Origin of the sequence: Delftia sp. CH05 (genome assembly GCF_009827015.1) — a bacterium.
GTDB classification, from domain to species: domain Bacteria; phylum Pseudomonadota; class Gammaproteobacteria; order Burkholderiales; family Burkholderiaceae_C; genus Comamonas; species Comamonas tsuruhatensis.
This window is the reverse complement of the sequence record NZ_WUMG01000004.1, coordinates 228,268-285,366: the sequence shown is the minus strand read 5'-3', so window position 1 is coordinate 285,366 and position 57,099 is coordinate 228,268. Positions and strand designations below refer to the sequence as shown.

The 57,099-nt window shown below is 65.0% G+C and carries 51 protein-coding genes and 1 other RNA gene (2 of these 52 cut by a window edge); 13 read left to right on the top strand and 39 right to left on the bottom strand.

What is annotated here, in order from left to right:
- From GRX31_RS06320 to dnaX, 5 genes are all read right to left on the bottom strand, one after another.
- On the bottom strand, positions 1-767 hold the 5' portion of the coding sequence (locus tag GRX31_RS06320) for an ABC transporter substrate-binding protein (RefSeq protein WP_016447445.1). 319 nt of this gene lie to the left of the window's left edge; the window shows 767 of its 1,086 coding nt (coding positions 1-767); it begins with the start codon at positions 765-767; its stop codon lies off the left edge, out of view.
- An 84-nt stretch (positions 768-851) separates the two neighbouring features.
- Positions 852-1,283 carry an MAPEG family protein gene (locus GRX31_RS06315; protein ID WP_016447446.1) on the bottom strand — a complete coding sequence of 144 codons (432 nt, stop codon included), beginning with the start codon at positions 1,281-1,283 and terminating at the stop codon, positions 852-854.
- A 45-nt stretch (positions 1,284-1,328) separates the two neighbouring features.
- A complete protein-coding gene (gene recR / locus GRX31_RS06310) occupies positions 1,329-1,919 on the bottom strand; it encodes a recombination mediator RecR (protein WP_034365541.1) in 591 nt (196 codons plus the stop codon).
- Between the two features lie 146 nt (positions 1,920-2,065).
- The gene (locus GRX31_RS06305; RefSeq protein ID WP_012206701.1) at positions 2,066-2,398 is read right to left on the bottom strand and encodes a YbaB/EbfC family nucleoid-associated protein; all 333 of its coding nucleotides are present in this window, start codon (positions 2,396-2,398) and stop codon (positions 2,066-2,068) included.
- Between the two features lie 47 nt (positions 2,399-2,445).
- Positions 2,446-4,620 carry a DNA polymerase III subunit gamma/tau gene (gene dnaX, locus GRX31_RS06300; RefSeq protein ID WP_160851913.1) on the bottom strand — a complete coding sequence of 725 codons (2,175 nt, stop codon included), beginning with the start codon at positions 4,618-4,620 and terminating at the stop codon, positions 2,446-2,448.
- Positions 4,621-4,719: 99 nt separating this feature from the next.
- Between dnaX and ffs the strand changes: the two genes are divergently transcribed.
- Positions 4,720-4,816: signal recognition particle sRNA small type (gene ffs / locus GRX31_RS06295), an RNA gene on the top strand.
- A gap of 64 nt (positions 4,817-4,880) precedes the next feature.
- Here the strand turns inward: ffs and GRX31_RS06290 are convergent.
- Entirely contained in the window at positions 4,881-6,257 is a 1,377-nt protein-coding gene (locus GRX31_RS06290) for a TIGR03862 family flavoprotein (RefSeq protein ID WP_160851911.1), read from the bottom strand.
- Positions 6,258-6,528: 271 nt separating this feature from the next.
- Between GRX31_RS06290 and trxA the strand changes: the two genes are divergently transcribed.
- Both trxA and rho read left to right on the top strand, forming a co-directional pair.
- Positions 6,529-6,861: a thioredoxin TrxA gene (gene trxA, locus GRX31_RS06285; RefSeq protein ID WP_016447450.1), complete on the top strand. Its 333-nt coding sequence runs from the start codon at positions 6,529-6,531 to the stop codon at positions 6,859-6,861.
- 266 nt (positions 6,862-7,127) lie between these two features.
- Positions 7,128-8,390 carry a transcription termination factor Rho gene (rho, locus tag GRX31_RS06280; protein WP_016447451.1) on the top strand — a complete coding sequence of 421 codons (1,263 nt, stop codon included), beginning with the start codon at positions 7,128-7,130 and terminating at the stop codon, positions 8,388-8,390.
- A gap of 64 nt (positions 8,391-8,454) precedes the next feature.
- Here the strand turns inward: rho and GRX31_RS06275 are convergent, their stop codons facing one another.
- Entirely contained in the window at positions 8,455-9,864 is a 1,410-nt protein-coding gene (locus GRX31_RS06275) for a CoA transferase (protein WP_160851909.1), read from the bottom strand.
- Between the two features lie 100 nt (positions 9,865-9,964).
- Here GRX31_RS06275 and GRX31_RS06270 point away from each other — a divergent pair, with 100 nt between their 5' ends.
- The 4 genes from GRX31_RS06270 (at position 9,965) to GRX31_RS06255 (ending at position 14,777) form a co-directional block, all read left to right on the top strand.
- Entirely contained in the window at positions 9,965-11,158 is a 1,194-nt protein-coding gene (locus GRX31_RS06270) for a citrate synthase family protein (RefSeq protein WP_160851908.1), read from the top strand.
- A 114-nt stretch (positions 11,159-11,272) separates the two neighbouring features.
- The gene (locus GRX31_RS06265; protein WP_012206708.1) at positions 11,273-11,518 is read left to right on the top strand and encodes a type B 50S ribosomal protein L31; all 246 of its coding nucleotides are present in this window, start codon (positions 11,273-11,275) and stop codon (positions 11,516-11,518) included.
- Between the two features lie 155 nt (positions 11,519-11,673).
- The gene (locus tag GRX31_RS06260; RefSeq protein ID WP_016447454.1) at positions 11,674-13,413 is read left to right on the top strand and encodes a hypothetical protein; all 1,740 of its coding nucleotides are present in this window, start codon (positions 11,674-11,676) and stop codon (positions 13,411-13,413) included.
- Positions 13,410-14,777, top strand: coding sequence for an MATE family efflux transporter (locus GRX31_RS06255; protein ID WP_151019255.1), 1,368 nt, complete (start codon positions 13,410-13,412; stop codon positions 14,775-14,777). The genes GRX31_RS06260 and GRX31_RS06255 overlap by 4 nt, the downstream gene beginning before the upstream one ends.
- Positions 14,778-14,805: 28 nt before the next feature.
- Here the strand turns inward: GRX31_RS06255 and phoR are convergent, their stop codons facing one another.
- The 7 genes from phoR to pstS form a co-directional block, all read right to left on the bottom strand.
- On the bottom strand, positions 14,806-16,200 hold the full coding sequence (phoR, locus tag GRX31_RS06250; RefSeq protein WP_016447456.1) for a phosphate regulon sensor histidine kinase PhoR: 1,395 nt from the start codon (positions 16,198-16,200) through the stop codon (positions 14,806-14,808).
- A 120-nt stretch (positions 16,201-16,320) separates the two neighbouring features.
- Positions 16,321-17,016 (bottom strand): phosphate regulon transcriptional regulator PhoB, encoded by a 696-nt coding sequence (gene phoB / locus GRX31_RS06245; protein ID WP_016447457.1) that lies wholly within the window; start codon positions 17,014-17,016, stop codon positions 16,321-16,323.
- 20 nt (positions 17,017-17,036) lie between these two features.
- The gene (phoU, locus tag GRX31_RS06240; RefSeq protein WP_016447458.1) at positions 17,037-17,738 is read right to left on the bottom strand and encodes a phosphate signaling complex protein PhoU; all 702 of its coding nucleotides are present in this window, start codon (positions 17,736-17,738) and stop codon (positions 17,037-17,039) included.
- 13 nt (positions 17,739-17,751) lie between these two features.
- The gene (pstB, locus tag GRX31_RS06235; RefSeq protein WP_016447459.1) at positions 17,752-18,534 is read right to left on the bottom strand and encodes a phosphate ABC transporter ATP-binding protein PstB; all 783 of its coding nucleotides are present in this window, start codon (positions 18,532-18,534) and stop codon (positions 17,752-17,754) included.
- A 38-nt stretch (positions 18,535-18,572) separates the two neighbouring features.
- Positions 18,573-19,436, bottom strand: a complete 864-nt coding sequence (gene pstA, locus GRX31_RS06230; RefSeq protein WP_046984528.1) for a phosphate ABC transporter permease PstA — start codon at positions 19,434-19,436, stop codon at positions 18,573-18,575.
- 17 nt (positions 19,437-19,453) lie between these two features.
- Positions 19,454-20,392, bottom strand: coding sequence for a phosphate ABC transporter permease subunit PstC (gene pstC / locus GRX31_RS06225; RefSeq protein ID WP_016447461.1), 939 nt, complete (start codon positions 20,390-20,392; stop codon positions 19,454-19,456).
- Positions 20,393-20,564: 172 nt separating this feature from the next.
- Positions 20,565-21,605, bottom strand: a complete 1,041-nt coding sequence (pstS, locus tag GRX31_RS06220) for a phosphate ABC transporter substrate-binding protein PstS (RefSeq protein ID WP_016447462.1) — start codon at positions 21,603-21,605, stop codon at positions 20,565-20,567.
- A gap of 248 nt (positions 21,606-21,853) precedes the next feature.
- Between pstS and GRX31_RS06215 the strand changes: the two genes are divergently transcribed.
- Positions 21,854-23,338 (top strand): Ppx/GppA phosphatase family protein, encoded by a 1,485-nt coding sequence (locus tag GRX31_RS06215; RefSeq protein WP_046238476.1) that lies wholly within the window; start codon positions 21,854-21,856, stop codon positions 23,336-23,338.
- A gap of 117 nt (positions 23,339-23,455) precedes the next feature.
- Here GRX31_RS06215 and ppk1 read toward each other — a convergent pair whose 3' ends face one another.
- A complete protein-coding gene (ppk1, locus tag GRX31_RS06210) occupies positions 23,456-25,900 on the bottom strand; it encodes a polyphosphate kinase 1 (RefSeq protein WP_047473911.1) in 2,445 nt (814 codons plus the stop codon).
- A gap of 209 nt (positions 25,901-26,109) precedes the next feature.
- On the opposite strand from ppk1, the gene GRX31_RS06205 reads away from it, so the two are divergent.
- Both GRX31_RS06205 and GRX31_RS06200 read left to right on the top strand, forming a co-directional pair.
- The gene (locus tag GRX31_RS06205) at positions 26,110-27,081 is read left to right on the top strand and encodes a Ppx/GppA family phosphatase (RefSeq protein WP_016447465.1); all 972 of its coding nucleotides are present in this window, start codon (positions 26,110-26,112) and stop codon (positions 27,079-27,081) included.
- Positions 27,082-27,190: 109 nt separating this feature from the next.
- Positions 27,191-29,044, top strand: a complete 1,854-nt coding sequence (locus GRX31_RS06200) for an EAL domain-containing protein (protein ID WP_016447466.1) — start codon at positions 27,191-27,193, stop codon at positions 29,042-29,044.
- Between the two features lie 86 nt (positions 29,045-29,130).
- On the opposite strand, the gene glmM is transcribed toward GRX31_RS06200, so the two are convergent.
- From glmM to GRX31_RS06180, 4 genes are all read right to left on the bottom strand, one after another.
- The gene (gene glmM, locus GRX31_RS06195) at positions 29,131-30,474 is read right to left on the bottom strand and encodes a phosphoglucosamine mutase (RefSeq protein WP_016447467.1); all 1,344 of its coding nucleotides are present in this window, start codon (positions 30,472-30,474) and stop codon (positions 29,131-29,133) included.
- A gap of 16 nt (positions 30,475-30,490) precedes the next feature.
- Positions 30,491-31,327 (bottom strand): dihydropteroate synthase, encoded by an 837-nt coding sequence (gene folP / locus GRX31_RS06190; RefSeq protein ID WP_160851906.1) that lies wholly within the window; start codon positions 31,325-31,327, stop codon positions 30,491-30,493.
- Positions 31,328-31,466: 139 nt separating this feature from the next.
- A complete protein-coding gene (gene ftsH / locus GRX31_RS06185) occupies positions 31,467-33,389 on the bottom strand; it encodes an ATP-dependent zinc metalloprotease FtsH (RefSeq protein WP_016447469.1) in 1,923 nt (640 codons plus the stop codon).
- A gap of 171 nt (positions 33,390-33,560) precedes the next feature.
- The gene (locus GRX31_RS06180) at positions 33,561-34,214 is read right to left on the bottom strand and encodes an RlmE family RNA methyltransferase (protein WP_026062160.1); all 654 of its coding nucleotides are present in this window, start codon (positions 34,212-34,214) and stop codon (positions 33,561-33,563) included.
- 31 nt (positions 34,215-34,245) lie between these two features.
- On the opposite strand from GRX31_RS06180, the gene GRX31_RS06175 reads away from it, so the two are divergent.
- Complete coding sequence (locus GRX31_RS06175) at positions 34,246-34,719, top strand: YhbY family RNA-binding protein (protein ID WP_012206726.1); 474 nt, start codon at positions 34,246-34,248, stop codon at positions 34,717-34,719.
- A gap of 13 nt (positions 34,720-34,732) precedes the next feature.
- Complete coding sequence (locus tag GRX31_RS06170; protein ID WP_160851905.1) at positions 34,733-35,527, top strand: glycosyltransferase; 795 nt, start codon at positions 34,733-34,735, stop codon at positions 35,525-35,527.
- Positions 35,528-35,604: 77 nt separating this feature from the next.
- On the opposite strand, the gene GRX31_RS06165 is transcribed toward GRX31_RS06170, so the two are convergent.
- The 20 genes from GRX31_RS06165 to rpsB form a co-directional block, all read right to left on the bottom strand.
- Complete coding sequence (locus GRX31_RS06165; protein ID WP_160851903.1) at positions 35,605-36,048, bottom strand: DUF4149 domain-containing protein; 444 nt, start codon at positions 36,046-36,048, stop codon at positions 35,605-35,607.
- Positions 36,049-36,092: 44 nt separating this feature from the next.
- Positions 36,093-36,569 (bottom strand): transcription elongation factor GreA, encoded by a 477-nt coding sequence (greA, locus tag GRX31_RS06160; protein WP_016447473.1) that lies wholly within the window; start codon positions 36,567-36,569, stop codon positions 36,093-36,095.
- Between the two features lie 251 nt (positions 36,570-36,820).
- The gene (gene carB / locus GRX31_RS06155; protein ID WP_016447474.1) at positions 36,821-40,069 is read right to left on the bottom strand and encodes a carbamoyl-phosphate synthase large subunit; all 3,249 of its coding nucleotides are present in this window, start codon (positions 40,067-40,069) and stop codon (positions 36,821-36,823) included.
- The gene (gene carA / locus GRX31_RS06150) at positions 40,062-41,234 is read right to left on the bottom strand and encodes a glutamine-hydrolyzing carbamoyl-phosphate synthase small subunit (protein ID WP_160851901.1); all 1,173 of its coding nucleotides are present in this window, start codon (positions 41,232-41,234) and stop codon (positions 40,062-40,064) included. The genes carB and carA overlap by 8 nt, the downstream gene beginning before the upstream one ends.
- Positions 41,235-41,408: 174 nt before the next feature.
- Positions 41,409-42,200, bottom strand: a complete 792-nt coding sequence (locus tag GRX31_RS06145) for a TrmH family RNA methyltransferase (RefSeq protein ID WP_016447476.1) — start codon at positions 42,198-42,200, stop codon at positions 41,409-41,411.
- Positions 42,201-42,264: 64 nt separating this feature from the next.
- Positions 42,265-42,972 (bottom strand): ribonuclease HII, encoded by a 708-nt coding sequence (rnhB, locus tag GRX31_RS06140; RefSeq protein ID WP_016447477.1) that lies wholly within the window; start codon positions 42,970-42,972, stop codon positions 42,265-42,267.
- Positions 42,935-44,125 carry a lipid-A-disaccharide synthase gene (lpxB, locus tag GRX31_RS06135; protein WP_160851899.1) on the bottom strand — a complete coding sequence of 397 codons (1,191 nt, stop codon included), beginning with the start codon at positions 44,123-44,125 and terminating at the stop codon, positions 42,935-42,937. The genes rnhB and lpxB overlap by 38 nt, the downstream gene beginning before the upstream one ends.
- 21 nt (positions 44,126-44,146) lie before the next feature.
- Positions 44,147-44,944, bottom strand: coding sequence for an acyl-ACP--UDP-N-acetylglucosamine O-acyltransferase (lpxA, locus tag GRX31_RS06130; protein ID WP_017404505.1), 798 nt, complete (start codon positions 44,942-44,944; stop codon positions 44,147-44,149).
- Positions 44,945-44,951: 7 nt separating this feature from the next.
- Positions 44,952-45,392: a 3-hydroxyacyl-ACP dehydratase FabZ gene (fabZ, locus tag GRX31_RS06125; protein ID WP_012206736.1), complete on the bottom strand. Its 441-nt coding sequence runs from the start codon at positions 45,390-45,392 to the stop codon at positions 44,952-44,954.
- Positions 45,389-46,396: a UDP-3-O-(3-hydroxymyristoyl)glucosamine N-acyltransferase gene (lpxD, locus tag GRX31_RS06120; RefSeq protein WP_016451336.1), complete on the bottom strand. Its 1,008-nt coding sequence runs from the start codon at positions 46,394-46,396 to the stop codon at positions 45,389-45,391. Before lpxD ends, fabZ begins: the two co-directional genes overlap by 4 nt.
- Before the next feature lie 24 nt (positions 46,397-46,420).
- Positions 46,421-46,930, bottom strand: a complete 510-nt coding sequence (locus tag GRX31_RS06115; RefSeq protein WP_016447481.1) for an OmpH family outer membrane protein — start codon at positions 46,928-46,930, stop codon at positions 46,421-46,423.
- A complete protein-coding gene (gene bamA, locus GRX31_RS06110; protein WP_016447482.1) occupies positions 46,930-49,227 on the bottom strand; it encodes an outer membrane protein assembly factor BamA in 2,298 nt (765 codons plus the stop codon). The genes GRX31_RS06115 and bamA overlap by 1 nt, the downstream gene beginning before the upstream one ends.
- Before the next feature lie 45 nt (positions 49,228-49,272).
- Positions 49,273-50,643, bottom strand: a complete 1,371-nt coding sequence (gene rseP, locus GRX31_RS06105; RefSeq protein ID WP_026062158.1) for an RIP metalloprotease RseP — start codon at positions 50,641-50,643, stop codon at positions 49,273-49,275.
- Between the two features lie 82 nt (positions 50,644-50,725).
- Positions 50,726-51,904 (bottom strand): 1-deoxy-D-xylulose-5-phosphate reductoisomerase, encoded by a 1,179-nt coding sequence (gene ispC, locus GRX31_RS06100; protein WP_160851897.1) that lies wholly within the window; start codon positions 51,902-51,904, stop codon positions 50,726-50,728.
- Positions 51,901-52,755 carry a phosphatidate cytidylyltransferase gene (locus tag GRX31_RS06095; RefSeq protein ID WP_016447485.1) on the bottom strand — a complete coding sequence of 285 codons (855 nt, stop codon included), beginning with the start codon at positions 52,753-52,755 and terminating at the stop codon, positions 51,901-51,903. The genes ispC and GRX31_RS06095 overlap by 4 nt, the downstream gene beginning before the upstream one ends.
- A gap of 13 nt (positions 52,756-52,768) precedes the next feature.
- The gene (uppS, locus tag GRX31_RS06090; protein WP_043792021.1) at positions 52,769-53,515 is read right to left on the bottom strand and encodes a polyprenyl diphosphate synthase; all 747 of its coding nucleotides are present in this window, start codon (positions 53,513-53,515) and stop codon (positions 52,769-52,771) included.
- A 35-nt stretch (positions 53,516-53,550) separates the two neighbouring features.
- Positions 53,551-54,111 carry a ribosome recycling factor gene (frr, locus tag GRX31_RS06085; protein WP_016447487.1) on the bottom strand — a complete coding sequence of 187 codons (561 nt, stop codon included), beginning with the start codon at positions 54,109-54,111 and terminating at the stop codon, positions 53,551-53,553.
- Positions 54,112-54,154: 43 nt separating this feature from the next.
- Positions 54,155-54,877 carry a UMP kinase gene (gene pyrH, locus GRX31_RS06080; protein WP_016447488.1) on the bottom strand — a complete coding sequence of 241 codons (723 nt, stop codon included), beginning with the start codon at positions 54,875-54,877 and terminating at the stop codon, positions 54,155-54,157.
- A 65-nt stretch (positions 54,878-54,942) separates the two neighbouring features.
- Complete coding sequence (gene tsf / locus GRX31_RS06075) at positions 54,943-55,839, bottom strand: translation elongation factor Ts (RefSeq protein WP_160851895.1); 897 nt, start codon at positions 55,837-55,839, stop codon at positions 54,943-54,945.
- A gap of 114 nt (positions 55,840-55,953) precedes the next feature.
- Positions 55,954-56,706, bottom strand: coding sequence for a 30S ribosomal protein S2 (rpsB, locus tag GRX31_RS06070; RefSeq protein ID WP_016447490.1), 753 nt, complete (start codon positions 56,704-56,706; stop codon positions 55,954-55,956).
- A gap of 367 nt (positions 56,707-57,073) precedes the next feature.
- On the opposite strand from rpsB, the gene GRX31_RS06065 reads away from it, so the two are divergent.
- Positions 57,074-57,099: the start of an FAD-dependent oxidoreductase gene (locus GRX31_RS06065; protein WP_160851893.1), read on the top strand. It continues 1,246 nt past the right edge of the window; the window shows 26 of its 1,272 coding nt (coding positions 1-26); the start codon lies at positions 57,074-57,076; its stop codon lies off the right edge, out of view.

The following is a 57,099-nucleotide window of genomic DNA, read 5'->3' as shown; positions in this document are numbered from 1 at the left end:
CGCAAGAAGGCCTGTGTCGCATACAGCGTGCCCGAGGGCATGGAGCCGCCGTACAACTGCGCGCTGCTGCGCAGATCACGCAGGTCCCGCACGATGCGCACGGCGCCCTTGTCCTCCAGCACGCTCATCAGCGGGTCCGCATGGCACAGCGCATGCACACGCCCGGTGCGCAGCGCCTCCATGGCATCGGGCCCCGAGCCCACGCCCACCAGTTGCACCGCAGCGGGATCCAGGCCATCGCCCAGCAGCATCAGCTGCATGGCCCGGGCCGTGGATGCGCCCAGCGAGGAAACACCCACGCGCCGCCCGCGCAGATCGGCCAGCGTCTGGTAGCGCGGCATCCAGCGCGCAGCCACGCCCAGCGCGATCTGGGGTGCACGCCCCTGCACGACGAAGGCCCGCAGCTGGCTGCCGCGCTGCTGGGCAAGAAGCGTGTGTTCATAGGCGCCCGCGCAGACATCGGCGGCGCCCGACTCCAGGGCCTGCAGCGACTGCGATCCGCCTGGATAGTCCTCAATGCGCACGGCCAGGCCTTCGGCCTCGAAATAACCCAGCTGCTGCGCAATCACCAGCGGCAGGTAGTACAGCAGGCCCTGGCCGCCCACGGCAATCGTCAGCAGCTCGGCCGAGCCGAGCACAGGGAGCGACCAAAGAGGAGCCAGCCCCAGAAGGCTCAACAAGGTTCGGCGATCAAGCACGTGGGAAGACATGATGGTTATTTTGCTGCAGTGCAACACGATCATGCCCAGAGCCCGCATACGCAGCATCGGTGCTTGCCCGTACGTGAAACACCGCAGGGCCTGTGGTGCAGGCCCTGCGCGGGACGAGGGCGCCGGATGCGGCCGCAGGCCTCAGCGGTAGCCTGCGAAAAACAGCAGCAGATTCACCACCAGGGCCAGGGCCCAGGCCAGACTGCGCAGCGTGGCGCGGTCCATCACATAGAAGGCTATGTAGGCGATGCGCAACACCACGAAGGCCACGGCAAGGCCATCGACCCGCGCCGCTGGCGCGCCCAGTTGCCAGGCAACCAGCAAGGCGCCAATGAAGAACGGCAGGCACTCGAAACTGTTGGCCTGCGCCGCATTCGCCCGCGCCTGGTAGCCGGTCTGCTGGGCGAGCCAGGCGCGGGGGTCGTGGTTGTCGAAGCCGCGCTGCCCCGGCCGGTGCTTCATTCCGGGCGCCTTGGCGATGTAGGCGCAGACCAGCGGCAGCAGGGCCGCCACCAGCAGGCACCAATGGGCAAGGGAAAAACCGCCGGGCGGCAGGACGACAGAGGTCGGCATACGGGCTCCTGATGAAAAGACAAGGAATGCTGGCCGCCTCCACCACTACCGGCGATCCACCAGCGCATGGGCGATCGTACCCAGGTCCACGTACTCGAGTTCGCTGCCGATGGGCACGCCGCGCGCCAGCCGCGTCACATGGATGCCGCGCGCTTTCAGCGCCTCGCTGATCGCATGGGCCGTGGCCTCGCCCTCGGCCGTGAAACTGGTGGCCAGGATCACCTCCTGCACCTTGCCGTCGCCAGCGCGCTCCAGCAGGGATGACAGATTCAGGTCGCGCGGACCTATGCCGTCGAGCGGCGACAGCCGCCCCATCAGCACGTAGTAGTAGCCGTTGTAGGCCCCCGTGCGTTCCATGGCCCCCATGTCGGCAGGCGCCTCCACCACGCACAGCCGGGCCGAGTCGCGCCCGTCGTCCTGGCAGATGGAGCAGATGCGGCCTTCGGTGAAGGTATGGCAGCGCTCGCAATGGCTTACCGACTCCACGGCCGTGGTCAGGGCACGGGCCAGCTGCCGCGCGCCGTCCTGGTCGCGCTGCAGCAGGTGAAAGGCCATGCGCTGCGCAGACTTGATGCCCACGCCCGGGAGCCTGCGCAGGGCTTCGATCAGACCATCGAGCGATTGCACATCCGACATGGCGGCTTCCTTTCAATGAAGAAGATTCTCAGAAAAAAAGCGACCTGCAAGGGCAGATCGCTCGATGGCCGCTCAACGCAATTGAGTGGCTGGGGAAACCGTCACGGCCTCTCCCGGCTGTTCGGCACAACCTCTCGGGGCCAGCCTCAGAAAGGGAACTTCATGCCGCCCGGCAGGCCGGGCATGCCGGCCGTGAGCTTGCCCATCTTTTCGTTGGAGGTTTCTTCTGCCTTGCGCACGGCAGCGTTGAAGGCGGCAGCCACCAGGTCTTCCAGCATGTCCTTGTCTTCGGCCAGCAGGCTGGGGTCGATGGTGATGCGCTTGACGTCGTGCTTGCAGGTCATGACCACCTTCACCAGGCCCGCGCCGGACTCGCCTTCCACCTCGATGTTGCCCAGTTCATCCTGGGCCTTCTTGAGGTTGTCCTGCATGGCCTGGGCTTGCTTCATCAGGCCGGCCAGTTGTCCTTTGTTGAACATGTGAGTTCCTTCTTCTGTAGGGTAAAAACGAAACGCTCTAGAGCGTGTCAGGGCTGAATGGATACGGGCTTGATACTGCCAGGCACGATTTTCGCGCCATGGCTGCGGATCAGGGTCTGCACCAAAGAATGATTCATCACGATGTCTTCGGCAATGCGCTGACGCTCATGGCTGGCCACCGCATTGCGCCGCGCGGGGCTGTCCACCACGGCGCCCTGCTCGACATGCAGCTGCCGGGCCAGGCCGGCAGCCTCCAGCGCCGCACGCAGGCGCTCGCGCGTGGCGGGCTGGGCCAGCGAGCTGCTTTCCACACGCAGCGTCCAAGTATCGCCCTCGCGCGCCACCAGCTGCGACTGCAGCGCCAGCTGGCGCGCCAGCGCAGTGACGGCCTCGGCATGCACCAGTTGCTGGACGGCAGCGTGCCAGACATCGCCCTCGGCCGTGCGCTCCACGGTCGGCGCGGGAGGCGCATCCGGGGACTGGCGGCCACGTTCGGGAGCGAAGTCCTGCACATCGATCTGAGTGTCGATCTGCGGTTCGGACTGCCGTGCCACGGCAGCGGCAGGCGGCTCCAGGGCCAGATCTCCGTCATCGATCCAGCGGCCTTCGTCGGCCCAGCCTTCATCGGGCATCCCGGCCCAGGCACCCTCGTCCGGCGCATCGGCATCCTGCACCGGCGGCGCCTCATCGGCAGAAGAGTCTTCGTCTTCCTGCACATCGTCCACAGGCTCGTCCAGGGGCTCCTGGGCGACACCGGCGGCCGGCTTCAGCTCTGGAGCAGCGGAAGGCCTGGCCTCCTGGACAGGCGCAAGCACAGGTTCCGGCCTGGCAACTGCGGCCACGGCCACGGGCGCCTGAACAGGCGCTGGAGCCGCAACGGCTTGCACCACGGGAGCGACCACGGCGGGCGCAGCGGTCACGGGAGATACGACAGGCGCGACAGGAGCAGGAGGCGCGACCGGGACGGGCATGGCCGCCTTGGCTGGGACAACGGGGGCCTCGGGCACAGCGGGCTGTGCGGGCCGCGTCTGCGCAACGGTCGCGGGAGATTCAGGCTTCGCCGTGGAGGGGGTCAGCGCTGGAGTTTTTTTTTCAGCCGCGCCCGGGGCGGGCTCTGCAGATTGCGGCTTGAACGCCAGCAGCCGCAGCAGCGCCATGGTCAGCGCCGCGTACTCGTCGGGTGCCAGGCCCAGTTCGGCCCGACCATGCAGGCAGATGCTGTAGAGCAGCTGGGTTTCGTCGCGCGGCATCAGCAGCGCAAGACGGGCAATTTCAGCGGCCTCCGGATCGCTGGCGTCGGCGGCCATCTGTGGCACAGCCTGCGCCACAGCCATGCGTTGCAGCACGGCGCACATTTCCTCCAGCGTGGAGGCTGCAGACAGGCCGTTGCGGCGCAGCGCCTCGGAGGTTTCCACCACCACCTGGCCATCGGCCTGGGCGAGTGCCTCGATCAGGCGGAACACATGGCTGCGGTCCACGCTGCCCAGCATCTGGCGCACCATGGACTCCTGCAGCTGGCCGCTGCCAAAGGCAATGGCCTGGTCGGTCAGCGACAGCGCATCGCGCATGGAGCCGCGCGCGGCGCGAGACAGCAGGCGCAGGGCCTGGGGTTCGGAAGCCACGCCTTCCTGGCCGAGCACCTGGCCCAGATGCTCCAGCACGGTCTCGGGCGCCATGGGCCGCAGGTTGAACTGCAGGCAGCGGCTGAGCACGGTCACGGGCACCTTCTGCGGATCGGTGGTGGCCAGCACGAACTTCAGGTACTCGGGCGGCTCCTCCAGCGTCTTGAGCATGGCGTTGAAGGCTGTGTTCGTGAGCATGTGCACTTCGTCGATCATGAAGACCTTGAAGCGTCCCTGCACCGGCTTGTAGACGGCCTGCTCCAGCAGGCTTTGCACCTCGTCCACCCCGCGGTTGGAGGCGGCGTCCAGCTCGGTGTAATCGGGAAAGCGGCCGCTGTCGATTTCGGTACAGGCCGCACAGACGCCGCAGGGCGTTGCCGTGATGCCGCCCTGGCCATCGGCGCCCTGGCAGTTGAGCGACTTGGCCAGAATGCGCGAGACCGTGGTCTTGCCCACGCCGCGCGTGCCGGTGAACAGATAGGCATGGTGCAGGCGCTGCTGCGTCAGGGCATTGGTGAGCGCCTGAACGACATGCTCCTGCCCCACCATTTCGGAGAAATTGCGGGGGCGGTATTTGCGGGCCAGCACAAGATAAGACATCCCGCGATTCTACGGGGCTGAGCACCCTCGCCCGGTGCGCCCCGGTTTGGCCAGCCTTGTCGCCCGGGCAGCCCGGTGTTTGCCCCTATAATCGAGAGTGACGGGCCTCCTCGCATGGGGAAGCGGCCAACCGGGTCAGGTGGGGAACCAAGCAGCCCTAACCGTGAAACCAGTGCCGAGGGCAAGGCTCGTCACCTTCCATTGAACAGCAGGCCCTGCGGGCGCCTGCCCCGTCCACGCCCGCAGCGGCCCTTCTCTCCTCAACGCGTCTCGCCATCCACCTTCAGATAGCGGGCAACGCCCTGTGCCGCGTGCACGCCGCTGGCCATGCATGCCGTCAGCAGGTAGCCACCCGTGGGAGCCTCCCAGTCCAGCATTTCGCCGGCACAGAAAACGCCAGGCGCAGCCACGCACATGCCATTGGCATCCAACGCCTGCAGCCGCACGCCACCTGCGGTGCTGATGGCCTCGTCGATGGGCCGGGCCGCCACCAAGGTGATGGGCAGGGCCTTGATGGCCTGGGCCAGCCGCGCGGGATCGGCCACGCCGTCCTTGCCCAGCACCTCATGCAGCACGGCGGCCTTGATGCCGTCCAGGCCCAGGCGCCCCTTCAGATGGCTGGCCAGGCTGCGTGAGCCACGCGGATGGCGCACCTCCGCCAGCACGCGCTCGGGTGTCAACTGGGGCAGCAGGTCGAGATGGACGGTGGCATGCCCGTCGCGCGCAATGGCTTCGCGCAGCGCGGCAGAGACGGCATAGACCAGGCTGCCCTCCACGCCCGTGGTCGTGGCCACGAATTCGCCCTTGCGCGAGAAAACGTTGCCCTGGCCATCATCAAAGGACAGCGCCACCGACTTGAAAGGCTGGCCGGCAAAGCGCTCGGTGAAATAGGGGCTCCAGCCGCGCGCAGGCTGGGGGCTGGCCCCCAGCAGCTCGGCCATGAATTCCCGGCGATCGATCTGCCCGCCCGGCGCCGCACCGCCCAGGCCCACATCGAACCCGCAGTTGGAGGGCTTCAACGCAGCGACTTCCACGCCGCGCTGCTCCAGCCAGGGCATCCAGGCGCCATCCGAGCCCAGCCGCGCCCAGCTGCCGCCGCCCAGCGCCAGCACCACGGCCTTCGCGTGCACCTGCAGCCGCCCTTCGGGGGTATCAAAGCCCAGCGCATCGCCATCCCGCCAACCCAGCCAGCGGTGGCGCGTGTGCAGGACCACGCCCTGGGTCTGCAGACGCACCAGCCAGGCACGCAGCAAGGGCGCAGCCTTCATGTCCTTGGGGAATACGCGGCCCGAACTGCCCACAAAGGTTTCCACGCCCAGCTCGCCGGCCCAGGCACGCAGCTGATCCGGGGGCAGCAGCTCCAGCCAGCGCGAGACCTCGGCACTGCGCTCGCCATAGCGGGAGACAAAGGCGGGCAGGTTTTCGGAATGGGTCAGGTTGAGCCCGCCCTTGCCGGCCATGAGGAACTTGCGTCCTGCGGAGGACTTGGCCTCGAACACATGGACAGTCAGCCCCTTGCCGGCCAGCCCTTCGGCCGCCATCAGGCCCGCAGGCCCGGCGCCGATCACCGCCACATCGCAGTCCATCGTGCGCGCCGCCGCGCTGTGTTCAAAAGCATCCATCACATCAGTTCCCATTCCAAGCTCGCATTCAACTTTGCGCTGCCGGCAGACTCATATGCCTGCAGCGCGGGCGCGCAGAATACCCTGCCGCAGGCCGGCCTGCGCGCAGGCGCCACTAATTCCCGATGACCCCGCAACCCTGCTGCCGCCCCGTAAACAGCTATGACAGTCATAGCATCCAGCTACCGCCCATACGGTGCAGCAGGTGATAGGTTTCTGTCACAATCATTTCGCGGTGCGGATTTTCCTGCGCCTTCCTCATTGCGAAAAATCAAGGACATCACCCATGGCCAGCGAACTGATCAAACACATCTCCGACGCAAGCTTTGAAGCTGACGTCTTGCAACCCGGCTCCACGGTGCTGGTCGATTACTGGGCCGAATGGTGCGGTCCCTGCAAGATGATCGCCCCCATCCTCGACGAAGCAGCCCAGACCTACAAGGACAAGCTGTCCATCGCCAAGATGAATGTGGACGAGAACCGCGAGATCCCGGCCAAGTTCGGCATCCGCGGCATCCCCACGCTGATGCTGTTCAAGGACGGCCAGCTGGCTGCCACCAAGGTCGGCGCCCTCAACAAGGCACAGCTGTCTGCTTTCCTGGACCAGCACCTGGCCTGATTCTTCTGACTGCCCCTACACCGGGGCAGCCAAACATGCGGCCCGGCGCTGACCGCTGCACCGCATCGCACTGGCGCACAAACCCTGCGCCAGCGCAAATTTCCCTATGACCTGCGGATTTTTTCCTGTCATAATGCCCTTCATCACCGGCCTTATGCATCGAAGGCCGCGCTGAGACCCTCAGGCAAGCCAGCCCACTTCCACAGTGTTTCGCTTGGCTCAACGCCTCCCCCTGGTTTCTTTCCACTCCGTTCTGGAGTCTCTCCATGCACCTTAATGAACTCAAGGCACTGCACGTGTCTGAAGTCCTGAAGCAGGCCGAAGCGCTTGAGATCGAAAACGTCGGTCGCATGCGCAAGCAAGAGTTGATGTTCGCCATCATCAAAAAGCGCGCCAAGGCCGGGGAACAAGTGTTCGCCGACGGCGTGCTGGAAATCCTGCCGGATGGTTTCGGCTTCCTGCGCAGCCCCGACACCAGCTACACGGCCAGCACCGACGACATCTACATCTCGCCCAGCCAGGTCCGCCGCTTCAACCTGCACACCGGCGACATGATCGAAGGCGAAGTGCGCACACCCAAGGACGGCGAGCGCTACTTTGCCCTGACCAAGCTCGACTCCGTCAATGGCGGCTCGCCCGAGCAGAACAAGCACAAGGTGCTGTTCGAGAATCTGACCCCCCTGTTCCCCACCCAGCAGCTGCGCCTGGAGCGCGAGATCAAGGGCGAGGAGAACATCACCGGCCGCATCATCGACATCATCGCCCCCATCGGCCGCGGCCAGCGCGCGCTGATCGTCGCGCCGCCCAAGAGCGGCAAGACCATGATGATGCAGAGCATCGCCCACGCCATCACGGCCAACCATCCCGACGTTCACCTGATGGTGCTGCTGGTCGATGAGCGCCCCGAAGAAGTGACCGAGATGCAGCGTTCGGTCAAGGGCGAGATCATCGCCTCCACCTTCGACGAGCCCGCCACGCGCCACGTGCACGTGGCCGAGATGGTGATCGAGCGCGCCAAGCGCCTGGTCGAACTCAAGAAGGACGTGGTCATCCTGCTGGACTCCATCACCCGCCTGGCCCGCGCCTACAACAACGTCGTGCCCTCGTCGGGCAAGGTGCTGTCGGGCGGCGTGGACTCCAACGCGCTGCAGCGCCCCAAGCGCTTCTTCGGCGCGGCGCGCAATGTGGAAGAAGGCGGCTCGCTGACCATCATCGCCACGGCCCTGGTCGATACCGGCAGCCGCATGGACGAAGTGATCTTCGAAGAGTTCAAGGGCACGGGCAACAGCGAACTGGCCCTGAACCGCCGCCTCTACGAAAAGCGCGTGTTCCCCGCCATCGAACTCAACAAGAGCGGCACGCGCCGCGAAGAACTGCTGCTGGCTCCCGAGATCCTGCAGAAGACGCGCATCCTGCGCCAGTTCATGTACAACATGGACGAGATCGAGGCCATGGAGCTGATGATCAAGAACATGCGGGCCACCAAGACCAACGTGGACTTCTTCGACATGATGCGCCGCGGCGGCTGATCTCAGAGATCCAGCCCACGGCACCTGCGAACGCCTCGCTCACGCGGGGCGTTTTGCATTCAGCTCACCATGCAGCGGCAGCCGTACCCAGGGCGCAAGCCGCACGCTCCCAGTGCATGGGGGCGCCCGCCACCTCCACCGGCGCCCGCAGGCGCCGCGCGGGCCCCCAGGAAGTGGCCTCGACGGCCGCGCCGAAATCCGCACAACGGTCCACCGGCGCCAGCGTGCAGGAGTCCGGATCACCGACGCCCTGGCCCGCCAGGAGATGGGCCGTGCGCGCCAGCGAGGCTTGCACCGTGCTGCCGCCCAGCCCCTGGCTGCGCCGCACCAGCGCCATCACCACGGCGGCCGCCATCAGATAACCCGTTGCATGATCCAACGCCTGCAGCGGCAACGGCGTGGGCCGGTCGCGACCCAGCTGACGCATGCCCGCATCGGCAATGCCGGCGCTCATCTGCACCAGACTGTCGAAACCGCGCCGCTGCTGCCAGGGCCCGCTCCAGCCATAGGCATTGAGCGACACGTCGATGAGCGAAGGATTCACCTGCCGACGCCACGCGGCACCGAATCCCAGGCCTTCCAGCGCGCCGTCCCGGTAGCCATGGACCAGCACATCGGCCCCGACCAGCAGTTGCTCGAACACGGCACGATGCTGTGGCGCCCGCAGATCCAGCCGGGCACAGCGCTTGCCCAGCGTGACCTCGGGCACCGTGCCGGGCTCCTCCCAGCCCGGCGGATCGATGCGCAATACCTCGGCGCCGTGACCCGCCAGCCATCGCGTGGCAGCGGGGCCGGCCAGAATGCGCGTCAGGTCCAGCACGCGCAGCCCCTGCAGCGGCCGCCTGGCCGATGGCTGCCAGGCACCCGCATGCCGGCTCGATTGCGGATGCGGATGTGGATGCATCTGCCACGCCAGCAAGGGCTCCCGCTGCACTGCGCGACCCTGCGGGTGCGCGGCCCATTCAGACAGCCCGCGCATGGCTGCAGCACAGCCGCCTTGCGCCACAACGGCCGACTCCAGTTCTTGTGCTGCCCAGCGCTCGACCGCGGCAGCCACGGCCTCGCGTTCGGCGGGCGCATCCAGAACGGCCAGTGCCGCTGCACGGTGATGGGGCGCATTGGTATGCAGGCGAATCCAGCCGTCCGCCGTGCGGTAGTCGCCGGCCACGGAATCCCACAGCGCGGGCATCTCCCAGCCCTGCGGATGCAGGCTATGGCCAAACCACAAGGAGGCAAGCCTGCGATCCACCACCACACGCGGCGCTGCAGCGTCGAGCTGCGCGATCAACTCGGATAGGCAAAGGCCTGCCACGCCCAGGCTGGCGGCCGCCAGATCGGAGACCGGGAACACGGAGGCCAAGGACCCACGACCTCGCTGCTCCAGACGTTGGAGCGCCACCGGATCACCACCCAGCGCCTCCCAGATCTGGCCGGTGCAATGGTCGAAAGCGCAGGGAAAAGGGAGACGGGACATGGAGCACTCCTGGCAGCTGAAACAAGGCTTGGAGTTCGCACCATAGGTTCCTGGTAAATATTGTCAATATTGATTCAATTAATCAACATATGATCGACCCATGCCCGACTACCTGAACTCCACCGAGGCCACCGCGCTGCTGGGCGTGAGCCGTGCCACGCTGTACGCCTATGTCAGCCGAGGCCTGCTGCAGGCCCACGCGGCAGACACGCCGCGCCAAAGCCGCTACCTGCGCGAAGAGGTCGAGCAGCTCGCACGCCAGCGCGGCCAGGGCCGCAAGCCGCGCGAAGTGGCGCAGGCCGCGCTCAGCTGGGGCCTGCCGGTACTGGAGTCCACGATCACATTGATAGAAAAGGGCCGCCTGTACTACCGGGGCGAGGACGCCGTGCACTGGGCGCGAACCCGCACGCTGGAGGAGACAGCCGCCCTCCTGTGGCAATGCCCGACCCAGGCAGCCTTCGCTGCAAACGCCGTGGAGGCCGCGCCTTTGCTGTCCGACCTGCAGCAGCGCATGGCAGGCCAACCGTGCGAAAACACATTGCTGCCCCTGTTCACCGTCGCCAGCGATGACACGGCCACCGCTGCCTGGCAGCAATCACCCGAACGGCTGGCAGCAGGCTGCGGTGCGCTGTTGCGCCTGCTGGCTGCCTGCCTGCTGGGCACCGTGCCGGACAAGGCCGCCATCCATCTGCAATGCGCACGGGCCTGGAAGCTGGACGCGCCAGGCGCGGACCTCGTGCGCATGGCCCTGGTGCTGTGCGCCGACCATGAACTCAACGCATCAGGCTTCACGGCGCGCTGCGTGGCCTCCACGGGCGCAAGCCTGCGCGCTGCCGTGGTGGGAGGCCTTGCCGCCTTGACAGGCGGGCGCCACGGCGGCACGACCGCGCGCGTGGAAGCGCTGTGGGACGAGGTGGGCGAGCAGCAGATCGCCACCCGCCTGCGCCAGCGTCTGGCGCGCGGCGAATCCCTGCCCGGCTTCGGCCACCACCTCTACCCAGATGGCGACGTGCGTGCCGCCCTGCTGCTTGACATGCTGCCGGCGCATGGCCCGGCAACGATGCTGACCAAGGAGGTGATGGCGCTGACGGGGCAGGCGCCTTCGGTCGATTTCGCGCTGGTGGCCCTGCGACGGCATCTGCAGCTGCCGCCGGGCAGCGCCTTCGGCCTGTTCGCGCTGGGCCGCTGCGCCGGCTGGCTGGCGCAGGCGCTGGAGCAGCGTGCCACCCGGCAAATCATCCGTCCGCGCGCGGCGTACACGGGCCCCAGGCCTGACGGTTTGGCACGGAACTGAGCACTATGCGATAATGCAGGGCTTTTTCTTGCGGAAAGTACGCTTGATTTGAACCGCTACAAAGGTTGCAGCGGGTCAGGCACGGCTACCGCACTTGCATCAGAAGGAAAGATCATGAAAGAAGGCATCCACCCCAACTACCGCGAAGTGCTGTTCGTGGACCTGTCCAACGGCTTCAAGTTCGTGACCCGCTCCTGCGTGAACACGAAGGAAACCGAAACCTTCGAAGGCAAGGACTACCCCCTGTTCAAGCTGGACACCTCGTCCGAGTCGCACCCCTTCTACACCGGCACGCAAAAGTCGGTGGACAACATGGGCGGCCGTGTGGAGCGCTTCCGCAACCGTTTCGGCAAGAAGTAAATCCTGCTTCTCCGGCCAAAAGGGCAGCACGGGCAACCGCGCTGCCCTTTTGTTTTTCGCAGTCCGGCCAATCCATGCCGGCCAGGCATGCCCCATTCTTTTCGAGGCCCTTGCTTCGCGTATTCTTGCGCCCTCCGTTGCAGAAAGTCCTGTGAGTGAACCAGCCCACCCCTGCCATCGTTGCCCAAAGCGCCGTGCGCCGCCTGCCGCGCTGGTCGCTGCTGCTGCTGTGCCTGGCCTATGTCGTGCCCGGATATGTGGGGCGCAGCCCCTGGCGCATGGCCGACATGGAGGCCTTCGGCTACATGCGGGAGCTGGCCCTGGGCCATACCTCCTGGCTGGCACCGCGCATGGCGGGGCTGCTGCCCGAATCCGAAGGCCTGCTCTCGTACTGGCTCGGTGCGCTGGCCATGCAGGGAGCACCTTCCTGGCTGCACCCGGAGATGGCGGCACGCCTGCCCTTCATCGCCATGCTGGTGATCACGCTGGCGGCCACCTGGTGGGGCGTGTACTACCTGGCGCGCACACCGGGCGCACGCCCCGTGGCCTTTGCCTTTGGCGGTGAGGCCCAGCCTACCGACTATGCGCGCGCCATGGCCGACGGAGGGTTGCTGGCCCTGGTGGCCTGCCTGGGCCTGGCCCAGCTCTCCCACGAAACCACCAGCTACATGACCCAGCTGGGCTGCGCGGCCCTGCTGTTCTTTGCCGCCGCCGCCATGCCCTACCACGGCCGCACGGCCACGCTGGCATTGCTGCTGGGCCTGCCCGGCCTGGCACTGAGCGGCGCGCCGACCGTGGCCACGCTGTTCGGCCTGGGCGGTACCGCCATGGCTTTCTTCTCGCGCACCTGGGGCGACGAAGCCACGCCCGCCCCACGCGCATCACGCCTGTGGACCGTGCTGTGGCTGGCGGTGACGATCTTGGCGGCCGCACTGTCCTGGTGGCTGGACCAGTGGGCCTGGCGCGTGGTGGACAGCGGCACTGCCAAGGAATGGCAAAGCCTGGTCAGGCTGCTGCTGTGGTTCAGTTGGCCCGCCTGGCCGCTGGCACTGTGGACGCTGTGGGTCTGGCGTCGCCAGATCGCCACGCCCCGGCGCTATCCCCATCTGGCGCTGCCGCTGTGGTTTGCCATCATTCCGGTGATCGCTTCGTTGAGCACGCTGCCAGCAGACCGCGCCCTGCTGCTGGGCCTGCCCGCCATCGCCACGCTGGCGGCCTTTGCCCTGCCCACGCTGCGCCGCAGCATCAGCGCCCTGATCGACTGGTTCACCCTGCTGTTCTTCAGCGCCGCGGCCATTGCCATCTGGGTGATCTGGCTTTCGCTGCAGACCGGCATTCCCGCCAAGCCCGCCGCCAATGTGGCAAGGCTGGCCCCGCAGTTCACGCCGGAATTCTCGGTGCTGTCCTTCGCCGTGGCGGTGGCTGCCACCCTGGCCTGGTGTGTGCTCGTGGCCTGGCGCACCTCGCGCAACCGTGCGGCCATCTGGAAGAGCCTGGTGCTGCCCGCCAGTGGCGCCACGCTGGCCTGGCTGCTGCTGATGACGCTGTGGCTGCCGCTGATGGACCATGCGCGCAGCTTCGAGCCACAGATGCGCCTGGTACTGGCCGAACTGCCCAGGGACGGCAGCTGCGTTCAAACCTATGGCCTGCCGCGCGCCCACATTGCCGCGCTGCGCTACTACGGTGACATCGATACCCAGCGACTGAGCATGGCCGGTGCCGCGCGCTGCGACTGGATGGTGGCCGAGGAAGAAACCTGGCTGGATCCTCACAGCGCACGTCTGCAGGCCACCTGGGAGACCGTGGCCCGCGTGGTACGCCCCACCGACCGCAAGGACTTCCTTCTGGTCTTGAAACGCAGGCCTGAGGCGAGGCCCGTCCAGGTCAAGCCATGAACCTGCCAGCGCACGCCCCCCTGAGCGCTGAGCGACGCACCATTGCCCAGCATGCCTTGACTGTGCTGGCCGGGCAGCTGGCCGTGATGGCCTTCGGCGTGACCGACACCATCGTGGCGGGCCGCTATTCAGAGGAGGCGCTGGCGGCGCTGTCCGTGGGATCAGCCATCTTCGTGAGCGTCTACGTCTCGCTGATGGGCATTTTCCAGGCCCTGCTGCCGCTGTGGGCCGAGCACCGCGGCGCCGGACAGCCCCAAGCCATAGGCCGCACGCTGCGGCAGGCCATGTACATGCTGCTGGCGGCCTGCGCCGTGGGCATGGGCGTGCTGCTGTTTCCCGATGCACTGCTGCGCTGGGCCGATGTTCCGCTGCCGCTGCAGGTGCAGGTGCGGGCCTATCTCTCGGTGCTGGCCTGGAGCCTGCCGGCCGCCCTGCTGTTTCGCATCTACAGCACGCTCAACCAGGCGCTGGGCCACCCCTTGCTGGTGACCTGGCTGCAGCTGGTGTCGCTGCTGATCAAGATCCCTTTGTCCATCTGGCTGGCCTTTGGCGGAGCCGGCCTGCCGGCCTTGGGCGCCGAAGGCTGCGCCTGGGCCACGCTGATCGTGAACTACGCCATGGTCGCGCTGGCCTTGTCTTTGATGCGCAGCCAACGCCTGTACGCACCGCTGGCGCTGTGGCAGCGCATGGAGCCGCCGGACTGGCCCCAGCTGGCGCAGTTCGCGCGCCTGGGCATTCCTGCGGGACTGGCGATTCTGGTGGAGGTGACATCGTTCACGCTGATGGCCTTGTTCGTGGCGCGCCAGGGCACGCTGGCCTCGGCCAGCCACCAGATCGCCGCCAACCTTGCAGCGCTGTGCTACATGGTGCCTCTGTCACTGGCCATTGCCACCAGCGCACGGGTCAGCTACTGGCGCGGCGCCGGCGACGAGGTCACGGCGCGGCGCCTGGTCGCCATGGGCTGGCGATTGGCGGCAATGGGCGGGTTGGTGCTGGCCTGTGCACTGTTCCTTTCCCGCGAGGGCCTGGCCCGCATCTACAGCGGCAACCCCGAGGTGGTGGCCATCACCGCCAGCCTGCTGGCCTGGGTGGCTGCCTACCATGTGGCGGACGCCATCCAGACTTTCTGCATCTTCGTGCTGCGCTGCTACCGCATCACCGTGGCGCCGCTGGTCATCTATTGCCTGCTGCTATGGGGTGGCGGTCTGGCCGGCGGATACTGGCTGGCCTATGGCACGGACAGCGTCCTGCCCGCCTGGCTGCACCCGGGCACGCCCGCCCCCTTCTGGGCCGGCAGCGCCTGTGCGCTGCTGGTGACCGCCGTGGTGTTCAGCGCGGTCGTACGCAAGGCCACAAACCGCTGAGCGGGTAGCGGCCATCCGTCAGAGCGCGCTATGCGGCGCGGCTGCCCCGGCTGTCGCTGCTGTCACGGGCCTCGGGCGCAGGAATGCGCACCCGGCTGGCCGGAAAGGTCACCGAAAACTCCGATCCCTGGCCCGGCGCGCTGGTGATGCCCAGCTTGGCACCATGGCGCTGCAGCACATGCTTGACGATGGCCAGGCCCAGGCCCGTGCCGCCGGTATCGCGCGAACGGCTGCGGTCCACGCGGTAAAAGCGTTCCGTCAGGCGCGCCAGGTGCTTGGGCTCGATCCCTGGCCCGGAGTCCTGCACGGCAAAGCGTGCCGATCCATCGGGCAAGGTCTCCCAGGTGACGTCGATGCGCCCGCCTGCCGGTGTGTAGCGCATGGCGTTGGCCAGAAGGTTGGAGAAGGCGCTTTGCAGCTCGGCGCTGGCGCCAGCCACCTCGCCGGCCTGCGCCAGCATCTCGGCCGACGGAAAGCTCAGCGCATGCGGCAGGGATTGCTTGCGCGTCAGCATGGACGACAGGCCGCGCGCCTCGTTTTCGCAGCGCTGCATGAGCTGGGCCACGGGCACCCATTCGTTGCTGCTGGGCAGCGGACTGCCCTCCAGGCGCGACAGCGCCAGCAGGTCTTCCACCAGATGCTGCATGCGCTCGGCCTGCTGGGCCATCAGGCCCAGGTAGCGGTTGCGTTCCTCGGGCTCCAGCGGCAGGTTCTGCAGCGTCTCGACAAAGCCCACGAGCACGGTCAGCGGCGTGCGGATTTCATGCGAGACGTTGGCCACGAAGTCACGGCGCATGGCCTCGGCCTGCTCCACCGCGGTCACATCGCGCGCCAGCAGCAGCTTGCGCCCTTCGCCATAGCCGTACAGTTGCACCGACAGCTTGACGGGGCGCGAGGCCGTGCTTTCGCGGCCCTGCATGACCAGATCGCGCGAGAAATCCTGGGTGGCGAAATAGGCGCTGAACTCGGGGTCGCGCACCAGGTTGCCAATGCTTTGCAGCAGGTCGCGTTCGGCATCGAAGCCGAACTGGCGCGCCGCGATCTGGTTGCACCATTCGATGCGGCCGTCGGCATCCAGCAGGACCACGCCGTTGGGACTGGCCTGCAGGGCAGAAAGAATGTCATTGAGCCGCTGGTCGCCCTGCTGCACCTGCTGCACGCTCTGGCGCAGCCAGCGGCGCATGCGCACGCTGGCTTCTCCCCAGATGCCGCTGAGTTCAGGCGCCTCCCGCAGCTCCGACTGGCGCAGCCAGGACAGCAGGCGCATGGCGTTCCAGCTGTCCACCAGCCACCAGATCCAGCCCGCGCACAACGCACCCGCCAGGGCCGCCACGGCCTGTGACGCCATGCCAGGGCTGGAGGCCGCCATGGCGCCCCACAGCCACCATCCCAGCAATGCGCCCGCGATCTGGGACGCCAACAAGCGAAAACCTCGCCAACCCATACTTGCGCCTTCTTTGCGTTGTATTCGCTGCCTGGGGCAGCGGCGCCCGGGCATGGCCTGCGGGGGCCATGCGTGGATTCATTGGAACGCAGGACCGCCTCAGGCCAGCGCCTGCGCGCTGAGCCGGTAGCCGGCGCCCCGCACCGTTTCGATCAATGCACCGGCCATGCCCAGCGCCTCGCGCAGCCGCTTGACGTGGACGTCCACCGTGCGCTCCTCGATGAAGACGTGATCGCCCCAGACCTTGTCCAGCAACTGGGCACGGCTGTGCACACGCTCGGGGTGCTTCATCAGATAGTGCAGCAGCTTGAACTCGGTGGGGCCCACCTTGATCATGTCGCCCTGCCAGCTCACGCGGTGCGCGGCGGCGTCGAGCACCAGCTCGCCGATGCTGACCTTGTCCTGGATCTGCTCGGGCGCGCGGCGCCGCAGCACGGCACGGATGCGCGCCAGCAGCTCCTGGGTCGAGAAGGGCTTGGTGATGTAGTCATCGGCACCCGCATCGAGCCCCGCCACCTTGTCCGGCTCATCGCCGCGCGCCGTGAGCATCAGGATGGGCACGGCCTTGGTGCGGCTGTCGGCGCGCCACTTGCGCGCCAGGGCCAGACCGCTGGCACCGGGCAGCATCCAGTCAAGCAGGATCACGTCGGGCAGCACGGCATCGAGCTCGCGCTGCGCGGTCACGCCGTCCTCGGCCCAGACCGGCTGGAAGCCGTTGTGCCGCAGGTTGACAGCGATCAGCTCCGCGATGGCGGGCTCGTCCTCGACGATAAGGACCATGGGCATCTTCTTCATCCGTTGTTCGCCTCCGGCACTTACAGCACTGCCGACTCGATGGCATCCATGGTCTGGTGGCGGACATCCTTGCCCTCCACCAGATAGATGATCAGCTCGGCCACATTCTTGGAATGGTCACCGATGCGCTCAATGGCCTTGGCCAGGAACAGCAGGTCCAGGCTGGCGGAGATGGTGCGCGGGTCTTCCATCATGTAGGTGATGAGCTTGCGCACGAAGCCGTCGAACTCCTGGTCGATCAGGTCATCTTCCTTGAGGATGGCCACGGCCGCCTTGGTGTCCAGGCGCGCAAAGGCGTCCAGCGTCTTGCGCAGCAGGCCCGAGGCCATCTCGGCCGCAGTGCGCAGGTCGCCCGTGGGCAGGGAGCGTGCGGCGCCGCTTTCGATGATGGACTTGACCATGCGCGCCATCTTGTGCGCTTCGTCGCCCATGCGCTCCAGGTTGGCCGTGGCCTTGGAGAAGGCGATCAGCAGGCGCAGATCGCGCGCCGTGGGCTGGCGCCGGGCAATGATGGACGACAGTTCGTGGTCGATCTCCACTTCCATGGCATTGACGCGCTTTTCTGCGGCATCGACCTGCTCCACGGCCTCGATGCTGAAGCGCGACAGCGCATAGACGGCCTGGCGGATCTGGGACTCGACCAGGCCGCCGAGTTCCATGACGCGCGCCGAGACGCGGTTGAGTTCGCTGTCGAACTGGCTGGAAAGGTGTTTTTCGGTCATCGATGGCTCCTGCTCAGCCGAAGCGGCCGGTGATGTAGTCTTCCGTTTCCTTGCGCTGGGGCTTGAAGAACATCTGCTCGGTGTCTCCGAATTCCACCAGGTCGCCCAGGTACATGTAGGCCGTGTAGTCGCTGCAGCGGGCCGCCTGCTGCATGTTGTGCGTGACGATGACGACGGTGTAGTCGTTCTTCAGTTCGGCAATCAGCTCCTCGATCTTGGCCGTGGAGATCGGGTCCAGGGCCGAGCAGGGCTCGTCGAGCAGCAGCACTTCGGGCTTGATGGCAATGCCGCGTGCAATGCACAGGCGCTGCTGCTGGCCGCCGGACAGGCCCGAGCCACTTTGCTGCAGCTTGTCCTTGACCTCGCCCCACAGGGCCGCCTTGCGCAGTGCCCATTCCACACGGTCGTCCATGTCGGAGGAGCTGAGGTTTTCAAACAGCTTCACGCCGAAGGCGATGTTGTCGTAGATGGACATGGGAAACGGCGTGGGCTTCTGGAACACCATGCCGACCTTGGCACGGATCAGCGCCACGTCCTGCTTGCTGGTCAGCAGGTTCTCGCCGTCCAGCAAGATCTGGCCTTCGGCGCGCTGCTCGGGATACAGCTCGAACATGCGGTTGAAGGTGCGCAGCAGCGTGGACTTGCCGCAGCCCGACGGGCCGATGAAAGCCGTGACCTTCTTTTCGGGAATGTCCAGGTTGATGCCCTTCAAGGCGTGGAACTTGCCGTAGTAGAAGTTCAGGTCGCGCACCGTCAGCTTGGAAGAGGTCAGCGCGCTGGAAGAGGTCGCAGTCATTGCGGAATCCTTGTCCTGGTTGATTGCTTGTTGCTGCATTACTTCTGGCGTGTCAGGAAACGCGCCAGGATATTGAGACCGAGCACCGCCACGGTGATCAGGAACACACCGGCCCAGGCCAGTTGCTGCCAATTCTCGTAAGGGCTCATCGCGAACTTGAAGATGGTCACCGGCAGGCTGGCCATGGGCTTGGACAGGTCGGCATTCCAGAACTGGTTGTTCAGCGCCGTGAACAGCAGCGGGGCGGTCTCGCCGGCAATGCGGGCCACGGCCAGCAGCACGCCGGTGATCACGCCGGCGCGCGCTGCACGCAGCGTCACCATGATGATGACCTTCCACTTGGGCGTGCCCAGCGCGTAGGCGGCTTCGCGCAGGCTGGCAGGCACCAGCACCAGCATGTTCTCGGTGGTGCGGATGACCACGGGAATCACGATCAGCGCCAGCGCCACCACGCCCGCATAGCCGGAAAAGCTCTTGAAGCGCGCCACGACCACGGTGTAGACGAACAGGCCGATCACGATGGACGGCGCCGACAGCAGGATGTCGTTGACGAAGCGTGTGGTATTGGCCAGCCAGCCACGCGCATCGTATTCAGCCAGGTAGACACCGGCCATCACGCCGATGGGCGTGCCCACGAACGTGGCCAGGGCCACCATGATCAGCGAGCCGAAGATGGCGTTGGCAATGCCGCCGGCCTCATTGGGCGGAGGCGTCATCTCGCTGAACAGTGCCAGGCTCAGGCCGCCGATGCCCAGGGTGATGGTCTCCCACAGAATCCAGATCAGCCAGAACACGCCGAAGGTCATGGCAGCCAGGGACAGGGTCAGCGCCACCTGGTTCACACGCTTGCGCTGGGCATACTTGGCCTGGCGCACGCGCGACAGCTCGGCGGCATTGATCATCTTGGTGGAGGTGCTGCTCACGAGCGTGCTCCTTCATTCTTTTGCAGGCGGTTGAGCAGGACCTTGGAGCAAGCCAGCACCACGAAGGTGATGAAGAACAGCACCAGACCCAGATAGATCAGCGAAGCCTGGTGCAAGCCCTCGCCCGCTTCGGCGAACTCGTTGGCCAGGGCCGAGGTGATGCTGTTGGCAGCCTCGAAGACCGACAGCGAGTTGAGCTGGTTCATGTTGCCGATCACGAAGGTCACGGCCATGGTCTCGCCCAATGCACGGCCCAGGCCCAGCATCACGCCGCCGAGCACGCCGGTCTTGGTGTAGGGCAGAACCACCTTCCAGACCACTTCCCAGGTCGTGGAACCCAGGCCATAGGCGGACTCCTTGAGCAGGGCCGGAGTGACCTCGAACACATCGCGCATCACGGAGGCGATGAAGGGAATGATCATGATGGCCAGGATGATGCCGGCCGACAGGATGCCGATGCCCACCGGCGGGCCGGACACGAAGGCCTCCAGATAGGGAACGCCCTGGAACAGCTTTTGCAGGGGCTGCTGCACGTAGGTGGACAGCACGGGGCCGAACACCATCAGGCCCCACATGCCGTAGACGATGGAAGGCACGGCGGCCAGCAGCTCCACGGCCGTGCCCAGCGGGCGCTTGAGCCAGGCCGGCGACAGCTCGGTGAGGAACAGCGCGATGCCGAAGCTCACGGGCACCGCAATCAGCAAAGCGATGGCCGAGGTGGCCAGCGTGCCGTAGATCATGACCAGGCCGCCGAATTCGTTGCGAACGGGGTCCCAGACACTGCGGCCGAGGAAACTCAGGCCGTATTCATAGATGGCGGGCCAGGCACCGACCAGCAGCGAGGCCAGGATGGCCAGCAGCAGGCCCAGCGTCAGCAGCGCGGCCAGACGCGCGAGAGCGCCAAACAAGCGATCCGCCACGCGCCCCGACAGCATCGGGGGGCGTAGCGGAGAAGGTGTGCGTCGCTGGGAAGCCTGTGCAGAGGCGGCCAGCGAGTTCGAGGGCGACGTTGTGGACACGTGAGGCGCCTTTATTCGCGGTTTGTGAAGGGATCAGGGGAGCCATGATGCACCTGCCGGCGGTGCGCCATGGCCCCCTTTTCAGGGTTTACTTCAGGGAAATGGCAGTGCCGGAGGTGTCCTTGATCTGGCCCCAGGATTGGAAGATCACGTTCTTGACGGCGTCAGGCATGGGCACGTAGTCCAGGTCGGTGGCGGTCTTGTCGCCGGACTTGTAGGCCCACTCGAAGAACTTCAGCGAGGCAGCGGCCTGTGCAGGCTTGTCCTGGGCCTTGTGCATGATGATGAAGGTGGCCGAGGTGATGGGCCATGCCTCCTTGCCAGGCTGGTTGGTCAGGATCTGGTAGAAGCTCTTGGCCCAGTCGGCACCGGCAGCAGCGGCCTTGAAGGTGGCGTCATCAGGGGACACGAAGGTGCCGCCTGCGGTCTGCAGCTGGGTGTAGGTCAGCTTGTTTTGCTTGACGTAGGCGTACTCGACGTAGCCGATGGAGTTGGGCAGGCGACCCACGAAGGCGGCCACGCCTTCGTTGCCCTTGCCGCCTGCGCCCGTGGGCCAGTTCACGGCCTTGCCTTCGCCAACCTTTTCCTTCCACTCGGCATTGACCTTGGACAGGTAGTTGGTGAAGCCGAAGGTGGTGCCCGAGCCGTCAGCGCGGCGCACGGGAGCGATGGTGGCGTCAGGCAGGTTCACGCCCGGGTTCAGGGCCTTGATGGCCTCGTCATTCCACTTGCTGATCTTGCCCAGGTAGATGTCGCCCAGCACCTGGCCGGTCAGCTTGAGCTGGCCGGGCTGGATGCCCTTGATGTTGACCACGGGCACGATGCCGCCGATCACGGTGGGAAATTGCACCAGACCCTTCTTGGCCAGTTCTTCATCCTTGAGCGGCTCGTCGGAGGCGCCGAAGTCCACGGTCTTGGCTTCGATCTGCTTGATGCCGGCGCTGGAGCCCACGGACTGGTAGTTGATCTTCACGCCGGTGGCCTTGTTGTAGTCCGCAGCCCACTTGGAGTACAGCGGAGCCGGGAAGCTGGCGCCTGCGCCGGTGGCTTCCTGCTGAGCCAGGGCCTGGCCCACGCCGCCCGCAGACAGAGCACCAGCCACCAGAATGTGAATCACAGACAACTTCATGTACAGACCTCTTAGGGGTTGAAAGATGCGATGGCTGGACTGTAAGAAGGCTTTGTGACATTGATGTGACATGGAAAAAAGGCGTCACAAACAGCAGGACTTCCCATGTAAGAACCCGGTCATCGCGATGTCACAATTCCGTCTTAGTCTTGTGTGTCGCACGAGCAGGCACCAGACAGGTGCAGCCCTGCCCCCCTCGGACATCGCTGTGCAATCGTGCTCGACGAATCTTGATTGGCGTTTCTTTCATGGCACCAGAATCCCTGCTCGCTGCCGTTGACCTCGGGTCCAACAGCTTTCGCCTCGAAATAGGCCGCGTCGGCAGCCACCAGCGCATAGAGCGCGTGGAATACCTCAAGGAAACCGTGCGCCAGGGCAATGGGCTCAACGAGCGCCATGAACTGACTGACGAAGCCATGCAACGCGGCTGGGACTGCCTGGCACGCTTTGGTGAACGGCTGGCCGGCTTTGCGGCCGACCAGGTCCGCGCCGTGGCCACACAGACCCTGCGCGAGGCCCGCAACCGCGATGTCTTCATCGCGCGAGGCAGCACCCTGCTGGGCTTTCCCATCGAAGTCATCTCGGGCGAGGAAGAGGCCCGGCTGATCTATCGCGGCGTCTCCAGCCTGCTGCCGCCATCGTCTCAACGGCGTCTGGTGGTGGACATTGGCGGGCGCTCTACCGAAGTCATCATCGGCCAGCATGGCGAAGCGCGCCAGGTGGCCTCCTACCCCATAGGCAGCGTGGCCTGGAGCACGCAGTTCTTTGGCGAGGGCACGCTGTCGCGCGCGCACTTCTCGGCCGCCATCAAGGCGGCGCAGGCGGCACTCACCCAGACCGTATCGGCCTATCCAGCCACCGCATGGGACTGCGCCTATGCATCGTCAGGCACGGCCAACGCCGTGGGAGACATCCTGGCGGCCAACGGCTACTCCGGGCGGCTGATCACGCCCGACAGCCTGCGCTGGCTGCATGAGCAGCTGATGGACGCCGGCCACGTGGACCGCATCCGCCTGGCTGGACTCAAGGAAGACCGGCGAGCCGTCATCGCCGGCGGCCTGAGCATTCTGATGGCCGCCCTGGGCCTGCTGGGCATCGACGAACTGGAGGTTGCACAGGGCGCGCTGCGCCAGGGCGTGCTGCACGATCTGCTGGAACACGAGCCGCCTGCCGATCGCGAAGCCGCCGAGATCGCGGCGCTGCAACAGGACTTCGGCATTGACGCATCCCACGCACTGCGTGTTCGCAAGGTGGCACGCTGGGCCTGGCAGTCGCTGCAGGCGCAGCAGCCGCCCGATGCACTGGCCACGCACGCACTGGACACGGCTGCCAGCCTGCATGAGATCGGCATGCGCATCTCTCTGAGCGCCTACCACCGCCACGGCGCCTACATCACCGAACACTGCAGTGCCGCCACCTGGCCCGTGGAGCTGCGCGAACGCATCACCCAGCTGGTGCTTGGCCACCAGGGCAAGCTGCGCAAGCTCGAGGCTGCCATCGAGGACCGGGCCGTGGCCTGGCCATTGCTGGCGCTGCGCCTGGCCGTGCAGCTGTGCCACGCCCGGCGCGATCCCGATCTGCAGGGCATGCGCCTGCACCGCTCGGACAGCGTCTTTCACCTGACCGTGCCGGAAGGCTGGACCAGGAGCTACCCCCAGTCCGCCCAGTTGCTGCGCACCGAAGCCGTGGCCTGGCAGAAGACGCCCTGGACGCTGCAGTTGCATCTGCACTGAACGCCGAACGTCTCCGGCTGCCGCAGCGACAAGCAAAAAGCCCTGCCAGCGCAATGCGTTGGCGGGGCTTTTCGATTGCACAGGGCAGGCACGCGGCGCCCTGACAGGATATGCGGCTCAGGCCCGAGGGCCGTAACGCTCCATCAAGGCGTTCTGCGCACCCAGGCCCGTGGTCGGATAGGGTGCGCGCTGGTAGGCGCCATTGGCTTCCAGCGTCCAGGCGTCGCGGTTGTCATGCAGGCTGGCGACAAGACATTCGTCTATCACCTGCTGGCGCAACGCCGGATCGCGCACAGGCCAGGCCAGCTCCACCCGGCGCATCATGTTGCGGTTCATCCAGTCCGCACTGGACAGCAGCAGTTCCTGCTGATTGCCCCAGGCAAAGTAGAAGACGCGCGAATGCTCCAGGAAGCGGCCGATGATGGAGCGCACGCGGATGTTGTCCGTCCAGCCCTTGCGCTGCGGCGGCAGCATGCAGGCGCTGCGCACGATGAGATCGATGCGTGCGCCCTGCTGACCGGCACGCACCAGGGCCTGCATGAGCAACTCGTCAGTCAGCGCATTCATCTTCAGCACAATCCGCGCCTCTTCGCCGCGCTGTGCGGCCTCGCCCACCTGGGCAATCAGCGCCAGCATGCGATCGTGCAGCTGGAACGGTGCAATCACAAGCTGGTGCAGCTTGGGCAAGCGGTTGTGGCTGGACAGGTGGCTGAATACGGCATCCATATCGGCCGTGATCTGTGCATCGCAGGTCAGTTGGCTGATGTCCGTGTACAGGCGCGCCGTGCGCACGTTGTAATTGCCGGTGGACAGGTGCCCATAGCGCTTGAGCTGACCGCTGCGCTTTTCGCGCCGGGTAATCAGCAGCATCTTGGCGTGCGTCTTCAGGCCCAGCACGCCGTAGACCACCTGGGCGCCCAAGGCCTCCAGCTTTTCGGCGGAGTTGATGTTGGCCTCTTCGTCAAAGCGGGCCTTGAGTTCCAGCACGGCCAGCACTTCCTTGCCACGGCGAACCGCCTCGGCCAGCAGCTGCATGATCTCGGAGTCCGACCCCGTGCGGTAGATGGTCTGCTTGATGGCCAGCACCTCAGGGTCATTGACGGCTTCGCGCAGCAGCTCCAGCACGCCGTCGAAGCTCTCGAAGGGCTGGTGGATCAGCACATCACGCTTGCGGATCTGGGCCATCACCGAGCGGCCCGGCTGCAGCTGGCGCGGCCATGCCGGGCGCCAAGGCGGAAACAGCAGCGCGGGGTCATCGACCAGATCCACCAGCTGCGACTGGCGCACCAGGTTCACGGGCCCCTTGACGCGGAACAGTGCCTCGGTCGGCAGGCCGAACTGGCCCAGCAGCAGGTCGGACAGCATGGGCGAGCAGGCAAAGGACACCTCCAGCCTCACCGCCTGGCCGTAGTGGCGATGGTGCAGACCCTGGCGCAGGGCCGTGCGCAGGTCGCTGACGTCTTCCTCATCCACTGCCAGGTCCGAATGGCGCGTGACACGGAATTGCGCAAACTCCGCCACCTCACGCCCCGGGAACAACTCGACGAGATGAGCACGCACGATGCTGGAGATGCTCACGAACAGGCGCTGCTTCCCCGCGATCTTCTCGGGCAGGCGCACCAGGCGCGGCAAGACACGCGGCACCTTGACGATGGCCACCTCGTTGGCACGGCCAAAGGCATCGACACCTTTGAGGCGCACGATGAAGTTCAGCGCCTTGTTGGCCACCTGGGGGAATGGATGGGATGGGTCCAGGCCCACGGGCATGAGCAGCGGCTGGACTTCGCGCAGGAAGTACTCGCGCACCCATTTGCGCTGGGCGCTGCTGCGCTCGCCATGGGATACCACGCGTATGCCCTGCCCCGCAAAGGCCGGAATCAGCGACTGGTTGTACAGCGTGTACTGGCGCAATACCAGCTCATGCGCCTTGTCCATCAGCGAGCGGAAGCTCTGCAGGGTGTACAGGCCCTTGGCGTCGCCGGCCTTGGCGGCCGTCACATGCGGGGCGCAACGCACCTCGAACCATTCGTCGAGATTCGAGGAGACGATGCACAGATAGCGCAAACGCTCCAGCAGCGGCACATCTTCACGCACGGCCCAGTCCAGCACGCGCTCATTGAAGGCCAGGATGCAATGGTCACGGTCAAGAAACTGTTGCTGCTGCTCTTGCACTTCACCGCTTTCGGCTGTGGCGTGCAGTCCAGTGTATTCGGGGGCGGGAAGCCTTGCAGAAGAAGCAGAGGCAGAAGCCGCAATGGCCTGGCCCTGCAGCTCCGACAAGGCGGTGGAGAGGCTTTTCGCCAGAGGCATCATCGGGACATTCAGGGGTGCAGAGACGGGTATGGGAGCTGTCTGGCGGGCCATGCCCAGCGAAGCCGGCCCTGCGGGCACGGCACGCGCTCCCTGTTCATGTTCTGGTTCGGCAGGTGCGGCAGAGGCGCCACCGGGAATCGGCGTGAATGTCTGGGGCATGGATGCAGGGGCCCGGCCTGGGCAGGACCCGGTAGTCACCCCGCTAGCCGGGGATTCGGGCAGTCTGCCCCGGATTTGTGACATGTTCATGACATGCATTCCTCTGTTCATGACATCTGTCATACAAACCAAGCCAGGCGCAAGCAACGGCGCAGAAACCGTCACGCAAAGGTCATGACCCAGTCACACCGGCACGAGAGCGACGCGACATCGCCGGGGTGCTAAGCTAGCTGCCTTCCCCTGGATGCCGTTGGCTGCTGCAAACCTGCCGCAGCCGTGCCGTCGTCCGCCTTTCGCGCATGTCCTCTTCCAATCCCCCCGAAAGCCGCCTGGCCGCCATCGACATTGGCTCCAACAGCTGCCTGCTGGCCATGGCCCGCAGCGACGGCGCAAAGGTACAGCTGCTCAGCCATCGCAAGGAAGCCATACGCCTGGGCAGCGCCCTCGACGCCCAGGGCGCGTTGAGCCTGGAGGCCATGCAGCGCGGCTGGGCTTGCCTGGAGCGCTATGCGCAGGTGCTGGGTGATTTGCCCCGCCACCGCGTACGTGCAGTGGCCACGCAGACGCTGAGAGAGGCATCGAATCGCCAGATCTTCCTGGACGAAGGCCAGCGCATCCTGGGCTGCCCCATCGAGGTCATTGACGGCGAGGAGGAAGCACGCCTGATCTATCGCGGCGTCGCCCAGTTGCTGCCGCCCGGCGCCCAGCGGAGGCTGGTGGTGGACATCGGCGGCCGCTCGACCGAGCTGTGCCTGGGTCAGCAGCGGCAAGTACTGCAGGCACGCTCCTTCGCCTTCGGCAGCGTGACCTGGGCCTTGCGCCACTTCCCCGATGGCGAGCTGTCGGCCCAGGCCCTGTCCCAGGCCGAAGCAGCCGTGGCCGACATCATTGCGCCCGAAGCAGGACTTTTTGCTGCCGGGCAATGGAGCCATGCCTATGGCTCCTCGGGCACGGCCGGTGCCATTGTCAAGGTCCTGGCCCATGCGCCCGGGGGCACGGCCGGCTGGATCACGCGGCAGGGACTGGACTGGCTGCATGCGCAGTTGCTGCGCGCAGGCCATGTCGACCGTGTGAACATGGACGGACTCAAGGAAGAGTTGCGCCCCATGATCGGCGGCGGCATGAGCGTGATGCGGGGCATCTTCTCCAGCCTGGGCATCGAGCGCATGCGCGTCACGCACGGCGCCCTGCGCCATGGCGTGCTCTATGAATTGGCCCACAAGCTCGATGCGCAGGCCAAGGGCCGGCAACGACAGTCCACCGGCACCTGAAAACCAAGGCCCTGCCCTCGCCAGGGAACGACAAAATGCTGTTTTGCGCGCAAGTGCTACACTTTGTAAGTTCCCCCTCATCCCTTTACCACCGCCCTACCGCTTCGCCATGTCCGCGCCGACGATTGCGTACGACCCTGTACTCGAACGTCCGTCTTCGATGATGGCGGCGTCGCTGCAGCGCAGCCTGCGCGAGCAGCAGGCACTGCTCGACAATGCCGGCGTGGGCATCGTCTTCATCCGCCAGCGCGTCATCGTCCGATGCAACCAGTGCTATGCCGACATCTTCGGCTACGCGGGCGAGCATGCGCTGGTCGGCATCAACAGCGAGCACCTGCACCCCAGCCGCGACGAGCTGCGCAGCCTGGGGCGCGAGGCCTATCGCACGCTGAGCGCGGGCCTGTCCTTTCGCACGCAGCGCCGCCTGCGCCGCAAGGATGGCAGCCTGTTCTGGGGTGAACTGACGGGCCGGCTCATCAATCCGGGCGATGCACGCGAAGGCTCCATCTGGATCGTCAGCGACATCGACGACCGTCTGCGCGCCCAGCAGGCCCTGAGCCAGGCCCACGAACTGCTGGAGCAGCAGGTGCGCGACCGTACACGCGAACTCAGCGCCACGGTGGAGAACCTGCACCGCGAGATCGCCGACCGCAAGCTGGACCAGGAACGCATCTACTGGATGGCGCACTACGACGCGCTCACCGGCCTGCCCAATCGCACGCTGCTGGCCGAGCGCAGCGCCCGCGCCATCGAGCTGGCCAAGGTCAACGACACGCCACTGGCCGTGATGTTCCTGGACCTGGACCATTTCAAGCATGTCAATGATTCGCTGGGCCATCGCGTGGGCGATGCCCTGCTGGTGGAGATTGCCCGCCGCCTGCGTGCCGTGGTGCGTGACCGCGATACGGTGGCCCGCATCGGCGGCGACGAATTCGTGCTGCTGCTGCCCGGCGCCAATGCCCAGGGTGCGGCCCGCGTGGCAGGCAAGCTGCAGGAGGCGTCGCGCCAGGCCTACCAGATCGACCGCCACGAACTGACCATTGCGCCGTCCATGGGCATCGCGCTGTACCCGCGCGACGGCCACGACATCGACTCGCTGACACAGGCCGCCGACGCGGCCATGTACCACGCCAAGCAGGCCGGCCGCAACACCTACCGCTTCTTCACTCCGCAGATGCAGGCCCAGTCCCTGCGCGCCCTGCAGCTGGAGAACGCCTTGCGGCGGGCGCTGGAACGCAATCAGCTGTATCTGCATTACCAGCCGCAGATCACCCTGAGCACCGGACGCGTGCGCAGCGTGGAGGCACTGCTGCGATGGGAGCATCCCGAGCTGGGCTCGGTTTCGCCCGCGGAGTTCATCCCCGTCGCCGAGGACAGCGGCCAGATCCTGCAGATCGGCGAATGGGTGCTGCGCAGCGCCATGCAGCAACTGCAGGCCTGGCGCAATGCGGGGCTGCGGGACCTGAAGGTGGCCGTTAACCTGTCGGCCATCCAGTTCCACCAGCAGCAACTGCCCGAAATCATCAACCGCATCCTGCTCGACAGCGACCTGCCGGCCGATTCTCTGGAGCTGGAGCTGACCGAGGGCGTGGCCATCCATGATCCGCGCCAGGCCACGGCCACCATGGACCGACTGCGCGAGCATGGCGTGCGCCTGGCCATGGATGACTTCGGCACCGGCTATTCATCCCTGAGCCAGCTCAAGCGCTTTCAGATCTACAAACTCAAGATCGACCAGTCCTTCATCCAGGACCTGGACCACGACAGCAATGACCGCGCCATAGTCAGCGCCATCATCCGCATGGCCCAGGCCCTGGGCATGCAGACCACGGCCGAAGGCGTGGAAACGGAGGCGCAGCTGGAGTTCCTGCGCGAGCAAGGCTGCGATGAAGCCCAGGGCTACCATTTCAGCCGCCCGCTGCCGCCCCAGGCGCTGGAGGCCTTTCTGCGCAGCCAGGGCTGAACAGCTCACCGCGCCACGGTCTGCAGACGAAAAAGCCGAAGACTGCAGCTTCGGCTTTCCATGGCCGGGAACGTGCCGCCCGCCGCTCAGGGCATGGGTGAATTCTTCGCCACGCTGGCCAGGCGCTCGGCGCAGCGGCTGGCCTGGTCGCCATCGCGTGCCTCCACCATCACGCGCAGCAAAGGCTCGGTGCCGCTGGCGCGGATAAGCACGCGCCCCGTATCGCCCAATTCGGCCTTGACGGCCTCGGTGGCTTCCTCCAGCTGGGTGTTGCGCTTCCAGTCCTGGCCCGGCTGCAGCCGCACGTTGAGCAATACCTGGGGAAACAGCTGGACCGAAGACAGCCACTGCGACAGGCTCTTGCCCGAACGCACGCAGGCCTGCAGCACCTGCAGCGCGCTGACCAGGCCATCGCCCGTGGTGTGCTTGTCCAGCGCCAGCAGATGGCCCGAGCCCTCGCCCCCCAGTGTCCAGCCCTGGCGGTGCAGCTCCTCCAGCACATAGCGGTCGCCGACCTTGGCGCGCACAAAGCCCACCCCCTGGGACTTCAGCGCCACCTCCACGGCCATATTGGTCATCAGTGTGCCCACGGCACCCGGCACGGCCTCGCCACGCGCCAGCCGATCGGCCGCCATCAGGTACAGCAGTTCGTCGCCGTTGTAGAGCCGGCCAGCCGCATCGACCAGCAGCAGCCGGTCGGCATCACCATCCAGCGCCACACCGAAGTCGGCCTTGTTCGCTCGCACGGCCAGCACCAGGGCCTCGGGATGGGTGGCACCCACGCCTTCGTTGATGTTCAGTCCATCGGGCGCACAGCCAATGGCCACCACATCGGCCCCCAGTTCATGGAAGACCTTGGGGGCGATCTGGTAGGCCGCGCCATGGGCTGCATCGACCACGATCTTCACACCCTTGAGCGTGAGCGCATGGTCGAAGGTGCTCTTGCAGAACTCGATGTAGCGCCCTGCCGCGTCTTCAAGGCGCCGGGCCTTTCCCAGAGCGGCAGAATCGACCCATACGGGATCTTCGGTCAAGGCCTGCTCGACCTCTTCCTCCCACGCATCGGGCAGCTTGGTGCCCTGTGCGCTGAAGAACTTGATGCCGTTGTCGTAATAAGGGTTGTGGCTGGCGCTGATGACCACGCCCAGGCTGGCGCGCTGGGCGCGCGTCAGATAGGCCACGCCCGGCGTGGGCAGGGGGCCCAGCAGCATCACGTCCACGCCGGCAGAGTTGAACCCGGACTCCAGCGCGCTCTCCAGCATGTAGCCCGAGATCCGCGTGTCCTTGCCGATCAGCACCATGGGACGGGCTTCCTTGCGCCGCAGCACACGGCCCACGGCATGCGCCAGACGCAGCGCGAAGTCGGGGGTGATGGGCGAACGGCCCACCAGGCCGCGAATTCCATCGGTACCAAAATATGTGCGTGCCATAGTGCTCCTTTGTTGTTCAGTCGTTGTCGTGCATGGTCTGCCAGACCGTCAATGCCGCCACCGTATCGGCCACGTCGTGCACGCGCACCACGCGCGCGCCACGCTCCACCGCCAGCAGTGCCGCCGCCACGCTGGGCACCATGCGCTGGCCCTGTGGACGGCCACTGACCTGCCCGAGCGAGCCCTTGCGCGACCAGCCGGCCAGCAGCGGGAAGTCTAGGCCCAGCAATTCATGCTGGCGTGCAAGCAGGGAAAAATTCTGTGCCACGCTTTTGCCGAAGCCGATGCCATAGTCCCAGACGATGCGCTCCCGCGCCACGCCCCGGGCCAGCAGGGCATCGCTGTGCAACTGCAGGAAATCGCGCACGGCGGGCACGGCATCGCCTTGCATGGGCGTGGTCTGCATGTCCTGCGGCGTGCCATGCATGTGCATGAGACAGATGCCGCAGCTCGGGTGCGCGGCCACCACCTGCTGCGCGCCCGGCTGGCGCAGCGCCCAGATGTCGTTGACGATGTCGGCCCCCAGATCGAGCACAGCCTGCATGACCTCGGGCTTGTAGGTATCGACGGAGACAGGCACGCCCAGTTGTACCGCACCCTGCACAACGGGCAGCACGCGCCGCAACTCCTCATCCAGCGGAACAGTTGGTGAGCCGGGCCTGGTGGACTCGCCGCCAATATCGAGGATGTGCGCGCCCTCACTGACCAGTTGCTCTGCATGCCGCAAGGCCTGCTCCACCGTGTTGTGCCGCCCGCCGTCGGAAAACGAGTCGGGCGTCACATTAACGATGCCCATGACCAGTGGACGCTGAAGGTCTAGAACAAAGCGCGAAGTCTGCCATTGATGCGGCATGGGGTTTCCTGAAGGTAGGCGCCTGCCGGACCAGGTTCATCGCCCGGCCGTTGCGGGCGATTGAGCACATCCTGCAAGCAAAGCAAAAGGGCCCCTCAGGGCCCTTTGCATGGGATTGACCAATTCTGCGGCAAGCAGCTCAGGCCGTGGTGGGCGCAGGGTCGGCATCCACTGCCGGCGTGCCGCCGGACGAGTTGCCACCGTCGGACGACGGCGGGTTGCGCGGCACCCAGTCCTTGGGAGGACGCGGCTCACGGCCGGCCATGATGTCATCGAGCTGCTCGGCGTCGATGGTTTCCCAGTCGAGCATGGCCTTGGCCATGGCATGCATCTTGTCGGAGTTGTCCTCGATCAGCTTGCGCGCCAGTCCGTACTGCTCGTCGATGATGCGGCGAACCTCCTGGTCCACCTTCTGCATCGTCTGCTCGCTCATGCTGTTGGTCTTGCTCATCGAGCGGCCCAGGAAAGGCTCGCCTTCCTGCTCCGCATAGACCATGGGACCCAGCGCGTCGGTCATGCCGTAGCGGGTGACCATGTCGCGTGCGATCTGCGTGGCCCGCTCGAAGTCGTTGCTCGCGCCCGTGGTCATCTGGTTCATGAACACTTCTTCGGCAATGCGTCCACCGAACAGCATGGCGATCTGGTTGAGCATGAACTCCTTGTCGTAGGAGTAGCGGTCCTTCTCGGGCAGGCTCATGGTCACGCCCAGCGCACGGCCGCGCGGGATGATGGTGACCTTGTGCACGGGATCGCACTTGGGCAGCAGCTTGCCGATCAGTGCGTGGCCTGCCTCGTGGTAGGCCGTGTTGCGGCGCTCTTCCTCGGGCATGACCATGCTCTTGCGCTCGGGGCCCATGATGATCTTGTCCTTGGCCTTCTCGAAATCCTGCATCTCGACGGTGCGCGCATTGCGGCGCGCGGCCATCAGGGCTGCTTCGTTGCAGAGGTTGGCCAGATCGGCGCCCGACATGCCAGGCGTGCCGCGCGCGATCACGCCCGGATTCACGTCCTGGCCGACAGGGATTTTGCGCATGTGCACATTGAGGATCTGCTCGCGGCCGCGGATATCGGGCAGCGTCACATACACCTGGCGGTCGAAACGGCCGGGGCGCAGCAGCGCCGCATCCAGGATGTCGGGACGGTTGGTTGCAGCCACGACGATCACGCCGAGGTTGGTCTCAAAACCGTCCATCTCGACCAGCATCTGGTTCAGAGTCTGCTCACGCTCATCGTTACCACCACCCAGGCCTGCGCCACGCTGGCGGCCCACGGCATCGATTTCATCGATGAAGATGATGCAGGGTGCATTCTTCTTGGCGTTCTCGAACATGTCGCGCACGCGGGCCGCGCCCACACCGACGAACATTTCCACGAAGTCGGAGCCCGAGATGCTGAAGAACGGGACCTTGGCTTCACCAGCGATGGACTTGGCCAGCAGCGTCTTGCCGGTACCCGGAGGCCCGACCAGCAGCAGACCACGCGGAATGCGGCCGCCGAGCTTCTGGAACTTGTTGGGGTCCTTCAGGAAGTCCACGACTTCCTTGACCTCTTCCTTGGCTTCGTCGCAGCCTGCGACGTCGGCAAAGGTCACGGTGTTGTTGTTCTCGTCCAGCATGCGCGCCTTGCTCTTGCCGAAGCTGAAGGCACCGCCCTTGCCGCCGCCCTGCATCTGGCGCATGAAGTACACCCACACGCCGATCAACAGCAGCATGGGTCCCCAGCTGACGAGCAGGGTCATGAGGACCGAGCCTTCTTCGCGGGGCTTGACGTCGAACTTGACGTTGTTGTTGATCAGGTCACCCACGAGCCCGCGATCCAGGTAGGTGGCGGTGGTGCGCACCTTGCGGTCATCGTTGGTCGTGGCCACGATCTCGGTGCCGCCGGGGCTTTCCTGGATGGTGGCGCTCTTGATGCGATTGCTTCGCACCTCTTCCAGGAACTCGGAGTAACCGACATGGGACGCGCCAGCGCCGCCACGGGTGTCAAATTGCTTGAACACCGTAAACAGCACCATGGCGATGACCAGCCAGACGGCAATTTTTGAAAACCACTGATTGTTCAAGCGGGGCTCCAATGGGGGATACAGATAAAACGACTTCCAGCGTGCTCGAAGCGTATTTGCGGTCCATTTTAGGTGTTTCAAGCTGGCTGGTCGCCTATATCCCTCTATAGCAGCCATAGCTTGAATACGGTCTTGACCCGGGTCAGGGCAGCGCCGGGCGGCTGCACAGGGCTACTTGAGCCCCATGCCCACCAAAAACGTCTCCGAAGACTTGTCACGCGAGGACTTGGGCTTGATCGGCTTGACCACCTTGAAGGTCTGCCGGAACAGCGCAACCAGGTCATCGTAGGCCCCGCCGTGGAAGAGCTTCACCACCAAGGCGCCTTCAGGTTTCATATGGTGGATGGAAAAATCAACCGCCAGTTCGACCAGCAGCGCAATGCGCGCCGCATCCGTCGTGCCGTTGCCCGACAGGTTGGGAGCCATGTCGGAGACCACCACGTCGGCCTTGCCCCCGCCCAGGGCCTCCTGGAGCTGGGCCAGAACCGGCTCCTCGCGGAAATCGCCCTGGATGTACTGCACGCCCTCAATGGGCTCCATGGGCAGCAGATCCAGCGAGATGATGCGGCCGTTGAGAGCGCCGACGGCCGCCCCGTTGGGCGACAGGCAACGGCGCACATACTGGCTCCAAGCCCCGGGTGCGCAGCCCAGGTCCACCACCGTGGCACCCGGCCGGATGAGCTTGAGCTGCTCGTCGATCTCCTTGAGTTTGTAGGCCGCGCGCGCGCGGTAGCCGTCCTTCTGGGCGGCCTTGACGTAAGGATCGTTGACGTGGCTGTTGAGCCAAGCCTTGTTGACCTTCTTGCTTTTTGTTTGGACTTTCATGCTGGATTCTTTCAGCCTCGATAATACGGCCATGCCCCAAATTCAATTGACTCCCGCCGAGCGCCGGGAACACCGCGCCAACGCACACCACCTGGACCCCGTGGTCCTCATCGGGGGTGACGGCCTGACGGCTGCCGTGCAAAAGGAGGTCAACGCCGGCCTTAACGCACATGGCCTGATCAAGGTCCGTGTCTTCAACGACGACCGCGCCGCACGCGAGCAGATGTATCTGCAGCTGTGCGACGAGCTTGGCGCTGCACCCATTCAGCACATCGGCAAGCTGCTGGTGCTCTGGCGCCCCATGCCGGAAAAGGAAAAAGCCATCGACGAGAACCGCATGCCCGGCCCTCGCGATGTCAAGCTGCTCAAGTTCAGCAAGCGCTCCGGCCAGAAGCCCGAGGTCAAGCAGATCCGCGTGCTGGGCAACCAGCGCCTGACGGCAGGTGGCCAGGTCAAGCGCGCCAAGCCCAAGCAGAAGTCGGTCAAGAAGCGTCAGGCAGACTGAGTCCGCCGCATCCATGACCGTAGCATCCCATGCCGCCAGCGTGGCCCAGGCCGCGCTACCGCCCTCCGCCTCCCCCTCTGCGCAGCAGCGCTTCGTAGTCTGCATGAAGTGGGGCAAGAAGTACGGTCCGGAGTATGTCAACAGGCTCTACGCCATGGTGCGTCGGCATCTGAAGGGCGATTTTCGCCTTGTCTGCCTGACCGATGACGGCGTGGGGATTCGCGACGAGGTCGAATGCCTGCCGATTCCTCCGCTGAACCTGCCCGCGGGCATTCCGGAGCGTGGTTGGAACAAGCTGGCCACCTTCAGTGCCGACCTGCACGGCCTGCGCGGCACGGCGCTGTTTCTTGACGTGGACGTGGTCATCACCGGGCCGCTGGACGTTTTTTTCACCGAGCCCGGCGAGTTCCTGATCATCCACGACTACAAGCGTCCGTGGCGCATCACGGGCAATTCCTCGGTGTACCGCTTCGAGCTGGGTGCCCACCCCGAGGTGCTGGACTACTTCCGCACGCATTTCGAAGAGATACGCCGCAACTTTCGCAATGAGCAGGCCTATCTGTCCGACATGCTGCACAAGCAGGGCAAGCTCAAGTACTGGCCGCAGGCCTGGTGCCCCAGCTTCAAGTACCACTGCATTCCCGCATGGCCGACGAACTACTGGAAGCCGCCCTTCGTGCCGGATGGTGCGCGCGTGGTGATCTTCCACGGCGAATGCAACCCGCCTGACGCGTTGGCCGGCCGGCGCAATCGGCGCTTTCGCTATATCCGGCCTGCCACCTGGGTGGCCGAGCACTGGCACGAGTGAGCAGCTCGACCCACAAAAAAACGCCCGCGCTTGCGGGCGTTTTTGTTTGGCATGGTGCCGAACCGGCAGGACCGGGATCAGACCGTGGCCCGGGTGTTCGCTTGAGACGAACGGCCTATGCGCCACAGCACGACGAGCGCACACAGCCACTGCAGCGCATACATCACCGTGCCCACGCTGTGCCACAGCTTGAGGTTGTCGCGTGCAACGATGCGCGGCGACACGCCGTACTGGACGACAAATGCCAGCAGCATGCCTGCGATCACAAAGCCCAGGCAGGCCTTGGCCCAGGGCTGCAGGACCGACTCCTTGCTGCGCCGGGACAGGACCAGCAGCACGGCCGCGCAGGCGATGGACACCCAGGTCTGCGCGGCAAACAGCTTGGCAGCCATGAAGCCCGCGACAGCCGGCGTGGGCAAGTGGGCGAACAGCATGGGCACGGCCATGAAGCCGATGGCCGACAGGCTGCCCCACCACAGGGCAGCAGCCAGCAGGGGAACGCGCTCGTACAGGTTGCTCATGGGCTTAGGCCTTCCTCAACGATCGAGGCACAGGCACCGACGCATCAGAGGTAGCGCACCGACACCACTTCATAGCGGCGCTCGCCGCCCGGTGCCTGCACGACAGCGGTATCGCCTTCTTCCTTGCCGATCAGCGCGCGTGCGATGGGGCTGGAGACGTTGATCAGACCCAGCTTGAGATCGGCCTCGTCCTCGCCGACGATCTGGTACTTGACCGTGTCGCCGCTGTCCTCGTCTTCGAGTTCAACCGTTGCACCGAAGACCACGCGGCCGCCGGCATCCACGGCGGAGGGATCAATGATCTGGGCTGCGGACAGCTTGCTCTCTACCTCGGCAATGCGGCCCTCGATGAAGCCTTGGCGGTCCTTGGCGGCCTCGTACTCGGCGTTTTCGCTCAGGTCGCCCTGGGCACGGGCCTCGGCGATGGCCTGGATGATGGAAGGACGCTCCACGGTCTTCAGACGGTGCAGCTCGTCCTTGAGTTTCTCGGCTCCGCGCTTGGTGATGGGAATGGTGGCCATTGAAAAGTCTCCATGTGCAGCAAACGCCGCGCGTTGCGCGGCTTCTTTGGCACAGGCGGGCCGGCAGTATGGCGGCAGGGCCTGCGCCCCAAAAGCAAACCGCCGCACGTTGCCGCGCGGCGGTTTCATCAAGTCATGTGGTCCATTATGCCGCGTTTGACCACCAGCTTCGGTGGGAAAACCCGGCGGCACTGTCGGACAGTGCCGCCGGCTGCACCTCGTCAGAAACGAGGGGCGGCAGCGCGGAAGGATCAGGCCGTTTGCAGCTGGGCGTGCAGTTCCTGGACGGAGTGCACATCCATGTTGCCCATGGACTTCATGCCTTCGACGGCGGCTTCGGCACCGAAGATGGTGGTGAAGGTGGTCACGCGCGCCAGCAGGGCGCTGGTACGGATGGCGCGCGAGTCGGCGATGGCGTTGCGGCGCTCTTCCACCGTGTTGATGACCATGGCGATCTCGCCGTTCTTGATCATGTCCACGATGTGGGGGCGGCCCTCGGTCACCTTGTTGACGAGCTGCACCTCGATACCTGCCTCGGAGATGGCCGCTGCCGTGCCGCGCGTGGCGCACAGCACGAAGCCCATGGCAGCCAGTTCCTTGGCCACGGCCACGGCGCGCGGCTTGTCGGCGTTCTTCACAGTCAGGAAGACCTTGCCCTGGGTGGGCAGTGCCACGCCGGCGCCCAGCTGGCTCTTGACGAAGGCTTCGCCAAAGGTCTTGCCCACGCCCATGACTTCGCCGGTGGACTTCATCTCGGGGCCGAGGATGGTGTCCACGCCCGGGAACTTCACGAACGGGAAGACGGCTTCCTTGACGCTGAAGTACGGCGGCGTGACTTCCTTGGTGATGCCTTGCTGGGCCAGCGTGTCGCCGGCCATGCAGCGCGCAGCCACCTTGGCCAGCTGGATGCCCGTGGCCTTGGAGACGAAGGGCACGGTGCGCGAGGCACGCGGATTGACTTCCAGCACGTAGATCACGTCGCCATCGGCCGTTTCCTTGATGGCGAACTGCACGTTCATCAGGCCGACCACGCTCAGCGCGTTGGCCATGGCAGCCGTCTGGCGCTTGATCTCGGCCACGGTCTCGGGCTTGAGGTAGTAAGGCGGCAGCGAGCAGGCGGAATCGCCCGAATGCACGCCGGCCTGCTCGATGTGCTCCATCACGCCGCCGATGAAGACGGCGCCTTCGCGGTCACGCACGCAGTCCACATCGCACTCGATGGCGTTGGACAGGAAGTGGTCCAGCAGCACGGGCGAGTCATTGCTGACCTTGACGGCTTCGCGCATGTAGCGCTCCAGGTCGCGCTGCTCATGCACGATTTCCATGGCACGGCCACCCAGCACATAGCTGGGACGCACGACCAGGGGGTAGCCCAGGCCGGCCGCCTTTTCCAGCGCTTCGGGCTCGGTACGGGCCGTGGCATTGGGCGGCTGGCGCAGGCCCAGCTCATGCAGCAGCTTCTGGAAGCGCTCGCGGTCTTCGGCCGCGTCGATCATGTCGGGCGTGGTGCCGATGATGGGCACGCCTTCCTTTTCCAGGCCCAGGGCGAGCTTCAGGGGCGTCTGGCCGCCGTACTGCACGATGACGCCGACCGGCTTCTCGACAGCCACGACTTCGAGCACGTCTTCCAGCGTCAGCGGCTCGAAATACAGGCGGTCCGAGGTGTCGTAGTCGGTGGACACGGTTTCGGGGTTGCAGTTGACCATGATGGTTTCATAGCCGTCCTCACGCATGGCGAGCGCGGCATGCACGCAGCAGTAGTCGAACTCGATGCCCTGGCCGATGCGGTTAGGGCCACCGCCCAGCACCATGATCTTTTTCTTGTCCGTCGGCTCGGCTTCGCACTCCTCGTCATAGGTGGAGTACATGTAGGCCGTGTCGGTGGCGAACTCGGCAGCGCAGGTGTCCACGCGCTTGAACACGGGGCGCACGCCCAGTGCCTTGCGCGCCTCGCGCACGGCCTTGTCGGTGCTGTGCAGCAGCTTGGCAAGGCGGCGGTCGGAGAAGCCCTTTTGCTTGAGCGTGCGCAGCGTGGTGGCGTCCAGTGCAGCCAGCGCGGCATCGCCCTTTTCCTCGTAGACCTTGTCCAGTTCGAGTTCGATCTTGACGATCTCTTCGATCTGCACGAGGAACCACTTGTCGATCTTGGTGATGTTGTGCACTTCGTCCAGCGTCCAGCCGGCAGCAAAGGCGTCACCCACATACCAGATGCGGTCCGGACCTGGTTCGCCGAGTTCCTTTTCGAGGATCTCGCGGTCCTGGGTCTTTTCGTTCATGCCGTCCACGCCGACTTCCAGGCCGCGCAGCGCCTTCTGGAAGGATTCCTGGAAGGTGCGGCCAATGGCCATGACCTCGCCCACGGACTTCATCTGCGTGGTCAGGCGGTTGTCGGCAGCCGGGAACTTCTCGAATGCGAAACGCGGGATCTTGGTGACCACGTAGTCGATCGAGGGCTCGAACGAGGCAGGCGTCTTGCCGCCCGTGATGTCGTTCTTGAGTTCGTCCAGCGTGTAGCCCACGGCCAGCTTGGCAGCGACCTTGGCGATGGGGAAGCCCGTGGCCTTGGAGGCCAGCGCCGAGGAGCGCGACACACGCGGGTTCATCTCGATGACGATCATGCGACCGTCCTTCGGATTCACCGAGAACTGCACGTTGGAGCCCCCCGTGTCCACACCGATCTCGCGCAGCACCGCCAGCGAGGCGTTGCGCATGATCTGGTATTCCTTGTCGGTCAGCGTCTGCGCGGGCGCCACGGTGATCGAGTCGCCGGTGTGCACGCCCATGGGGTCCAGGTTCTCGATGGAGCAGATGATGATGCAGTTGTCCGCCTTGTCGCGGACGACTTCCATCTCGTACTCCTTCCAGCCGAGCAGCGATTCCTCGATCAGCAGCTCATTGGTCGGCGACGCTTCCAGGCCGCGCTTGCAGATGGTCTCGAACTCTTCGGGGTTGTAGGCAATGCCGCCGCCCGTGCCGCCCAGCGTGAAGCTGGGGCGGATGACGGTGGGAAAGCCCATTTCCTTTTGCACGGCCCAGGCTTCGTCCATCGAATGGGCGATGCCCGAGCGTGCCGAACCCAGGCCGATGCGCGTCATCGCATCCTTGAACTTGAGGCGGTCCTCGGCCTTGTCGATGGCCTCGGGCGTGGCGCCGATCAGCTCGACCTTGTACTTGTGCAGCACGCCGTTGCGCCACAAGTCCAGCGCGCAGTTCAGCGCGGTCTGGCCGCCCATGGTCGGCAGGATGGCGTCGGGACGCTCCTTGGCGATGATCTTCTCGACCGTCTGCCAGGTGATGGGCTCGATGTAGGTGACGTCGGCCGTGGCCGGGTCGGTCATGATCGTGGCAGGGTTGCTGTTGATCAGGATGACCTTGTAGCCCTCTTCGCGCAACGCCTTGCAGGCCTGCACGCCGGAGTAGTCAAACTCGCAGGCCTGGCCGATGACGATGGGACCGGCGCCAATGATCAGAATGCTTTTGAGGTCGGTGCGCTTAGGCATTTTTGTGTTTCTCCATCAGCGCCGTGAAGCGATCAAACAGGTAGGCGATATCGTGCGGGCCGGGCGAAGCCTCGGGGTGGCCCTGGAAGCAGAACGCAGGCTTGTCCTTGTGCTCAAGGCCTTGCAGCGTGCCGTCGAACAGGCTGATGTGCGTGGCGCGCAGCGTGTCGGGCAGGGACTCCATCTCCACCGCAAAACCGTGGTTCTGGCTGGTGATGCTCACGCGGCCGTTGTCCAGGTCCTTGACGGGGTGGTTGGCGCCGTGGTGGCTGTTGGCCATCTTGAAGGTCTTGGCGCCAGCGGCCAGGGCCATGATCTGATGACCCAGGCAGATGCCGAAGACGGGCTTGCCGGACTCCACCAGTTCCTTGGTCGCGGCAATGGCGTAGTCGCAGGGCTCCGGGTCGCCAGGGCCGTTGGACAGGAAAACGCCGTCGGGGTTGAGTGCCAGCACATCCTTGGCGGGCGTCTTGGCCGGCACCACGGTCAGCTTGCAGCCGCGCTCGGCCAGCATGCGCAGGATGTTGAACTTCACGCCGAAGTCATAGGCCACCACATGGAAACGCGGGGCCTGCTGCTGGCCGTAGCCTTCGCCCAGCTTCCACTCGGTTTCCGTCCATTCGTACTGCCGGGCGGCGCTCACCACCTGTGCCAGATCCAGGCCCTTCATGCTGGGGGCCGCCTTGGCCGCAGCCAGTGCCTCGTCGATGCGCGCCTGGGTCACTTCTTCGCCAGCGGCCAAACCGACGATGGCGCCGTTTTGTGCGCCCTTGTCGCGCAGCAGCCGTGTGAGCTTGCGCGTGTCGATGTTGGCAATCGCCACCGTGCCGCTGCGCGTGAGGTAGTCGGGCAGGGTCTCGGACTTGCGGAAGTTGCTGGCCAGCAGCGGAAGGTTCTTGATGATCAGGCCCGCCGCATGGACCTTGCCAGCCTCGACATCCTCTGCGTTGACGCCGTAGTTGCCGATGTGCGGATACGTGAGCGTCACGATCTGCTGGCAGTAGCTGGGGTCGGTGAGGATTTCCTGGTAGCCGGTGATTGCCGTGTTGAAAACGACTTCACCAACCGTGGTGCCTTGCGCACCGATCGAGTTGCCAACAAAGACCGTGCCGTCTGCGAGCGCCAGGATGGCGGATGGGAATGCTCCCTTGAGAGACAAAAGCACTGGGTTCTCCGGTTCTAATTACGGTTACGCCCAGCGTGCCGCACGGACGGGTCCGTGCGGTTTACAGCTTGTCTGCAGGGGGTGGCGAGGAAGCGTCGCTAGGCGTATTGTGGAATGCTTGAAAGCCGCCCATTATAGGCTGGTCGCGCTTCAGCCTCCTGACAGGAGGCGGGATTACCCTTGACGTGAGCCGGCACTCACGCTGCTTGCGTGCAGGCATATCGCCGCTGCCGCAGCCACGTTCAGAGACTCTTCACCACCCGGCTGGCCGATGCGCACATGCTGCGCCGCCTGCTGCATCAGCGCCTCGCCAACGCCCTGCCCTTCATGGCCCATGGCCCAAGCACATGGCCAGGGCAGAGCCGCGCTCTGGATCAGTTCACCTTGATGGGAACTGGTCACGATCAGGGGCAAGCCAAGCGCACTCAGATCCTCGGGTGACGCCGACTCCACCAGGTGCAGCCCGAAATGCGCGCCCATTCCGGCGCGCAGCACCTTCTGGCTCCACAGCGCAGCCGTGCCCTTCAAGGCCACGATCTGGCCGAAGCCGAAAGCGGCCGCACTGCGAAGAATGGAGCCCACGTTGCCTGCGTCCTGCACACGGTCGAGCACCACGGTGGCCACGCCGGCACGCACGGCCGCCGACGCCTGCCAGTCCATCAGAAAGCCGATGCGCGCCGGAGACTCCAGTCCGCTGACCTCGGCAAACACGGCATCGGACAGCACCACGCACTTGCCTGCGCCCTGCACCCACTCCCGCGGCACCTGAGGCCAGAAGGACTCGGCCACCACGGCCACGGCGGGCTGCATGCCGCGCGCCAGGGCAGCACGGCACAGATGGTCCCCCTCCAGCCAGACACGTCCTTGTTTGCGGTAGGCCCCGCTGTCCTGGGCAAGCCTTCGCAAATCCTTGACCAGGGCGTTGTCACGGGACTGGATCGATGTAGCGGCAGGTTGTCGGCTCATGGCAAGGCTTCCGGGCAAAGAGAACAGCGAAGAACAGCGCCACGGGCGCAGAAAGCGAAGGCGCTCAGGCCGACAGCAGCAAGGCCTGCGCGCCCTGCGCCGCAGCGGCCACGCGGGCGGCTGCCAGCGGCTCGGCCCTGCGGGCAATGCTCACGACATGGGCCACGGGCGCGAAGGTTCGCCGGTGCTCCTGGCAGGCGCCATGCAGGCGCAGCGCGGCAAGATGGGCCGCCGTGCCATAGCCCTTGTGGCCGTCGAAGCCGTATTCCGGGTATTGCTCATGCAGGCGCTGGCACCACCGATCCCGCGTGACCTTGGCAAGAATGGAGGCCGCCGAGATGGACTGCACCAGGGCGTCGCCCTTGACGATGGCCTCGGCCTGCACATCCAGCACGGGCAACTGGTTGCCATCCACCAGAACCAGTACCGGCTTCAATCGCAGGCCCAGCACCGCGCGGCGCATGGCCAGCAGCGTGGCCTGCAGGATGTTCAGGCGATCGATCTCTTCGACCGAGGCCTCGGCAATGCTGCAGCACAGCGCCTTGGCACGGATCTCGTCATAGAGTGCCTCGCGGCGCGCAGCCGTGAGCTTCTTGGAATCGTTCAGACCCTCGATGGGATGGAGATCGTCAAGAATGACAGCGGCGGCCACCACGGGGCCGGCCAACGGGCCGCGGCCCGCTTCGTCCACGCCCGCAACCAACCCCGGCGGATGCCAGGGCAGGCACGCCTGTTCAGGCGGCAGTGGGGGCAATGATTTTCTCGATCGCATGGGCGGCCAGTTCGGCAGTATCGCGCCGCAATTCATGGTGCAGCGCTGTGAAGCGCTGTACCAGCGCTTCGACGGTTGAAGGGGAATGCTCGCAGGCCTGCAGCCATTGCAGCACGGCCGCGCTCAGCGCCTGGGGCGTTGCCGCATCCTGGATCAGCTCGGGCACGACGAAATCGCCGCACAGGATGTTGGGCAGGCCCACCCAGGGCTGCAGTTGCTTGCCACGCATCAGACGCCAGCTCCACGGGTGCATGTTGTAGCCGATCACCATGGGCCGCTTGTACAAGGCGGCTTCCAGCGTGGCCGTGCCGCTGGCTATCAGCGTCACGTCACAGGCTGCCAATGCGTCATGGGACTGGCCGCGCACGATGTGCAGCGACGAAGCCATGCCGGCTTGCGCGGCAATGCGCTGCAGCTCGTCGAATTGCGAAGGCACAGCAGGCACTACTATTTTAATAGCTGGCAGCGCCTTCCGAACCAAAGCTGCCGCCTGAAAGAAGCGGGCAGCCAGGTAACGTATTTCAGAGCGCCGACTGCCGGGCAGCACGGCCAGCACCAGACCATCTTCGGGCAGCCCCAACCGGCAGCGTGCAGCGGCGCGGTCGGGCTGCAGCGGAATCACGCTGGCCAGGGGATGGCCCACATAGGTCGCGTCTATGCCATGGCGGGCCAGCAACTCGGGCTCAAAGGGGAAGACGCAAAGGACATGATCGGCCGCGCGGCGGATCTTGTCGACGCGATCGGCACGCCAGGCCCAGATCGAAGGACAGACGAAATGCACGGTCTTGATGCCCGCAGCACGCAGATCGGTTTCCAGCCCCAGGTTGAAGTCCGGCGCGTCGATGCCGACAAAGACGGCCGGCCGCTGCTGGAGCAGTCGCTGACGCAGCTGGCGTCGGATATTCAGAATCTCGGCCAGCCGGCGAAACACTTCCCAGCTGTATCCATGCACGGCCAAGCGCTCGCTGGACCACCAGGCTTCAAAGCCGCGCTGCTGCATCTGCAGCCCGCCGATGCCAAAGGCCGAGGCCTCTGGCCAGCGGGACTGCAGCCCACCCAGGAGCAAGGACGCCAGCAGGTCGCCAGAGGTTTCTCCGGCGACCATGGCAATCGATGGACTCAGGCGCGCCGATGGCGCCGCGTTCTCTGTCATGCCGTCCTTTCGCGCGCCAGATCAGCGCGCAATGCCCCGGGTCGAAGCCGCCAGGAAATCCAGCATCAGCGATACATCGGCCGCGGCCTCGGGCAGTTCACCCTCCAGCGAAGCAATGGCTTCTCGCGCAGCTTCAAGGGTCAGTCCCTGGCGGTACAGCAGACGGTGCATCTGCTTGACGGCCTGAATGCGCTGCGGCCCGAAGCCGCGACGGCGCAAGCCTTCGATATTGAAGCCGCGCACGGCCAGCGGATTGCCATCCACCATCATGAAGGGCGGCACATCCTGCGAGATATGACTGGCAAAGCCGGCCATGGCATGGGCGCCCACCTTGGTGAACTGGTGCACACCCGTCAGGCCGCCCAGGATGACATGGTCGCCCACGTGCACGTGGCCGGCCAGGGTAGCGTTGTTGGCCAGGATGGTGTGGCTGCCGACAACGCAGTCATGGGCCACATGCACATAGGCCATGATCCAGTTGTCGTCGCCGATGGCCGTGACGCCCTGGTCCTGTACGGTACCGGTGTTGAAGGTACAGAACTCCCGCACCGTATTGCGATCGCCGATAACCAGCCGGGTAGGCTCGCCTGCGTACTTCTTGTCCTGGGGCTGCGCGCCCAGGGACGCGAACTGGAAAATCCGGTTGTCGCAGCCAATGCGGGTATGGCCTTCGACAACGCAATGCGCGCCGATGGTGGTGCCGGCGCCGATTTCCACATGCGGTCCGATGACGGCATAGGCGCCGACCGACACCGACGAATCCAGCTGCGCAGCGGAATCTATCAGTGCCGTGGGATGGATGCGTTCAATGCCAGCCATGCGCCCGTCAGCCCACGTTGCGCATGGTGCACATCAGCTCGGCTTCGCAGGCCACTTCGTCCTCGACGCGGGCCACGCCCTTGAACTTCCAGATGCCGCCGCGAACGCGGTCGATGGTGATCTCCAGCACCAGCTGGTCGCCCGGCTCCACGGGGCGCTTGAAGCGCGCACCGTCGATGCCCACGAAGTAGTAGATGTTGTTTTCGTCGGGAACCTGGCCCATGGCATCGAAGGCCAGCAGGCCGGCAGCCTGCGCCAGCGCCTCCAGGATGAGCACGCCAGGCATGACAGGGCGGCCTGGGAAATGGCCCATGAAATAGGGCTCGTTGAACGTGACGTTCTTGATCGCCTTGATGCGTGTATTGCGCTCAAGCTCCGTGACCTTGTCCACCAGCAGGAAGGGGTAGCGGTGGGGCAGTTGCTTGAGAATTGCGTGAATATCCATCATTGCGTTCCGTTATGGCCTTGATCCGCCGATTGCTGCAGTTGCCGCTCCAGGGCCTTGATGCGATCGCGCATGGAGTGCAGCTGCTTCAGCGTCGCAGCATTTTTTTCCCATTTGGCGTTTTCATCCACAGGAAACATGCCCGTGTAAACACCTGATTGTGTCAGCGAACGGGTCACTACCGTCGCTGCCGAAATATGCACCCGGTCAGCCAGCTGCAGATGGCCCAGCACGATGGCCCCGCCTCCCACGGTGCAATGCGCGCCAATGCGCGCGCTGCCGGCCACCCCCACGCAGCCGGCCATGGCCGTATGCCTGCCGACGTGCACGTTGTGACCGATCTGAATCAGGTTGTCGAGCTTGACCCCATCCTCGATCACCGTGTCGTCCAGCGCACCCCGGTCTATGCAGGTATTGGCTCCGATTTCCACATCGTCGCCGATCCGCACGCCGCCGAGCTGCTCGATCTTCACCCATGCGCCGTTCTCGGGCGCGAACCCAAAGCCGTCCGCCCCCAGCACCACGCCGGAATGCAGCAGACAGCGCGCGCCCACATGGCAGTTCTCGCCAATGGTGACGCGCGACTTGAGCACGGTGTGGGCACCGATCGTGGCACCCTCCTCGACCACGCACAGCGGGCCAATGGTGGCCGATGCATCAACGATGGCGCTCTCGTGCACCACGGCGCTCGGATGGATACCGGCCGGCGCCACGGGCCTGCAGTTTCGCTTCCACCACTGCGTGGCCCTGGCGAAATACGCATACGGATCAGGGACCACGATGCAGGCACCCCGCTGCTGCGCCAGCTCGCGCATGGCGGGCGCCACAATAACGCAGGCCGCCTCGGAGGCGGCCAGTTGCTGGCGGTAGCGGGGGTTGCTCAGAAAACTGAGATCCCCGGCCCCGGCAGAGTCCAGCGGTGCGATGCGGGAGATGGACATCTCCCTTTCGCCACCGACCAACTCGCCACCGAGTGCATCGAGGATCTGGCCCAACAATACGCTCACGGCATGCAGCCCTGGACAGCTGGCTTACTTGCCGCCGCCGTTCAGCGCCTTGATCACCTTGTCAGTGATGTCGTACTTGGGGTTGATGTAGACGGCTTCCTGAAGGATGACGTCGTACTTCTCGGATTCGGCCACTTGCTTGACCACCTTGTTGGCGCGTTCCAGCACCTGGGCCAGTTCTTCGTTCTTGCGGGAGTTCAGGTCTTCCTGGAACTCACGGCGCTTGCGCTGGAACTCGCGGTCCTGATCCACCAGCTGGCGCTGGCGCGAGACGCGCTGGCTTTCGGCCATGGTGGGAGCTTCACGCTCGAACTTCTCCGAAGCGCTCTTGAGCGAGTTGCCCTGGTCAATCAGCTCCTTCTCACGCTTGGAGAATTCCTGCTCCAGCTTGGACTGCGCAGCCTTGGCAGTCGATGCTTCACGGAAGATGCGATCCGTATTCACAAAGCCGGCCTTGAACTCCTGGGCGTGCGCGGAAACGGCCATGGCGCCAAGCAGCACAGCCAGGGAAAAATGGCTAGATAGAGATTTCATTAGAAAGAGGTTCCGATTTGGAATTGCAGTCGCTGGATTTTATCCCCGGTCTGCTTGCGGATGGGTTGAGCAAAGGCCAGGCGCAGGGGACCCAGCGGGGAAATCCAGCTGATGCCCAGGCCCGTGGATGCCCGCAGCTCCCCGAGATCGAAGTTCTCGTTGGCTCCGTAGACATTGCCCACATCGAGGAATGTAAAAAGACGCAAAGTCCTGTCATTGCCGGCACCAGGGAACGGAACCATGAACTCGGCGTTCAATGTCACCTTCTTGGAGCCGCCAAGCGCCAGGTTTTCCTTGGTGTCGCGCGGACCCAGCGAGCCCTGCTCGAAGCCACGCACCGAGCCCAGGCCACCCGAGAAGAAGTTCTTGAACAGCGGGAACGGACGGCCATTGAGGCCCTTGCCGTAGCCCAGTTCACCGTTCAGTGCCAGCGTGTACTTCTTGCTCAGCGGGATGTACTGCTGGATCTGGTAGTTGGCTCGCACATACCGGGCCTCGCCACCCACCGACCATTCGGTGTTCAGGCGCTGGTAGAGACCGGAGTTGGGCGCCAGCGCGCTGTCGCGGCTGTCGCGCGACCAGCCCAGGGTCAGCGGTATGCCCGTGTTGGAGTAGCCGTACTTGTCGGCATAGTCCTTGTACGCCTGGGGCAGGTAGGTGCCGGGCTTGATTTCGGAGCGTTCAACGCCGCCGCCGAAGTAAACGGTGTCGATCTCGCTGAAGGGAACGCCAAAGCGGACGCTGCCGCCCGAGGTGACGATCTTGTAGGCCGCATCGTCGTAGTAGGGACGGTCAGTGCGGTAGTACAGGTCGTAGGTGCGCGAGATGCCGGTGTCCGTGAAGTACGGGTCCGTGGTCGACAGCACCATGGTGCGGCGGTACTTGCTGGTGTTCACGTCCACGCCCAGGTAGTTGCCCGAGCCGAACACGTTTTCCTGCTTGATGCCGAAGGACAGCGAAACCTTTTCAGCGCTGGAAAAACCAGCGCCCAGCTGCAGCGAGCCGGTGGGCTTTTCAGCCACCGAGATGACCAGATCCACCTGATCAGGCGAACCCGGCACTTCCTGGGTTTCGACGTTGACTTCGGTGAAGAAGCCCAGACGGTCCACCCGGTCGCGCGACAGGCGAATCTTGTCGCCGTCGTACCAGGAAGCCTCGTACTGGCGGAATTCGCGGCGGATCACTTCGTCGCGCGTGCGGTTGTTGCCGCTGAGATTGATGCGTCGCACATAGGCGCGGCGAGAAGGCTCGGCGTGCAGCACCAGGGCCACCCGGTTGGTCGCACGGTCGATGTCCGGCACGGCCTCGACGCGCGCGAAGGCAAAGCCGAAGTTGCCGAAGTGCTCGGTGAAGGCCTTGGTCGTTGCCGTGACCTGATCGGCGTTGTAGGGCTCGCCGGGCTTGATCTTGACCAGGGACTTGAATTCGTCGTCGCGGTCCAGGTAGTTGCCTTCCAGCTTGACGCCGGAGACCACGAAGCGCTCGCCTTCATGGATGTTCAGGGTCAGCGAGATGGTCTGCTTGTCGGGCGAGATCGCCACCTGGGTGGAGTCCACGCGGAATTCCAGGTAGCCACGCTGCAGGTAGTAGGAGCGCAGCGTTTCCAGGTCGGCGTTGAGCTTGTTGCGCGCATAGCGGTCCGACTTGGTGTACCAGCTCATCCAGTTGCCGGTGTCCTGGTCAAAAAGGTCCTTGAGCGTGGATTCGCTGAAGGCCTTGTTCCCGACGATATGGATCTCGTTGATACGGGCGGGATCACCTTCGGTCACCGTGAAGGTCAGGTTGACGCGGTTGCGCTCGATGGGCGTGACCGTCGTGACGACTTCGGCGCCATACAGGCTGCGGTTGATGTACTGGCGCTTGAGCTCCTGCTCCGCGCGGTCGGCAAGTGCCTTGTCGAACGGACGACCCTCGGCCAGGCCCACATCACGCATGGCCTTTTGCAGGGTTTCCTTGTCGAATTCCTTGGTGCCGGCGAAGTTCACTTCGGCGATGGTCGGGCGTTCTTCAACGACGACGACGAGCACGTTGCCGTTGGCTTCCAGGCGGATGTCCTTGAACAGGCCCAGTGCGAACAGCGAGCGGATGGCGGCTGCACCCTTGTCGTCGTCATACTGGTCACCCACGCGCAGGGGGATGGAAGCGAAGACCGTGCCCGGCTCCACGCGCTGAAGACCTTCGATGCGGATGTCCTGTACGCGGAAGGGCTCCAGTGCCCAGGCTGCATTGGCAGCCAAAACCATGGCAGCCAGGGTCGATGCAGCGCGCACGCCCAGGCGATTGATACGTTTAGTCATGAATGGATTTGCCGCCGCTGCGGCTTGCCGAAAACGGCTGAAAAGTTAGCCCCAAAGCCGGTTGATATCGTTGAAAAAGGCGACGGACATCATCATCATCAAAACCGCCACGCCTGCACGCTGCAAGCGTCCGGCCCAGACTTCCGACACGCTTCGGCCAGTCACGCCCTCCCAAAGATAATACATCAGGTGCCCACCATCGAGCACCGGCAGGGGGAGCAAGTTGAGAACCCCCAGGCTGATGCTGATCAGCGCCAGGAACGAGAGATATTGGACCAGGCCCATGCTGGCCGAACGCCCCGCGTAATCGGCAATGGTCAGGGGCCCGCTGATGTTCTTGAGCGAGGCCTCGCCGATCACCATGCGGCCCATCATGCGCAGTGTCAGCGACGACAGCTCCCAGGTGCGCTGCACGCCGGCCCACAGGCCCTCCAGCGGACCGCGCTGCACCAGCGCCATTTCCGGGGCGCTGCCGATGTAGGCGCCGATGCGGGCGATGCTTTCCTTGCCGTCTTCCGATCGGCCCAGGTCGGGCAGCACCGGGATCTGCAACTGCCGCCCCTCGCGCTCCACCAGCCAGATCTGCTGCTGGACCTGGCCCGATGCGCCCATCTTGCGGATGAGATTGCGCAGCTGCGTGCCATCGTCCACCGAGGTGCCACCCACGCGCAAAACCAGATCGCCCTGGCGCAGGCCCGCCTTTTCGGCGGCACCACCGGCAATCACCTTGTCCAGCACAGGCTGCGTCCAGGGACCAAGCAAGCCCAGGCGCTCGAAGAAGGCGGCATCGGGCTCGCCCTGAACCTGACCAGCCAGCGCGAGCCGCAGTTCGGACGGGGCGGTGCGGCGGGCCTGGAGCACCTCCATGCGCACGGACTCGTCATCGAGCGCTGCACGGGTCAGCGTCCAGCGCAGATCATTGATGGAGCGGACCTCTTCCCATTCCTGGTCACCCAAAGCCATGCGCAGCACGCGATCGCCGCCTTGAACACCCGCCATCTGCAGCACCGTGCCTGCTGGCGGTGTTGCCAGCCGTGCAACGGGCTCCTGCATGCCGACCCAATTGACGATGGCCAGCAGCGCAATGGCCAGCACGAGATTGGCCACGGGACCTGCGGCCACGATGGCTGCACGCGCACGCAGCGGCTGGGTGTTGAATGCCAGATGGCGCTGGTCGGCAGGCACCTCGCCCTCACGCTCATCGAGCATGCGCACATAGCCGCCAAGGGGCAGTGCACCGATGACAAATTCCGTGTCCGAACCCTTGCGCTTCCATCGCAGGATGGGGCGGCCGAATCCGACGGAAAAGCGAAGCACCTTCACGCCGCAAGCCACGGCGACGCGGTAGTGGCCCCACTCATGCACGGCAATCAGCAAGCCCAGTGCGACCACGAATGCGACAACGGTCAGCAACAATTGATACTCCTTTGAATCCAATGCGCCTCTGGATTCCGCCGCAGGCCCATCAAGAAAACCATCCTGACCTGCGAAGCCGGCATCACAGCTGCCACTGCCGCGCCACGGTCTGCGCGATTTCGCGCGCCTGCGCGTCCAGGGCCAGCAGGTCTTCCAGACTGCCCAGTGTAGGCGGCAGCAAGGTCTCGAGCGTGCGCAAATTCACAGCGTGGATACGGTCAAATGCCAGGCGCCGCTCCAGGAAGGCGGCAACGGCGACTTCGTTGGAAGCGTTGAGAACCGCCGTGGTTCCCTCGCTGGCGTGCAGCGCCTGCCAGGAAAGGTGCAGGCCCGGAAAGCGCACGGCATCCGCCTCCTCGAAGGTCAGGGCCGACAGCTTGGCGAAATCCAGGGGCGCCGCACCGCTGGCGATGCGGCGGGGCCAGGCCAGGCCGCAGGCGATGGGCACGCGCATGTCGGGCGTACCCAGTTGCGCGAGCACCGAAGCATCCTTGAACTGCACCATGGAGTGCACGATCTGCTGCGGATGGATGACGACCTTGATCTTGTCAGGCGCCATGTCGAACAGCCAGCGGGCCTCGATCACCTCCAGCGCCTTGTTCATCATGGTGGCCGAGTCCACGGAGATCTTGCGCCCCATGGAGAAATTCGGGTGCGCGCAGGCCTGCTCCGGCGTGATCCCGGACAGGGTGGACGGATCGCGCAGGCGAAAAGGCCCGCCCGAGGCTGTGAGCAGCAGACTGTCCACGCGATCGGGCCAGCTGGTGCGGTCTTCGGGCAGGCACTGGAAGATGGCCGAGTGCTCACTGTCTATGGGCAGCAGTATTGCGCCGTGGCGCTTGACGGTGTCCATGAACAGTGCACCGCCAACCACCAGCGCCTCCTTGTTGGCCAGCAGCAGGCGCTTGCCGGCGCGTGCGGCGGCCAGGCAAGGCGCCAGGCCCGCCGCACCGACGATGGCCGCCATGACGGCATCGGCTTCAGGATGCGAGGCGATCTGCTCCAGCGCGTCAGGCGACTGCAGCACTTCGGTGACCAATCCATTGCTGCGCAGCTGCTCAGCCAGCAGCCTTGCATGCGGCGCGCTGGCCATGACGGCGTAGCGGGGCTTGAATTCGGCACACTGGCGCAGCATCAGGTCCACCTGCGTGGCCGCGCTGAGCGCAAAGACTTCGTAGTGATCGCGGTGGCGCGCCACCACATCCAGCGTATTGGTACCGATGGAGCCTGTGGAGCCCAGGACGGTGATTTTCTGCTTCATGAATGCGCGAAAGAGGAAAGCATCAGGGCCAGCGGCAGGGTCGGCAGCAGGGCATCGACGCGGTCGAGGACGCCGCCATGACCGGGCAGCAGGCCACTGCTGTCCTTGACGCCGACGCTGCGCTTGACCAGGGATTCGACCAGGTCGCCGACCACGCTCATCGCGGCCATGAAAACAACCGCCAGCAGCAGGAACCAAGCCCCGCGCGCCAGCAGCAATGAATAGAAACTGGGCACGGCCACCGCGTAGTGGCGGTCAGCCCAGACCCAGACCAAGGCCAGCACCACAACGCCTGCCATGCCGCCCCATACGCCTTCCCAGCTCTTGCCGGGGCTGATCGTGGGAGCCAGCTTGGATTTGGTGAATTTCAGGCCCAGGGTCCGTCCTGCGAAATACGCGAACACGTCGGCCACCCAGACCAGCACCAGCACCGACAGCAGGAAGTTGATGCCCATCATGCGCGCCTGCACCACGGCGACCCAGGCCAGCCACAAGGCCAGCACTCCGCCGACCAGGCGCACAGGCGCTGCAATGCGAGGCCAGCCAGCCACGCCGGCACGCAGCAGCGCCCCGCCACCCAGCACCCAGGCAGCACCGGCAACAATCCAAAGCGCAGACAGGGGACGCTCCAGCCAGCCGGCAGCCCAGGCGCCCAGGCACATCGCCGTGCAGATGGCGCCTATGCCGATGGCGCCCGCGGTGCCAAAGCCGTTGAGACGCCCCCATTCCCAGGCACCTGCCGCCATGAGCACGAGCACCACCACGGCGAACGGAATACCCGTGGGATAGAACAGCGCAGGCAACAGGATGGCCAGCAGGATCAGGGCGGTGATGACTCGCTGCTTGAGCATGGCTCCCCCTTGTTCAGGACGTCTGCGGATGGGACGACGTCGGTTGTGATTGTTGTACTTGCGCGGAAGTCTGGCCGAAGCGCCGCTCGCGTGAAGCGAAAGCCGCGATGGCCTCGTCCAGGCAGGCCTCATCGAAATCAGGCCACAAGCTGTCACTGAAGAAAAGCTCGGAATACGCAGCCTGCCACAGCAGGAAGTTGCTGATGCGCATTTCCCCGCCGGTACGGATCAGCAGATCCGGGTCGGGCACATGGGCCAGCGCGAGCGCGCGGTCCAGGCTCTGCGGGGTGATGGGCTCGCCCTTCTCTGCCAGCCGGGCAGCTGCCTGTGCAATGTCCCAGCGTCCGCCGTAGTTGAAGCAGACGTTGAGAACCAGGCGATTGTTGTGCGCAGTGACGGTCTCGGCCTGCGCAAGGCCCGCGCACACTTTCTCGCCCAGGCCGCTGCGGTCACCGATGAAATGCAGGCGCACGCCGTCGCGGCTCAGTTGCTGCACTTCCTTGGCAAGTGCGTTGGCCAGCAGGCCCATGAGACCGGAAACCTCCTCTTCGGGACGGTTCCAGTTCTCGGAAGAGAAAGCGAAGACGGTCAGGACCTGCACGCCGCGCTGGACGCAGGCGCGGGCGCAGCGGCGCAGTGATTCCACGCCCTGCTTGTGGCCGGCCAGTCGCGGCAGAAAGCGGCGATTGGCCCAGCGTCCATTGCCGTCCATGATGACGGCAATATGGCGCGGCACCGCGCCGGAGTCTTGTTTGGTCAAAGGTAAGGACCCTGAGGCAAATGAGGCAAGAAGCCTCAGACCGCCATGATGTCTTGTTCCTTGGCCGCCACCAGCGTATCGATCTCGGCGATGTGCTTGTCGGTCATCTTCTGGACATCGGCTTCGCAACGCTTTTGATCGTCTTCCGAGGCTTCCTTGTCCTTGACCAGCTTCTTGACGGCTTCGTTGGCATCGCGGCGCAGGTTGCGCACGGCGACCTTGGAAGCTTCGCCTTCATTGCGCGCCAGCTTGGTCATTTCCTTGCGGCGCTCCTCGCTCATGGGAGGCATGGGCACGCGGATCAGGTCGCCCAGCGAGGCGGGGTTCAGGCCCAGATCGCTTTCGCGGATGGCCTTCTCCACCTTGGCCGACATGCTCTTTTCCCAGGGCTGGACGCTGATGGTGCGCGCGTCAAGCAGGGTGACGTTGGCCACCTGGGACAGCGGCACCATGGAGCCGTAGTACTCCACATGGATGGAGTCCAGCAGCGATGGATTGGCACGACCGGTGCGCACGCGCGCAAGATTGTTCTTGAGCGCTTCGATGGACTGGCCCATCTTGGACTCGGTGGTCTTCTTGATGTCTGCAATCGTCATGTTCTTGTTCCTTGAAGAGCTGTGTAACGCGGTATCAAAACACTCAAGCGTACACCAGCGTGCCCTCGTCCTCGCCCATGACCACGCGCTTGAGCGCGCCGGGCTTGACGATGGAGAACACCCGGATCGGCAGCTTCTGATCGCGGCACAGCGCAAAGGCGGTGGCGTCCATGATGCCCAGGTTGCGCGAGATGGCCTCGTCGAAAGCCAGCTTGTGGTAGCGGGTCGCGTCGGGGTTCTTCATCGGGTCGTCGGTGTAGACACCGTCGACCTTGGTGGCCTTGAGCACCACCTCGGCGCCGATTTCAGCGCCACGCAGCGCGGCGGCCGTGTCGGTCGTGAAGAACGGGTTGCCGGTGCCGGCAGCGAACACCACCACCTTGCCCTCCTCGAGGTACTGCAAGGCCTTGGGGCGCACATAGGGCTCCACGACCTGCTCGATGGCAATGGCCGACATCACGCGGGCTGTCAGCCCCTGCTTGTCCATGGCATCGGCCAGGGCCAGGGCATTCATGACCGTGGCCAGCATGCCCATGTAGTCGGCGGTGGCACGGTCCATGCCGACCGAGCCGCCAGCCACGCCGCGAAAGATGTTCCCCCCACCGATCACCACCGCCACCTGGACACCAACCTTGGTGACCTCGGCAATTTCGGAAACCATGCGCTCGATGGTCGCACGGTTGATGCCGAACGAGTCATCCCCCATGAGTGCCTCACCGGACAGCTTGAGCAGGATGCGCTTGTGGGCCGGTGTGGCGTGGGTCATGGTGTTTCTCCGAAGTGGTGGATGATGATGGATGGTGAAGGGAACGGTTCGGGCGCCTGGAAGGATCAGGCGCCGGCCTTGGCGGCAGCCACCTGGGCAGCCACTTCGGCAGCGAAGTCGTCGACCTTCTTTTCAATGCCTTCGCCGACCACGTACAGGGTGAAGCCCTTGACGTTGGTGTTGGCGGCCTTGAGCATCTGGGCCACGGTCTGCTTGCCGTCGGCAGCCTTCACGAAGACCTGGTCGGCCAGCGAGACTTCCTTCAGGTACTTCTGCACCGAGCCTTCGACCATCTTGGCGACGATGTCGGCAGGCTTGCCGGACTCGGCAGCCTTGGCGGCAGCAACGGTACGCTCCTTCTCGATCAGCTCGACGGGCACGTCGGCGCTGGTCACGGACACGGGCTTCATGGCGGCCACGTGCATGGCGACATCCTTGGCAGCCGTGGCATCGCCGTCGAACTCGACGACCACGCCGATGCGCGAGCCGTGCAGGTAGGAAGCCAGGCTGGAGCCTTCGAAGCGCTTGAAGCGGCGGAAGGACATGTTTTCGCCGATCTTGCCGATCAGGCCCTTGCGCACGTCTTCCAGCGTGGGACCGAAGCCGTCCTGCTCATAGGCCAGTGCGCTCAGCGCGGCCACGTCGGCGGGGTTTTGCTCGGCGACCAGCTTGGCGGCGGCGTTGGCCATCGCGATGAAGCTGTCGTTCTTGGACACGAAGTCGGTTTCGCTGTTGACTTCGATCATGGCACCCTGGTTGCCATTGATGAAGGCGGCGATCACGCCTTCGGCGGTCACGCGCGAGGCAGCCTTGCCAGCCTTGGTGCCGAGCTTGACGCGCAGCAGCTCTTCCGCCTTGACCAGGTCGCCTTCGGCTTCGGTCAGAGCCTTCTTGCACTCCATCATGGGCGCGTCAGTCTTTGCGCGCAGTTCAGCCACCATGCTTGCGGTAATTGCAGCCATCGTATTTCTCCAATGTCAGTTCGATTCGTTACAGGATTTCGGCTTAAAAAAACGGGGCTACCCTGAGCCCCGCTTTTTATTCGGCGACGAGGTCGCTCAGCCGGACAAGCTCAATCAGGCAGCGGATTCTTCCACTTCCACGAACTCGTCACCGCTCTCGCCGGATGCGGCCTTGACCACGTCGGTCAGTGCAGCAGCGCGGCCTTCCAGGATCGCGTCGGCGATGCCTTGGGCGTACAGTTGCACGGCCTTGGCAGAGTCGTCGTTACCGGGGATGACATAGTCGATGCCTTCGGGATTGTGGTTGGAGTCAACCACGCCGACCAGGGGGATGCCCAGCTTCTTGGCTTCGGCCACGGCAATCTTGTGGAAGCCCACGTCGATCACGAAGATGGCGTCGGGCAGGCTGTTCATGTCCTGAATGCCGCCGATGTCCTTTTCCAGCTTTTCCAGTTCGCGAACGAACATCAGCTGTTCCTTCTTGCTCATGGCTTCCAGACCGGCTTCCTGCTGGGCCTTCATTTCCTTCAGACGCTTGATGGACGTCTTGACGGTCTTGAAGTTGGTCAGCATGCCGCCCAGCCAGCGCTGGTCAACGAAAGGAACGCCAGCGCGCTGGGCTTCGGCAGCCACCAGCTCGCGGGCCTGGCGCTTGGTGCCGACCATCAGGATGGTGCCGCCGTTGGAAGCCAGCTGCTTCACGAACTTCTGGGCGTCCTGGAACATCGGCAGCGACTTTTCCAGGTTGATGATGTGGATCTTGTTGCGGTGGCCGAAGATGAAGGGGGCCATCTTGGGGTTCCAGAAACGGGTCTGGTGACCGAAGTGGACGCCTGCTTCCAGCATATCGCGCATAGTGACGGACATATGAATACCTCAAAGGTTAGGTCTAAAATCCAGCCCGACAATTGCCCCCTGGATACAGGAAGCAACACCTTGAAGGGACTGGTTTGCGATTGACTTTGCAACGGGGGTTGCAAGCATGGGCAGGCATTCATGACGAACACCTCGCACCCCCAAGCCATCACCTGATCTCCGGCAATTCCGAAGAAAATCAGGGTGAACCCCTAGCAAAGCCGCAAGATTCTAGCATACGCCATCCCAAGACTGAGGCTTCGCACCCAACGCGCGCTCACACCCCGCATAGCCACGGCTGCCGCATCGGCCACACACTCCTGTAGTGATAGCTACATCCGCTTGATAATTCAGGCACTTCAGCAGATTCCACCCCAAAATGAACATCGCGATTGTGGGCGCCGG

Coding starts and splice junctions, on each gene's coding strand:
- GRX31_RS06170 (WP_160851905.1), top strand. CDS start 34,733: ATGACCGTAGCATCCCATGCCGCCAGCGTGGCCCAGGCCGCGCTACCG.
- ispC (WP_160851897.1), bottom strand. CDS start 51,904: ATGAAGCAGAAAATCACCGTCCTGGGCTCCACAGGCTCCATCGGTACC.
- GRX31_RS06315 (WP_016447446.1), bottom strand. CDS start 1,283: ATGCCGACCTCTGTCGTCCTGCCGCCCGGCGGTTTTTCCCTTGCCCAT.
- GRX31_RS06165 (WP_160851903.1), bottom strand. CDS start 36,048: ATGAGCAACCTGTACGAGCGCGTTCCCCTGCTGGCTGCTGCCCTGTGG.
- GRX31_RS06200 (WP_016447466.1), top strand. CDS start 27,191: ATGTCCGCGCCGACGATTGCGTACGACCCTGTACTCGAACGTCCGTCT.
- GRX31_RS06145 (WP_016447476.1), bottom strand. CDS start 42,200: ATGAGCCGACAACCTGCCGCTACATCGATCCAGTCCCGTGACAACGCC.
- rnhB (WP_016447477.1), bottom strand. CDS start 42,972: ATGCGATCGAGAAAATCATTGCCCCCACTGCCGCCTGAACAGGCGTGC.
- fabZ (WP_012206736.1), bottom strand. CDS start 45,392: ATGATGGATATTCACGCAATTCTCAAGCAACTGCCCCACCGCTACCCC.
- GRX31_RS06095 (WP_016447485.1), bottom strand. CDS start 52,755: ATGCTCAAGCAGCGAGTCATCACCGCCCTGATCCTGCTGGCCATCCTG.
- GRX31_RS06255 (WP_151019255.1), top strand. CDS start 13,410: ATGAACCTGCCAGCGCACGCCCCCCTGAGCGCTGAGCGACGCACCATT.
- trxA (WP_016447450.1), top strand. CDS start 6,529: ATGGCCAGCGAACTGATCAAACACATCTCCGACGCAAGCTTTGAAGCT.
- pstS (WP_016447462.1), bottom strand. CDS start 21,605: ATGAAGTTGTCTGTGATTCACATTCTGGTGGCTGGTGCTCTGTCTGCG.
- recR (WP_034365541.1), bottom strand. CDS start 1,919: ATGTCGGATGTGCAATCGCTCGATGGTCTGATCGAAGCCCTGCGCAGG.
- pstA (WP_046984528.1), bottom strand. CDS start 19,436: ATGATCAATGCCGCCGAGCTGTCGCGCGTGCGCCAGGCCAAGTATGCC.
- GRX31_RS06275 (WP_160851909.1), bottom strand. CDS start 9,864: ATGTCCCGTCTCCCTTTTCCCTGCGCTTTCGACCATTGCACCGGCCAG.
- GRX31_RS06305 (WP_012206701.1), bottom strand. CDS start 2,398: ATGTTCAACAAAGGACAACTGGCCGGCCTGATGAAGCAAGCCCAGGCC.
- pyrH (WP_016447488.1), bottom strand. CDS start 54,877: ATGACCCACGCCACACCGGCCCACAAGCGCATCCTGCTCAAGCTGTCC.
- tsf (WP_160851895.1), bottom strand. CDS start 55,839: ATGGCTGCAATTACCGCAAGCATGGTGGCTGAACTGCGCGCAAAGACT.
- rpsB (WP_016447490.1), bottom strand. CDS start 56,706: ATGTCCGTCACTATGCGCGATATGCTGGAAGCAGGCGTCCACTTCGGT.
- GRX31_RS06180 (WP_026062160.1), bottom strand. CDS start 34,214: ATGAAAGTCCAAACAAAAAGCAAGAAGGTCAACAAGGCTTGGCTCAAC.
- phoU (WP_016447458.1), bottom strand. CDS start 17,738: ATGACCGAAAAACACCTTTCCAGCCAGTTCGACAGCGAACTCAACCGC.
- rho (WP_016447451.1), top strand. CDS start 7,128: ATGCACCTTAATGAACTCAAGGCACTGCACGTGTCTGAAGTCCTGAAG.
- folP (WP_160851906.1), bottom strand. CDS start 31,327: ATGCCGCATCAATGGCAGACTTCGCGCTTTGTTCTAGACCTTCAGCGT.
- GRX31_RS06215 (WP_046238476.1), top strand. CDS start 21,854: ATGGCACCAGAATCCCTGCTCGCTGCCGTTGACCTCGGGTCCAACAGC.
- GRX31_RS06270 (WP_160851908.1), top strand. CDS start 9,965: ATGCCCGACTACCTGAACTCCACCGAGGCCACCGCGCTGCTGGGCGTG.
- GRX31_RS06175 (WP_012206726.1), top strand. CDS start 34,246: ATGCCCCAAATTCAATTGACTCCCGCCGAGCGCCGGGAACACCGCGCC.
- pstB (WP_016447459.1), bottom strand. CDS start 18,534: ATGACTGCGACCTCTTCCAGCGCGCTGACCTCTTCCAAGCTGACGGTG.
- bamA (WP_016447482.1), bottom strand. CDS start 49,227: ATGACTAAACGTATCAATCGCCTGGGCGTGCGCGCTGCATCGACCCTG.
- GRX31_RS06115 (WP_016447481.1), bottom strand. CDS start 46,930: ATGAAATCTCTATCTAGCCATTTTTCCCTGGCTGTGCTGCTTGGCGCC.
- GRX31_RS06290 (WP_160851911.1), bottom strand. CDS start 6,257: ATGGGAACTGATGTGATGGATGCTTTTGAACACAGCGCGGCGGCGCGC.
- pstC (WP_016447461.1), bottom strand. CDS start 20,392: ATGCTGTCGGGGCGCGTGGCGGATCGCTTGTTTGGCGCTCTCGCGCGT.
- GRX31_RS06265 (WP_012206708.1), top strand. CDS start 11,273: ATGAAAGAAGGCATCCACCCCAACTACCGCGAAGTGCTGTTCGTGGAC.
- lpxB (WP_160851899.1), bottom strand. CDS start 44,125: ATGACAGAGAACGCGGCGCCATCGGCGCGCCTGAGTCCATCGATTGCC.
- GRX31_RS06205 (WP_016447465.1), top strand. CDS start 26,110: ATGTCCTCTTCCAATCCCCCCGAAAGCCGCCTGGCCGCCATCGACATT.
- glmM (WP_016447467.1), bottom strand. CDS start 30,474: ATGGCACGCACATATTTTGGTACCGATGGAATTCGCGGCCTGGTGGGC.
- frr (WP_016447487.1), bottom strand. CDS start 54,111: ATGACGATTGCAGACATCAAGAAGACCACCGAGTCCAAGATGGGCCAG.
- greA (WP_016447473.1), bottom strand. CDS start 36,569: ATGGCCACCATTCCCATCACCAAGCGCGGAGCCGAGAAACTCAAGGAC.
- dnaX (WP_160851913.1), bottom strand. CDS start 4,620: ATGTCTTATCTTGTGCTGGCCCGCAAATACCGCCCCCGCAATTTCTCC.
- lpxA (WP_017404505.1), bottom strand. CDS start 44,944: ATGGCTGGCATTGAACGCATCCATCCCACGGCACTGATAGATTCCGCT.
- carB (WP_016447474.1), bottom strand. CDS start 40,069: ATGCCTAAGCGCACCGACCTCAAAAGCATTCTGATCATTGGCGCCGGT.
- phoB (WP_016447457.1), bottom strand. CDS start 17,016: ATGAAGAAGATGCCCATGGTCCTTATCGTCGAGGACGAGCCCGCCATC.
- ppk1 (WP_047473911.1), bottom strand. CDS start 25,900: ATGAACATGTCACAAATCCGGGGCAGACTGCCCGAATCCCCGGCTAGC.